The organism is Bacteroidota bacterium, assembly GCA_013696965.1.
Lineage (GTDB): Bacteria > Bacteroidota > Bacteroidia > JACCXN01 > JACCXN01 > JACCXN01.
On record JACCXN010000091.1, the window covers coordinates 173,014 to 230,684 of the forward strand.

A 57,671-nucleotide genomic window follows, 5' to 3' on the forward strand; every position below is an offset into this window, starting at 1 on the left:
GCACCCTCCGGGGCAGGTAAAACAACAATAGTTCAGCATCTTGTTAAGCTCCCGAAATTCAACCTTGAATTTTCCATATCTGCATGTTGCAGGCCAAAGAGAGATGGAGAACTAGGAGGAAAGGATTATTATTTTTTATCCAAGGATGAATTCATGGACAAAATTGAGCAGGGCGAGTTTCTTGAGTGGCAGGAAGTATATAAAGATCATTATTATGGAACTCTTTATTCAGAGGTAGAGCGAATTCTTAACAACAACAAAAATGTAATTTTTGATGTGGATGTAGAAGGGGGATTAAACCTTAAACAAAAATATGCAGATAATGCCCTTGCAGTTTTTGTAATGCCTCCTTCCATCCAGCATTTGGAGCAAAGGTTAAGAGACCGTTCTACAGAATCCCCCGAAAGCATTGCTCGCAGAATGGGCAAAGCTGAAAAAGAGCTTACAGTTGCTGACCAATTTGATGTTATTCTTTACAACGACAATCTTGAGAAAGCATTAAAAGATGCTGAAAAAATTGTTGAAGAATACCTTCAAAAGCAGGAGAAAAGCAGTACTGAAAAAAACAGGCCTTTTTAGGCACTAACCTTGTTTAATACAGAAATAATAGAATCAAAAATAACAATTCCATCCGTATTTCCCAGGTCTTTATCTGCAGCTCTTTCAGGGTGAGGCATCATTCCAAAAACATTTTTTCCAGAATTACAAACCCCAGCAATGTTTTCTACCGATCCATTTGGATTGGCCTCTTTGGAAATATTTCCACTTTCATCGCAATAACGGAACAAAACCTGTCCATTGTCGTTAAGTTGCTTTAAGGTTTGTTCATTGGCAAAATACAATCCTTCACCGTGAGCAACAGGGATTTTAAGAACCTGGGTAAGATCGATATTTGCTGTTAATGCAGTATCGCTTGTTTGAGCTTTTAAATATACATTCTTGCAATTGAATTTTTGATGTTCATTGTGTAATAATGCTCCTGGAACAAGGCCAGCTTCGCATAAAATCTGAAAACCGTTGCAAACACCCAGTACATATCCACCTTTATTTGCATGTGCAATAACTGAATTCATAATTGGGGAAAAACGGGCAATTGCTCCTGATCGTAAATAATCGCCATAGGAGAAGCCTCCCGGAAGCACGATGAAATCACAGCCTTTTAAATCGCTGTCTTTATGCCACAAATGCTCCACACGCTGTCCCATTTTTTCACTAAGGACGTAAATCATGTCTTCATCACAATTGGATCCTGGAAATGTAACTACTCCGAATTTTGGCATATGTTTTATTTTTTAAACGGTGAATTTTCTGCAAAAATAATCTATTAATTAAAAACGCTGACAGAATTCTTTATGTTATTTTCAGTAAAACTAATTATTTGCAATCTCACACAAAAAAATTGAAAATAATAAATCCTAATAAACACAGCAAAATGCATTCTGCAAGCCATCTTCTTTTGGCATGAAGGAAATAATTTCCTGTAAAAACGGCAAAAGGAATTGCAGCAAGAGCTATAGTTTGTAAATTCCTGCTGTTATCAAAAAGTATGGCTACCAACCCGGTAAACAGAAGAACAACCAATGTTTTTAGCAGGTATTGAATACGCAGTACGCTATTTGCCATTACCTTAAACATTGTTAATATGGATAAGCCAAGCAAAACCAAAAGGCAAATTACAAGTGCATAATGGGTTGAAATGAGTTGGGGAAGAACAATATTGGCAGGATTTAATTCAGAGGTGAATTTTTCCTGAACAAGACCAAGTAAATCACCTGTCCAAAGATAGTAATAGGTAGAAAGAAAAACATAAGGAACAGCAACTCCTACCAGAGCAATTATATATTCTCTCCAGATAAAAGTTCGGGTGATAATAAGACTACCCCAGATAAACAAGAAGAAAACTATTGCAGGGAAATAGAAAAACGATGCAATTGCAATGAGTGCACCAGCATCAAACATTTGTGAAAAAACAGTTTTTTGTAAATAAACTGTGCTTGTTCTCTTTATTGCAAACAAAACAAAAAGGTTTGCAAAAATAACCGGATGCATTATTTGCAATTCAGTAATGGAACTCATTACAAGGATATACATTAATGCAGGAAGGTTGGTTTTGGGACTAAGCATTTCATTTTTATTGACAATGCTGTTAAGTAAGAGTGCCTGCAGGAATACTAGCAATAAGCTAACAATATTGGAAAAATAAGGAACCCCGGAGGTTAAATAAACCATGGCATCATACAAAGGCATAGTGTTATCAAAGCTAACAGGAAGTGGATATTTTAAAAACCCAGGTATCCAAAGCAAAAGAGCAACAATAGGAAGACCAGCAATTAAAGGTGCGGGTTGATTGGGTTTAAAAAAGCTTACAAGCATTGGCGGAAATATAATTTTTTATTTTACTTTTGCTTTGTTTAAATATCACACTCATATGAACGAAATAATATACGGATTAGGTAAGCTGTTTCAAGAATCATTTAAAATCCTGAATCTTTTGGGTAATATCCCCAATTATATATTTATAGCAACCGGCTTTATACTTCTTTTTTACTGGCTTAAAGAAATGGTAAAATACAACCGTGAGGCTGAAGAAAAAGGAACTTTAAAATAAAATTGCTTTAACTAGGCATTAGGTCTTTACCAATATCTTTTCTGAAATATTTTCCTTCAAAACTTATTGACTGGGCATTTTTGTATGATGCTTCCAGTGCATCTTTCATATTTGCAGCTAAGGAAGTAACTGCCAACACCCGTCCTCCATCACTTACTATTTCTCCGTTTATTTCTTTTGTTCCTGCATGGTAAACGAAACTTTCTGTTATATCTTTTAAACCAGTGATTCTTTTTTCTTTTTCGTAATCTCCCGGATAGCCTCCTGATACAAGAACAACTGTTACCGCAGCCCTGTTATCAATAACCAATTCCTGCTTATTAAGTGTTTCCATTGCTACTGAAGATAATAAATCCAGGAAATCTGTTTTAATTCTAGGCAAAACAACCTCGGTTTCAGGATCACCCATACGAACGTTGTATTCTATTACATAAGGGCTTCCATCAACTTCAATTAATCCAATGAAAATAAATCCTTTATAAGGAATTTCTTCCTTTTTAAGCCCCTCAATTGTTGGGATAATAATTCTTTTCTCAACAGCATCCATAAATTCTTTTCCAGCAAATGGTACAGGAGATACAGCACCCATTCCTCCTGTATTCAGGCCAGAATCACCTTCCCCTATTCTTTTATAATCTTTAGCCTCTGGAAGTATTTTATACGAAATTCCATCTGTAAGCACAAATACTGAAAGTTCAGTTCCCTTTAAGAATTCTTCAATTACTACTTTCCTGGAGGCTTCACCAAATTTAGCATCTTCCAACATCGCTTTTAATTCTGCTTTAGCCTGTTGCAAATCTTCCAGTATAACTACACCCTTTCCTCCAGCAAGTCCGTCTGCTTTTAAAACATAGGGAGGCCTTAAACTTTCAAGGAAAGTATACCCTTGTTCTATGTTAAAAATGCTGAAGGATTTATAACCAGCAGTTGGAATTTTATGCCTTTGCATGAATTGTTTTGCAAAATCCTTACTGCCCTCAAGTCTTGCGCCTTCCTTACCAGGCCCAATTACCGGGATATTCTTAAGTTCTTCATTTGCAAGAAAATAATCGGCAATTCCATTAACCAAAGGGTCTTCAGGTCCAACCAAGACAAGGGTAATATTAAAATCAGTAACAAATTTTTTGATGCCATCAAAATCCGTAATTGATAAAGGCGCATTGTGTCCATACTGAGCAGTTCCTGCATTTCCAGGTGCAATATATAATTTTTCGCATTTTGGACTTGCAGCAATTTGTTTTGCAAAGGCATGCTCCCTACCACCTGATCCTAGTATTAATACTTTCATTTTATTTTGCTTTAATATTTAACAACCATCTCAATTATTCACTGTCACTCCAATTATAAAGGAATATTCCCGTGCTTTTTCTTTGGCAATTTCTCTGCCTTGTTTTCAAGCATTTTAAAAGCCTTTATCAGCTTTTCTCTTGTTTGTTCTGGTCTTATTACCTCATCCACAAATCCTCTTTCAGCAGCCCGGTATGGATTTGCAAAGTGTTTCAAATATTCCTGTTCCTTTTCAATTAATTTTTCCTCTGGATTTGCTGCTTCAGAAATTTCTTTTTTAAATATGATTTCAGCCGCGCCTTTTGCTCCCATAACGGCAATTTCCGCAGTTGGCCAGGCATAATTCATATCAGCACCTATATGTTTTGAATTCATCACATCATAAGCTCCTCCATAAGCTTTACGTGTGATAACTGTAATTCTTGGAACAGTTGCCTCGCAAAATGCATAAAGCAATTTTGCACCGTGCATAATTATACCATTCCATTCCTGATCGGTTCCTGGTAAAAATCCTGGAACATCTTCAAAAACTAACAAAGGAATGTTAAAACTATCACAGAACCGAACAAAACGTGCCGCTTTTGTTGAAGCATGGATGTCAAGAACACCTGCCAAATAAGCCGGTTGATTGGCAACAATCCCTATGCTTCTTCCAGCTAATCTTGCAAAACCAACTACTATATTTGGAGCAAAATCTTTATGTACTTCCAGGAATTCCTCATCAATTACTCCATGAATAACCTCACGAATGTCATAGGGTTGATTCGCGCTTTCAGGAACTATGGAATTTAATTTTGGACGTACTTCATTTGTTCCTGGTTCATAAGGAATCATTGGAACTTGTTCCTCACAATTCTGGGGAACATAGGATAATAATTTTTTAAGATAATCAATACACTCTAACTCATTGGCACAGGCAAAATGGGTTACCCCCGATTTATTGGCATGAGTAATTGCCCCACCTAATTCTTCTGAAGTAACATTTTCATGGGTCACAGTTTTAACAACATTAGGCCCTGTAACAAACATATATGAGGTGTTTTCCACCATTAAAATAAAATCAGTTAAAGCAGGGGAATAAACCGCACCGCCAGCACAAGGCCCCATAATAGCTGAAAGCTGAGGAATCACCCCGGAGGCCCTTGTGTTTCGGTAAAAAATATCTGCATAACCTCCTAGGGAAACAACCCCTTCCTGGATACGAGCCCCACCAGAATCATTTAAACCAATAACAGGAGCACCATTTTTCATGGCCAAATCCATTATTTTACATATTTTTTCAGCATGGGTTTCAGATAGCGATCCTCCAAAAACAGTAAAATCCTGTGAAAAAACATAAACCAATCTTCCACTTATAGTACCATATCCTGTAACAACTCCATCTCCCAAATATTTTTCGCGCTGCATGCCAAATTCATTGGAACGGTGAGTTACAAACATCCCTATTTCCTCGAAAGAGCCCTCATCCAACAGAAAATAAAGGCGCTCACGTGCCGTTAATTTCCCCTTTTTATGCTGAGATTCAATCCTTACATTTCCTCCGCCTAACTGAGCTTCGGCTATTTTTTCTTCTAATCTTTTAAATTTATCCATTGTATTTATATCAAGGCATTTTATTCTTGGTAAAATTAGTAAAGTGACGGTATAATGAAAAGGATTATCAAAAAGGTTTTTATTTTCTTTTTAACTTTTTTATTCCTGGTGCTTTAGTTCGCAAGTATTACCTAGTTACATGATAAGTAAGTGTTAATTATGGGATTGATAAAAATCATTTTCAATTCAATGCGGTTATTTGTAATTTTGTACTCTAATTTTAAATTACTTTACTTATGCCAGTTTATCATCAACTTGGAAGTATACCTCATAAACGCCATACTATTTTTACTAAACCCGGAGGTGGTTACTATTATGAACAATTATTCGGAACCGAAGGCTTCCACGGTATGGCTTCTTTGCTTTACCATGAACACAGGCCTACAATTGTTAAAGAAATACTGGAAAGTTATGATGTTTCTCCTAAAATTGCTGATCCGAAAACCTTAAAGTCACTTCGTCTTAAAGGGTTTGATATTCCTTCAACAGATGATTTCTTAAATAGCAGAAAAGCATTGCTGGTTAATAACGATTTACATCTAGGACTTGCAGCCCCAAAAAAGTCAATGGAAGATTACTTCTACAAAAATGCAGATGCTGATGAGTTATTATTTATTCATAAAGGAACCGGCAGGCTTCGCACTTTGGTTGGCACAATTGAATTTGTTTACGGTGATTATCTTGTAATACCAAGAGGTATGATCTATAAAATAGAATTTAACACAGTTGAGAACAGGATTTTGTATGTAGAATCATTCAGTCCTATTTATACCCCTAAAAGATACAGGAATGAGTTCGGGCAGTTATTAGAACACTCCCCTTTTTGCGAAAGAGATTTTAAATTGCCAAAGGATCTGGAAACCCATGATGAGAAAGGCGATTTCCTAGTAAAGATTAAAAAGCAAGGGGTAATGCATCAATATATTTACGGTACTCATCCCTTTGATGTTGTAGGATGGGATGGATACAATTTTCCATATGGATTTTCAATTCATAATTTTGAACCGATAACCGGCCGAGTTCATCAACCACCTCCTGTTCATCAAAATTTTGAAGCCCACAATTTTGTTGTTTGTTCCTTCTGCCCGAGGCTTTATGATTACCATCCTCAATCGATTCCTGCTCCATACAATCATTCCAACATTGATTCTGATGAAGTGCTTTATTATGTGGATGGAGATTTTATGAGCAGAAACGATATAGAACAAGGTCAAATAACATTGCATCCTGGTGGAATCCCACATGGCCCTCATCCCGGAGCTATGGAAAGAAGCATTGGACAAAAGAAAACAGACGAGCTTGCGGTTATGGTAGATACCTTCAAGCCTTTAATGGTGACAGAAGAAGCCATGAAAATTGATGATGGGAAATATTATAAATCATGGATGGAATAATTTTGAGCTAAATTTTCTTAGCCAAAATAGTTTATTTTTAATGCTTTCCGTCTGAAAACACCTTATATTTCGTACTTTTGTATAATATATTACTTTAATAATCATTCAATTAACTATTTATAATTACGCATTTATATGATAACAGATACAAGCTCATTGCATTTAGAAAAGGTAAATCCTGATGCAGAGGATTTTTTACCGCTTTTAGGAACTGATTATATAGAACTTTATGTGGGAAATGCTAAACAAGCGGCTCATTATTACAAAACAGCATTTGGTTTTCAAACTTTAGCTTATGCAGGATTGGAGACTGGAGTTAAGGATCGTGCCTCCTATGTATTACAGCAGGATAAAATCAGATTGGTGCTAACTACTCCTCTTAATGGAGATAGCCCGATAAATGAGCATTTAAGAAAACATGGAGATGCTGTAAAAGTAATTGCTTTATGGGTTGATGATGCTACTAAATCTTTTAAAGAAACTGTGAGCAGGGGAGCAAGACCTTTTATGGAGCCTACGCGTGAGGAAGATGAAAATGGTTATGTAGTGCGTTCAGGTATTTACACCTATGGTGAAACAGTGCATATATTTGTTGAAAGAAGTAATTACAAAGGGATTTTTCTGCCAGGATACAAAGAATTAATATCCCACTACAATCCGGAACCAGTAGGGTTGAAATTTATTGATCACATGGTAGGGAATGTTGGTTGGGGCGAAATGAATAAATGGATTGAATTTTATGCCAAAGTAATGGGATTTGCCCAACTAATTTCATTTGATGACAAGGATATTTCTACAGAGTATACTGCATTAATGAGTAAGGTAATGAGCAATGGGAACGGCAGAATTAAATTTCCTATTAATGAACCTGCAGAAGGCAAAAAGAAATCGCAAATCGAAGAATATATAGATTTTTATGATGGTGCAGGAGTACAACATATCGCTGTTGCTACTGACAATATTGTAGAAACCGTAACTAAACTAAAAGCACGTGGTGTGGAATTTTTATATGTTCCTGAAAGCTACTACGATGATATTCTTGAACGTGTTGGAAAAATTGAAGAAGACCTTGCTCCACTAAAAGAACTTGGAATATTAATTGACCGCGATGACGAAGGGTATTTACTTCAACTATTCACGAAACCTGTAGAAGACCGGCCAACCGTGTTCTTTGAAATTATACAGCGTAAAGGAGCCAAATCCTTTGGAAAAGGGAATTTTAAAGCCCTTTTTGAAGCTATTGAAAGGGAACAGGAAAATAGAGGGACTTTGTAAAAGCCTTCATGTGTAATGGTAAATTGATACGTTTTTGAATAAAGTGTTTATTTAACCATCAACTTATCAATTTCCCCTGCAAGCCTTCTGTCCTGTTCAGTTATCTTGTCTCCTTCCGAATGAGTGGTTAATTCTATATCTACTTTATTGTATGAATTACTCCAGTTTGGATGGTGATTTAAAGATTCGGCTATCAATGCCACTTTAGAAATAAAACCAAAAGCTTCTATAAAGTTTTTAAACTTAAAACTTTGGGTTAATTTATTGTTTTCTTCTTTCCACATAAAAATAAGGATAAACTTTAATCTTAAATATAGGAAGTAGAACTATTATATACAAATGAGTTTAATAACAAATCCAAAATAAATTGCAAATGGCTAATTTTAAAGCAAAGTAGCAAGGTGTACAAAGATTTTTTTTAAGTTAAAATAAATCTAATTATCGTTTTAAAGATTTTTTTCCTTTCAATGAATTAAAACACTTTCACTCCTCCTACAAAAGTATTCACTACTTTAATGGAAGGGATTTCTGAGAGGGGAGTAGTCATAATATCCTTTTCGAGAATTACAAAATCGGCAAATTTCCCAATTTCGATACTTCCTTTTTCATTTTCTTCAAAATTAGAAATGGCAGCCCAAATAGTCATGGCTTTTAGTGCCTGATCCCTTGTAATTGCATTTTCAGGATTAAAGCCACCCTCGGGAAATCCTTTAACATCTTTCCTTGCTACTGCTGCGTAAAAGCCTAAAAGGGGATTAATGGACTCTACAGGAAAATCACTTCCTGAAACGATAAAACCATTTTGCTTTAAAAGGTCATTGTATACATTGGAATACTTTATTCTCATAGGACCCAGGCGATCAATTGCCCAGTGCATATCGGATATTGCATGGGTGGGTTGAACAGATGGAATTACATTATATTTTGAAAAAAGCGACAAATCATCAGCATGAACATTTTGTGCATGTTCAATCCTCCATCTTTTATCGTTGCTTCCTTTTAAAACACCTCCATAAATATTTAACATCATTCTTACTGCAGAATCACCAATGCAATGACTATTCATTTGAAAACCTTTCTCATAAAGCCTTGTTGCATATTCCTTGTAAAAAGCAGTATCGTGAATCATCACTCCAAAATGTCCTGGTTTATCGGTATATTCTTCCAGTAACAGTGCCCCCCTTGAACCCAGAGAGCCATCACCGTATAATTTAAATGAACGAACATTTAAATAGTCGGATTTATAAATGCCTTTTTCAAGATAATATTCAAGGTTCTCTTTATTTGCAGTTATCATTGCATAGATTCTCATTTTTAACACAGATGTCTTATTTAAAGAGTCTATTAATTCAATAACATTACGATCAAGCCCTGCATCATCAACACTTGTAAGTCCTTTTTCAAAACAATTTTCCTGGGATTTTAACAAGGCTTGTATCTGCTGTGCCCTGGTTGGAAGTGGAATTATTGCCAAAACCCTATCTGCTGCATTGTCCATTAATACTCCGGTAGCCTTAGAGGTACCTGGATAAACCTCAACAATACCGCCTGGAATTTTGGTTTGGCCTGTAATGCCTGCTATTAATAAGGCTGCAGAATTAGCAATTACTGCATGCCCGTCAATTCTTTCAAGGATTACCGGAACTTCAGGAAATAGTTTATCAAGCTCTTTATTATCAGGATAATTGCTTATTTTCCATTCGTTTTGATCCCACCCTCTGCCTATAATCCAATCATTGGGATATGAATTGTGCCAGACTTGCAATTTTTCAAGCACTTCTTCAAAAGATAGGGTACCGCTTAAATTAACCCTGAAAAGATTTGTTCCATAGCCATAAAAATGACAATGCCCATCAATGAAACCGGGATAAATTGATTTTCCGTTTGCATTATACAATTCTCTTGATTTATACTTATTCATTAATTTTCTACTCGGCCCAATTTCCAGGATTTTTCCATCTTTTACCACAAAAGCCTCAGCAATTGTATTTTCTATATCTATTGTATAAATCTTTCCATTGAATACAATTAAATCTGCTTGCTGTTCTTCAGAGGATGAGCAAGAATAAAGGAAGATTATAACAAGTATGGGTAGTTGGTGAAGTTTCATGATGAATTCTTAAATTCTGATTTTTCAATAAATTATTGTGTTATTAACTTTTTTCCAGGTATTTTCTTAAGGTTTTTTCAATCTAAATAAATAGTGAGCATCCTTTTTAAAGGAAAAAACAACGTGCCAAATTCCATTAATGTATCCTACTAAAAACAGTAGGTATAAGGCAATAAACGTAAAAAAGAAGCAGTAGCTATAAAATTTAGCTCTTAATTACGATTTTCAATATCATTAATTAAGGGTGAATTATTTTCCCTGTAATTTTTCAAATGATTTTTGAGTTGAATAATGTTTTCATTCATCATTTCTATCTGTTGTTCAATAAGTACAAGCTCACCATGAGTTTGTTGATTTGCATTTGCTTCTCTGCGAAGTTTATCGTTTAAATCTTTTTTAAGTTCTTCTTTCATATCATCCATCCCTCCTATTATTACACCAATAAATAAATTAATTACCACCATTGCCCCTGTAATAATAAATGAAACAAAATAAATTGCAGATGCTACCGGCATTGCGTTTGGGGCAGTACACGGTATATGTGATCCATCATAACCATAATTATCGCAACCATACATGTTAATATACATTAAATCAGTCCAATCTTCAAGAGTAACAGCCCTAAACAAAGAAAGCATTGACATTTGTAAATTTCTAAAATGTATAGGATCGTTATCGGCAAATAAAAAGGTCCCCATAACACCATAAATGTAAAAATGAATAAGCAAAAGAAGAGCTATATATCCCATGGAAGGGATACTTTTCAATAAACTTCCAACTATGGTCTGTAATTTAGGAAGGGCAGTAACAAGTTTAAAGGCTCTTAATATACGCGCGAGTCTTAAAACAGCTACATAAGCTGCATTAACAGGCATAAAGCAAACCGCCACTATTACAAAATCAAATACATTCCAAGGATCTGTGAAATAAAGCCATGGTTTTTTTCCATAGGAACCTATTTTTATTACCGCTTCTCCCACAAAAATCCAGAGAATAAGTTGATCGATGATGTGAAGCAGGATACCGTATTCCTCAGCAATTCCCTTATAGGTTTCAATACCAACAACAATACCAGCAATAACAATTACAATAATAATAAATGCATTAAAAACCTTTGAGTCAGCTATAGTTTTCATTATTAAATTTGAATTAAAAATAAATTGTTTCGATTTTTATTTTATCTGATTAGGGATAAAAAATTTCTGGATTTTAGAAATTATGTGAATGTAAATTTAATTTGAGATTTAAACCAGATGAATTTCTTTTTTGTCATCTGGATCAAGATCTACTCCTTTTACATCGGCAATTGCTTTAATAAAATAACGTGATTTTTCATTATCGGCAAAAGAAGCCATTTTTCCTAAAGCTCCGAGTGCTCCTCCTTTTTCTTTAAGGCTATCATTATTTGATTTAATTGTATTGTAAGGTAGGTCAAAAGAAATTTCTATTGAATCACCCGGTTTAATTTCAAACGCCTGGTTTTTAACAAGACTGCCTAATTCAAATTCCTTAGTTTGCTTATTATCTCCACGTCCTGTAACATACTCTTCAATTAGTATAACCTGAAAGGACTGAATTGTTTTTTCACTTTTTGTACTAAAGTTAATTTTTCCATTTATTACTCCATCCGTTTTAGGATGCTGAGGAGATAACTGAAGCATAATTTTTACACCGCCAATACCCAATGTGTCTTTTATTTTTGAAAAGAAACTCATTGTTTTTTAGTTTAAGATTTAACAGCAAAAATAAAATAAATTTCCTTCTTTGCAAGATTGAAAAACACTAAACATGAGCTGACAATTAAATAATTAATCCTAAACCAATCCTGTAAAAAGCAATTATTCGTGAGAAAATTCAACAAGTACGTTTCTGTAGGCAGAAAACATTTTGGATTTGGAAATAAAGCCTTGGTATTTCCCCTGTTCAAGCACGGGCAAATTCCATGCACCTGTTTCAGTAAAAACATCCATTACATTTTCCATGGAATCAGTTATGCACAAATGAGCGGGAGCTATGCTCATAATATCATCCACAACAATGGTTTGATATTGTTCCGGATCAAACATAATGTCACGAATGTCATCTAGCATAACTATACCAAGAAAATGGTTCTCTTTATTTACCACTGGAAAAATATTTCGCTTTGAACGTGCTATCACTTTAATCAGTTCCCCTAAGGTATCTTCAGGATTCACACTTTCAAAGTCATTTTCAATAACTTCTTTAATTTTCATGAGTGTGAGTACGGCTTTATCCTTGTGGTGAGTGATTAACTGTCCTTTCTCGGCCAATCGTTTAGTGTAGATTGAATGTGGCTCAAAAAACCTGGCTGTAACAAGGGAAACTCCTGATGTTATCATCAAAGGAACAATTAGCTGATAGCCTCCGGAAAGCTCTGCAATTAAAAACAATGCCATAAGGGGAGCATGTAAAATTCCGGCAATTAATCCGGCCATTCCTGCAAGGGTAAAATTAGTTTCAGAAATAGTAAATGGAAGGTTCATCATATTAATAACCCGCGCCACTAAAAAACCTGAAATTCCACCCATTAAAAGCGATGGTGCAAATATCCCCCCTGCTCCTCCACTCCCAATGGTAAGTGCAGTTGCAAAGGGTTTAAAAAGGATTGCCAGAAATAGAAAAGCAACAAGAATATAATTGTTTTCTCTTTGGCTAAAAACAAAACTATGTTCAAGTAATTTTCCCGGAGCCTGCGAGAGCAAAGAAGAAATACTATCATAACCTTCACCAAACAAGGGAGGAAGAAGAAAAATAGCTAAGCCAAGAAATATTCCTCCAAAAACTGCTCTTATATAATCATTCTGGATTAGCTTTATTTTTTTCTCCACGAACATTTCAGTTCTGGTGAAATAAACTGAAATTAAGCCGCAAAGCAAACCAAGTAGTATAAAAAAAGGAACATCACTGGAAACAAAAGCATCCTGTATTTTAAAATTAAACAAAAGCTCCTCTGCGAAAAACAGTTTAGCAGTTACAGTACCTGTAATTGAAGCCATTAAAAGTGGTATGAGCGATGCTAGTGTGAGATCAAGCATAAGGACTTCCAGGGCAAATACAAGGGCGGCAATTGGAGTGTTGAAAATGGCAGCAATAGCTCCTGTTGCGCCACATCCAATCAACAATAAAATATGCTTGTACTCAAGTTTGAAAAGCCTGCCAATATTTGAACCAATGGCAGAACCTGCAGAAACAATAGATGCTTCAAGACCAACAGAGCCACCAAAACCAACTGTAAAAGCACTTCCGATTACGGGAGAATACATTTTATGCCGTTTTAAAAATCCTTTTCGCCTTGAAATGGAAAATAAAATACTGCTTATTCCATGACCAGCTTTTTCTTTAATGAAAAATTTAAAGAAAAAAACTGTAAGTAAAATTCCTATAAAAGGAAGGGCAAAAAACAAGTAATTCTCATTGGCATCTTCGTAATTTTTTACAATTTTTTCACGAATATAATGGGTAAGCGTCTTTAATATTACTGCAGCAATACCGGCACAAAAGCCAATTAAAACACTTAGAATTAATACAAAGGCCTTATTGCTAACATGGAGGTTACGCCATTTGAGGAATCTTAAAAGAAGGGGTTTCATTTAATTTTTATCTTTAGCTATAATCCACAATAAATAGTTTTAACTTTTAATCTTTTAATATTATTCCTTAAAAAGGGTTTCATCTAAATTTAATTTTTATTCTTTAGAAAAACCAGTTTTTTAACTCTTTATGATTTGTAATAAACACAAAAAATAAATAACATTATACCTTTAGACCTGAAAGGTGTAGGTAAAAGCTCTTTTTCACTTAAGTATTATCCTTCCCAGCTGATCGGAAAGTATTTTTTTAATTTGAATTAAATCACTTTGCTGCTTCATTAGAATCATTGTTTCTTCAAAAGATTCTTCCAGTTGAATTGTCAGTTGATTCTTTTCAAGCATCTGGCTTATCTTTTTAATTTTCAAAGAGTATATTGCACCAAGAACAAGCCTTTGCAGCTTTTCCTGCTCATTAACAACATAAATCTGGTGCTTTTTCCATCCTTCACTAAGTTCGTATTCATGGCTCAATAAATTTATACTTGTTCCACTTACCAAAAGATCCGCATTAAAAGTAAATACACTCTGCTCGGGAGCTATCTTTTCTTTTGTGTAAATTTCTGTATAAATGGCATAAATCTTTTGATATTGTTCAGTTTCAAAAACCAGGTTATCTTCCTCAAGAGCATCAATAACCATTTGAGCAACCGTAGAAACACTTACTGCAGGCTGACCATCCTGATCCTTCCCTTCTATTTCAATTGTAGAGGCTCCATAATTTAAAAGAATCCTTATGATGTCCTTTTCCTGTGGTTCACAAAATGGTTTAAAATTTTCCTCCTGTATTATTTTTTGCTCTGATATGGATTGCTTTACTGCTGTATTTTCATTTAAAACCGAATCACTACCGTCTTTATTTATTTTATTCTTTCGGATTTTATTCAGTTCATTAATTAATGTTTGTTCAGCTACTCCAAGAATAGTGCTGGATTCTTTAACATAAACAGAACGAATGATTGCATCAGGAATAAGGGCAATGGTTTGAACTATTTCGCGGATTAATTCTGCACGTTTAATTGGGTCATCTTTGGCATCTTTTAATAGCAAGTTTGATTTAAATTTAATAAAATCCCTGGCACTGTTTTCAATGAATTCTTTTAACTGTTCGGGAGAGTGACTTTTAGCATAGGAATCAGGATCCTGTCCATCAGGGAACAAAACAACTTTTACATTCAGGCCCTCCTCCAGAATTAAATTTATTCCTCTTAAACTGGCCTTAATTCCAGCCTCATCGCCATCAAATAAAATACTGACATTGTTGGTATATCGTTTTATCAATTTTATTTGTTCCACAGTAAGCGAAGTACCAGAAGAAGCAACAACATTTTCAATACCTGCTTGATGAAATGAGATAACATCTGTATATCCTTCAACCAGGTAGCAATTGTCCTGGTTTATTATCGCCTTTTTTGCTTGCCATGCACCATAAAGGACTTTGCTTTTGGAATAAATATCCGTTTCAGGGCTATTGATGTATTTTGCGGTTTTCTTACCTGTTTGTAGTATTCTTCCACCAAAGGCAATTACCCTTCCTGAAAGATTATGGATTGGAAACATTACTCTGCCTGCAAAGCGATCAAAAAAAATGTCCGTTTCAGAATTCGGATTTTCTTTTTCAATAAGTAAGCCCGCCTTTACTAGGTAATGGGGTTTATATCCTTTTTCAAGGGCATCCTTTACTAAAGAAGTGCGGTTTTCAGGACTATAGCCTAACTGGAATTTTTCAATTGTGTCTCCCCGGAATCCCCTTTCTTTGAAATAACTTAAGCCTATGGACTTTCCCTCCTCAGTTTCAGTGAGATTTTTAATAAAATATTTATTTGCAAATTCACTAACAACAAAAAGGCTTTCTTTCTCATTAATTTGTTGTTGCTGTTCAAGACTATATGATTCAACTTGTTCGGCTAACTCAATGTTGTATTTTGAAGCTAGATACCGCAAGGCCTCCGGATACGAATAATGCTCATGCTCCATTACAAAATTAACAGAGTTACCTGCCTTTCCGCAACCAAAACATTTATATATTCCTTTGGCAGGAGAAACGGTGAAAGAAGGTGATTTTTCGTTATGGAATGGGCAATTTCCCAGAAAATTAACTCCCCGTTTTTTTAATGCTATAAAATCTCCAATCACCTCATCTATGCGAGCGGTTTCAAAAATTAATTCTATAGTTTCCTTTGGAATCACGGCTTAGAGTTAGAACAGGTAAAATTACGAAATCCATCCGTTTTATAGTCCTGTTGCTGATATTTTATTATTCTTTTAAAATATCTGGCTTTGTTTGCAGTGGCCATCTAATTTTGGTGAAAATCTATATAGGCGATAAAAAATTATAGATTTTAATGCCAGAAATTTAATCTTTATTATACAAGGAGTCTGTAATCTTTATTACAAATGACAATTCATGTAAGGCATATTTGTCCCTTTCGAAAAGGTGTTTAAGTTTAACTTTTTTTATCTTCCCTAATAAAAAACAGATACTTTTAAAAAATTAAATCTGTTTTACTTTTAGATGGATTAGAGAATCAATTTTTCTACTTAAATAAAAACTAAATAAAATTAAAATTCTATGTTTCTAAAACACCTTTCCCTTTTTGTATGTTTCTGGCTTTTTTCTCTCTTTATCAATTCTATATCAGCACAAACGGGTGTAAATATTCATATAATTCCTGCCATTCACGGTTTGCATCAAAAAAACGTCAATTATAATTATGATTCATTATACTCTGAAATAAAAAAGATAAACCCTGATTTCATTATCGTAGAAATACGACAAGAGGATATGGGGCAGGATACAAGCTATTTGAAAAAAAATTATCCCGGAGAAATGTGGATTATGCGGTACTGGTTTAGCAATAAAAAACATTTTGGGATGGATTGGTTAGGAAAGGATTTGCAGGACAAACCAATTCCAGATAATTATTGGGCAGAGAAATCTGATTTAAAAAAATGGGAAAAGGAATTGGATAAAGATTCTAGTCTAACTACAAAATTACAGGCTTGCGAAGAAATTCAATTCATGCGAATTCCAACTTTAACAGAAGGAAGCTTCCTGGACATTACAAATGGGGAGGATGAAAAATTAACATTGCAGTATTATCAATGTCTTGATAGGGTTTTAACGAATACCAAACATAGCAGAATTACTGAATTTTACCAATTACGCAATTACACTATGGCAGAAAGAATAGCTGAAGTAGTTAAAAAAAATGGAGAAGGAAATTATGTTGTTCTTACAGGAGTTGATCATATCCCATTTATAAAAATATATTTGTTTAAAATGGGATTAGGTTCAGCAATTAAAACTTGATTTTTCAGATCTGGTCAAATACTTTTTCAAATAGAGAATTAAAAAAAATACCTGATTAATTAAGTAAAAACAAGTGCTTTTAATTAATTAATCAGGTATTATTAAGAGAACATTTTCTCCTTAATTTACAATATTATTTCCCGTCTTTGCAAGTGCATGTACCATCATTGTAGAAGGCAACACTATTGCAATTGTTTTTATTTGATGCTTTTGATAATTTTCCTCCGCATTCGGTTTCATTAAAAACCTGGGTTCCTTTATCATTAACGGCAGTGCAGGTTTCACATTTCTTACAGGATGTTGCAAACATCATTGCAAATAAAACAACTGGAATTAAGAGTGTCTTTTTCATAATTAAGGGATTAGGGTATTTTTATTAAAAGAAAATTAAACAATTGGGTCAAATTTAAAACAATTTTATAAATACTGCCTTTTTATGCTGGATAAAGTAGGAATTTATAGTAAAATATTACTTCTATTTTACTTCCCAATCTTTTTGCAAAATTTAGAAATTACTCAACAGTAACGGACTTAGCAAGATTTCTTGGCTGATCTACATTACATCCTCTCATTACAGCGATATGGTATGCAAGCAATTGAAGAGGAACCACAGAAATAAGTGGAACTAGAATTTCATCGCTTTCAGGAATTTCAATGATAAAATCGGCAAGCTCTTTTACCTCGGTATCTCCTTCGGTAACAACGGCAATGATTTTGCCTTTCCTGGCCTTAACTTCCTGAATATTGCTCAAAACCTTTTCATATGAAGTTCCTTTGGTAGCAATAACTACCACGGGCATTTCTTCATCAATTAGTGCGATAGGTCCGTGCTTCATTTCTGCAGCAGGATACCCTTCGGCATGAATATAAGATATTTCCTTAAGTTTAAGTGCACCTTCCAAGGCAACTGGAAAAGTATAACCTCTACCTAAATATAGGAAATTACGCGAATCTTTAAAAATATCAGCAATGTATTTAATCTGGTTATCCGTTTCAAGCACCTTTGCAACCTTATCAGGAATCGATTGAAGATCTACTAAAAGCCTGTTATAATTGGATTTAGAGATTGTGCCTTTTTTATAGCCTAATGAAAGTGCCATTAAGGTAAGTACAGTAACCTGTGCAGTGAATGCTTTTGTGGAGGCAACTCCAATTTCAGGACCAGCATGAGTATAGGAACCTGCATGTGTAGTGCGGGGAATAGATGATCCTACAACATTACAAATTCCAATGATTGTTGCACCCTTTGATTTGGCCAGTTCAATGGCAGCAAGAGTATCAGCAGTTTCTCCAGATTGAGAAATTGCTATTATCACATCATCTTCATTTATTATTGGATTTCTATACCGAAACTCAGAGGCATATTCTACTTCAACAGGTATTCTTGCCAAATCCTCTATTAAATATTCTGCTACTAAACCTGCATGCCAGGAAGTACCACAAGCAACAATGATAATACGCTTGGCATTTACCATTTTTTTCTCGTAATCTGCAATTCCTCCAAGTGCAACAATGCCTTTTTCCAAATTAAGGCGTCCTCTCATACTATCTAGAATAGAACGTGGTTGCTCATATATTTCCTTAAGCATGAAATGCTCATAGCCTCCTTTTTCAATAGCCTCTAACTTCATTTCGAGCTCTTGAATATAAGGAGTCTTTACTTGATTCTTAATGTTTACTATTCTTAAATCCGCGCCTCTTTGAATTACTGCGATCTCCTCATCTTCAAGATAAACTACATTTTTGGTGTGTTCAATAATTGGAGTTGCATCAGAGGCAAGAAAATATTCATCTGCCCCTATTCCAATAACTAAAGGGCTACCTTTTTTAGCGGCAATCAATTGATTTGGATTATCCTTTGAAAGCAAAACAATGGCATAAGCACCAATAACCTCATTTAAGGCGATTCTCACTGCTTCAAACAAATCCACTTTTTCATTTACCTGGATATCTTCTATTAAATGAATAAGTACCTCTGTATCCGTATCACTTAAAAAATGATGGCCACGTTTTATCATTTCCTTTTTCAGGGAAGAATAGTTTTCAATGATCCCGTTGTGGATCATTACCAGGTTCTTTGATTCTGAATGATGCGGATGCGCATTTACATCATTTGGAGCACCATGAGTTGCCCAACGTGTATGGCCAATTCCAATTGTTCCAGAAGTGTTTTTTCCATTAATGAAATCTTCAAGGTCAGAAACTTTTCCTTTGCATTTATAAACTAACAGTTCACTGTTAATCATTGCCACTCCTGCACTGTCATAACCACGGTACTCCAGGCGTTGTAATCCCTTTATTAAAATAGGATAAGCTTGTTTTCCTCCAATATAAGCTACTATGCCACACATAATCTTTATAGTTTTGTGTAAGTAATTTGCAATCTCATTCTCTTATCTTCCTCTGCTGCTCCTCCATAAAGAACAACACGGTTAGCATTTGCTGCAGAACCTGAGGGAAGCAAAAGCAAATCATAATTTGGCTTGCCTTTTAATGTATACAACAAATGTCTGCCAATATTAAATCTATACTCCTTTGTAGTGGCATTGTAAATTCCACCATAATGGTCACTTCCTTCAAAAAAATCAGGAATTTCCAAAAACCTTCCAAGGCTGTCGATAGCTACAATTCTTAATCTTGCCGGGGGAGGATAATTTAAATTATCATCCTGGGCCTTAATAATAAACTCAGCTTTATTAATAACCAGGTTACCCTCTTCTAAAACAGTTGTAAGATCAGGCAATTTGATTTTTGTTCGTACCCCACCCATTGATTGGACATAAACTAATTTTTGGTTTTCATTAGGATCTGCAAGTGCTGTAGCTACTTCACTACCGGTATAATCTAAATTAAAATTATTGACCCTTACTGAATTCTCATTGATAACAAAATCAAATGTTTTTTGAACAGTATCTTTATAGTAAAGTGTCATTTTTGAATCTGCAGAAAGCAAGTCAAAAGATAAAATTGAACCATTTCCAGGAACTGCATCAACATCAGGCTTAACATAAAAACCTTTGAAGAAATTCAAAAAACTTTCATTATTAACAAAATGTGATGGATCGGCATTTAACAGACTTTGACCAAAATCATTGTTAAGCTTAATGTTAATTTGGGAAGAAAGTGCGGATGGGATAAAATTCTGAATACTTCCAATTTCCATAGCGGAAAATCCAATGGCAGAATTTGAATAGTATGAATTGGTCCTTGCCAGTGCTTGAGTAATTTCGTATACCCTAAATGTTTGTGGGGTAGAACTATTTCCATAAACCGTATGGTATTTCAAAGTTAAAACAATTGAATCCACAACTGAAGCAGAACTAAAAACAACATTACTGGTAAGCAATCTTACCTGAGAATAAAAAGAGGCCTGTGCTTTTCCAAAAACAGGATCATAACTGCTGCCAGCAAGATTGTAAACTGTTTGATCGGTCCTGATAGAATCAGGACCAAGAGTGGAGGATTCCGGGTTTCCAATTGAAAATGCAGCATCTATACGCTCTCCAGGAGGCTGAACTCCCAAGTCTATTAAATCTTCTGGTTTTCGGCAAGAGGCTTGAAACAAAAAAATTGCTGCAAAAAAGATAGCGGGCAAATAAGCCCGCAAATCTTTTGAAAAACAAATGATAAAATTTATCTTATTACTCTTCTGCAAGCGCAGGCTCCATTTCCAAAACTTCATCATAAAATGTTGAGTAAGCATCAATATAAGTTTCAGCTGGGTGAAAAGCCAGCATTGGTTTGTTGGTTTCTTTAATAAATTCCTCAATGTCGGTATTGATTTTTTCAGAACCAATAATAACAGCATCAGCCATTGCAATGGCTGATTTATTAATATTTACAAAGTTAGGGGTTTTTAGCATATGAACATCCTGATCGCTAATTCCCTCAATTTTCAACTTTTTGGCATAATCCATACTCAGGCAGCCATCAAATTCATTGTCATAAACAGAATAAACAATTTTAGAATTGGCAAATATTGGATCCTCTTTGAAAGCTTTTCTAAGGTAAAGTGGTACAAGTGATGTTAACCATCCGTGACAATGCACGATATCAGGAGCCCATCCTAATTTCTTAACGGTTTCCAAAACTCCCCTGCAAAAGAAAATTGCACGCTCGTCATTATCCGGACAAAAAACTTCTTTTTTATCGTGTAACATCGTTTTGCGGTTGAAGTATTCTTCATTGTCAATAAAATAAACCTGCATTCTGGCAGATTGTATTGAAGCAACTTTTATTATTAAGGGATGGTCTGATTCATCGATAATAAGATTCATTCCCGAAAGTCTGATTACTTCATGAAGCTGATTTCTTCTTTCATTGATACAGCCATATTTTGGCATAAAAACCCTGATTTCTTTACCTCTTTCCTGGATTCCTTGTGGTAATTTTCGAGTGAGTAATGAGAGTGGTGTTTCTTCTAAGTAAGGAGTGATTTCTTGTGAGATAAAAAGAACTTTAGGTTTTTTCATTTTTAGAAATTTTATTAAGCAATACAAAAGTACTACTTTTTTTGCTCATATTCAAGTTTTAATATTAGCTTTGCCGATTTTTCAACTTTCTTATCGGAGTTATTGCAATAAAATAAGTTATTTTCCTTTTAAATACTAGCTATTTAGCCAATTTAAAATGAATGTTGTTAACAACATAACCGCCTTAAATCACATTCTTGAAGATTTTCGTTTGAAAAATCTAAAAATTGGTTTTGTACCAACTATGGGAGCTCTTCATCAAGGACATGCCTCATTGATAACAAAAGCGCTTAAGGAAAACGAAGTGGTTGTTTGCAGTATTTTCGTAAACCCCAAACAATTCAATGATAAGGATGATTTAATTAATTATCCAAGAACGCCTGAAGCAGATATTATATTACTTGAGAATTTAGGTTGTCAAATCCTTTTTGCCCCTTCAGTGGAAGAAATGTATCCTTTTGAAATCACAGGGAAAGAAAAGCCGGCTTATGATTTGGGTGGGTTGGATAAAATAATGGAAGGATTTTACCGTCCTGGCCATTTTCAGGGAGTGGCCTTGGTTGTTCACCGTTTATTTGAATTGGTAAGACCTCAAAGGGCATATTTTGGAACTAAAGATTACCAGCAAGTGGCAATAATCCGAAAATTAACTTCTGATTTACAGTTACCAATAGAAATAATTTCTTGCCCCACTTTAAGGGATTCCGATGGCGTAGCTATGAGTTCAAGGAATAAAAATTTAAGTCCGAAAGCCCGTAAAATGGCTGCCCATATTCCAAGAATACTTAATCTTGCAAGGGAGAAGGCCGGTTTACTTAGTGTTAATGAATTAAAGCATTGGGTTGAGAACGAAATTAATAAAACAAATTTCTTAACCCTTGATTATTTCGAGCTTGCAGATGCCCAATCTCTAACACCCTTGCAAAAATTGAATCCCAAAGGCAATAATGTTGGCTGTATTGCCGTATTTGCTCAAAAGGTGAGATTAATTGATAATATTATCTTATAAATTTCTAATTTTGCAACTATTATGCAAGTACAGGTTTTAAAATCAAAAATACATCACGTAAAAGTTGTGCAGGCAGATCTTAATTACATTGGTAGTATTACCATTGATGAGGATTTAATGGATGCTGCCAATATTATTGAAGGCGAAAAAGTACATATTGTAAACCTAAACAATGGCGAGCGTTTGGAAACATATGTTATAAAAGCCCCACGTAATTCAGGAATGGTATGTTTAAACGGTCCTGCCGCAAGAAAGGTAGCTGTTGGGGATATTGTTATTGTAATTTCCTATGCATTAATGGATTTTGAAGAAGCAAAAAAATTCAAACCAACAATTATTTTTCCTGATAGCGAGAAAAACCGGTTAATTAAATAATCATTTTGAAAAACACGGTTTTAAACATCTTAAAATTCACTCTTCCGCTTCTTCTGGGCTTTTTACTCATATGGTATATTTACAAAGACCTCTCCATTGAAGATAAACAACATATTTTAGAATCCTTTAAAAGTGCTGATTACTCCTGGATATTTTTATCTATGTTTCTTGGTATTATCAGCCATTTGAGTCGTGCAATCAGATGGGGGATTTTGCTTAAACCAATGGGTTACACTCCTCGTGTTTTAAATAGTTTTTTTGCCATTATGGTTGGATACCTTGCAAACATGGCTTTTCCCCGACTTGGAGAAGTGTCAAGATGTGCAGTTATGACTAAATATGAAAAAATTCCTTTGGAAAAGGCTTTTGGAACTGTAATGGCGGAAAGAGTCATAGACCTTGTTATTCTTTTATCGCTCACTGTTTTTACAATTACAAGTCAAATAAATCTTTTAGGAGGATTTTTAAAAGACGAAATCCTAATCCCACTTACTACTAAATTTGCAGGAAACCAGACAGACAAAATAATATATCTTGGAATAACGACACTGCTTGTAATGGGTATTATTTATTTTATTAAAAAGCGGATAAATAAAATATATGCCAAATTAAAAAGCTTATTGTCTGGCTTTGGCGAAGGCTTTAAAACAATATTTAAAATTAAAAACAAAGGTCTTTTTATTTTTCATTCCATACTTATTTGGGTATTGTATTTCTTTATGCTGTATGTTTGCTTTTTGACTTTGCCTCAAACAAGTTCAGTAAGTCTTGGAGGAGTACTTTCTTGTTTTATTTTTGGTAGTTTTGGCATAATTGCAGTTCAGGGAGGCATAGGCGCTTATCCTGCAATATTAACTAAAACCCTTTTGCTTTATAGTGTGGCAGCCCCTTTTGGTTTTGCCTTGGGCTGGATAGCATGGACTGCTCAAACCGTAATGATTCTAATTCTTGGTGTTGTTTCGATTATTTTATTACCTGTTTTAAATAAAAATTCATTAAAAAATGAAGAAAGAAGCGATTTTAAGGTCGAAAATATTTCAGCGTGAACAACTCTTAAAACAGATAAACGCCTGGAGATTTCTTAATAGGACAATAGTATTCACCAATGGATGCTTTGATATTCTTCATAAAGGTCACATTGATTATTTAATGAAAGCAGCGGATTTGGGCACTAAGCTTGTAGTTGGAATAAACACTGATGATTCGGTAAAAAGGCTGCAAAAGGGGAAAAACCGTCCTATTCAGGATGAAGAATCAAGAGCTATGATTATGGCCTCCTTGTTTTTTGTTGATGCAGTTGTTCTTTTTGATGAAGACACGCCTTATGAACTAATTAAAACCTTACAACCTGATGTTTTGGTAAAAGGCGGGGATTATACCATTGAAACGCTTGTTGGAAGTGATATTGTTAAAGCCCATGGAGGAGAAACAATAATTCTAGATCTTTTAGAAGGTTTTTCAACTTCATTAATTGAAAAGAAAATTCTGGGATAATTTTTCCATAAACAATAGTTTGTAAATTAAAATTGATGGAAGCTGGAAGGTATACCATATGAAACATCAATAAATAAAGATAATTTTCTTCACCCTTTAAATTCCCGATTACTCTAATCTATCTATTTAAATGAAAGTAAAAACAACCTTTTTTTGTCAGAATTGTGGAGTTTCCTCTCCCAAATGGCAGGGAAAATGTCCTTCATGCAATGAATGGAATACTTATGTGGAGGAAGTTGTAGTTAAAAAAGAACCGGGACAAATAAATGTGCTTGGGAATAAAAGAGTAGCCAAACCTATTCTTGTATCGGATGTTAAAATTTCTAAAGAACATCGTATTCCAGTATATGATAAGGAATTAAGCAGGGTGCTGGGAGGAGGAATTGTTCCAGGATCACTTATATTGTTTGGTGGAGAGCCAGGAATTGGTAAATCAACCCTTATGCTGCAACTCGCACTTAACATGAAAGACCAAAAGGTTCTGTATGTATCGGGTGAGGAAAGTGAGCAACAAATCAGGATGAGGGCGGAAAGAATAGGAATTAAAAATGAGAAATGTTATATACTTACTGAAACTTCCATTCAGCATATTTTTAAACAAATTGAAACTCTTGAACCCGATATAATCATCATTGATTCTATACAAACTATCCATACCGCAGTTATTGAATCTTCTCCCGGAAGTGTATCTCAAATAAGGGAATCGACTTCCGAACTTCTCCGGTTTGCAAAGGAAACCAATACACCTGTTTTTTTAATCGGCCATATAACAAAAGATGGACAACTGGCAGGCCCAAAGGTATTAGAGCATATGGTTGATACTGTTTTGCAATTTGAAGGTGATCGGCATCACATCTACCGTTTATTGCGAACTGTAAAAAATCGCTTTGGCTCCACCAATGAATTAGGAATTTATGAAATGCAAGGTACCGGTCTACAGGAAGTTAATAATCCTTCTGAAATACTTATAACGAATAGGGAAGAACCCGTAAGTGGAGTAACTATTGCCGCAACAATTGAAGGAATGCGACCAATGTTAATTGAAACCCAGGCTCTTGTGAGTTCTGCCGCTTATGGAACACCTCAGCGTTCCTCTACCGGTTTTGACCTTAGAAGGCTAAGTATGCTTCTTGCTGTTTTGGAAAAAAGATGTGGCTTTAGATTAGGAGCAAAGGATGTATTTATAAATATTGCGGGAGGATTAAGGGTTGAAGACCCAGGAATGGATCTAGCACTGGTTTGTGCAGTGCTTTCTTCCAATGAAGATATTCCAATTTCCCCGCGTTATTGTTTTTCAGGCGAAGTAGGCTTATCAGGTGAAATTAGGCCGGTAAACAGGGTTGATCAAAGAATATCAGAGGCTGAAAAACTGGGGCTGGAAAGAATTTTTATTTCAAAATACAATAAAAAAGGGATTGACAAAAAACATCAGATCGAAATTACTTATGTAGGTAAAATCGAAGAAGTTTTTACTCATTTGTTCGGCTAATCTGTATATTCTATTTTTCTAAACCATAAGAGTTAACTATTGGGATGTTTGCGCATGAAATTGTCCAAAGAATAAGCTCCTGAACCATAAATCAGAAAAGCAATATTTGCTAATAAAAGAGCTATAGAAACCAGAACATGTGCATAGTGATAAAAAATTCCCATTTCAGGAACTCCCGCAAAAACAATTGCCAGAATAAGTATTGGAAACGTAAGCAGTAAGGGAATTCTTATTGACAGGCCAAGGGCAACCATTATTCCTCCTACCACATGGGTTAAAACTATATAGTGCAAAATGGCGATACTTAAAAAATTCTGGCTGATTCCTCCAGAAACAATGCTTATATTTTCTGGTGATATTAAAGGCTGTATTCCTTTTACAATTAACATTATTCCCAATGCTACTCTAAAAAGGTCAACCCAGGCAGGATGATGTTTATCACCCCAACCGACTATTTGTTCAAATGTGTTCATGAGTGTAAGTATTTGAATAAAAGAATATCAAAAAACATGCTAAACAAAACCAAGCTGCTATTTTAGGTGTGGGTTATTTGGATTATTAAAGGAACAATAGTGTTAGGGGTGGTTTTACTTATTTCAAATTCGCCATTTTTTATACTGAAAAAATAATTAGTGGAGGAACAAAGAGATTTAAAACAGGATATAATGTTAAGTGTCCGTTGGGGATTTGAATAAAAAAAAACCGGCTAGAGTGATGCATCTAGCCGGGTTTTTTGTAACTATTCAAAGATATTTATTCCTCGTCATGGTGAACTCCACCTTCTCCATGAACGTGCCCATGAGTTATTTCCTCTTCCGTTGCAGTTCTTACTTCAAGAACTTCTCCAACAAAACGAAGGTCTTTTTCGGCAAGGGGATGGTTGAAATCCATTGTAATTTGTTTATCACTGATATCCTGTACCATTCCATTTAATTTGTTTCCTTCGCTGTCCACCATTGGAAGGTAATTTCCAACCCTTACCATTTCATTGTCCATTTCTCCTTCTGAATTTAAAAAAGCCTCAATAGGGATATGGGCTACATTATCCTTTTCACGCATGCCATAACCATGCTCAGCAGCAATTGTAAAGTCGAATTTTTCACCTGGTTTCAGTCCTTTTAAATTGCCTTCAAAAGCTTCAAGTAAACCTCCAGCACCAAATAAGAATACAAAAGGATTATTTTCCTCGGTTTTCTCAATCAATGTTTCAGCATCATCTTCTTTTACTGATAATTCGTAAGAAACAGAAACTACTTTTTTATCTTCTACTACCATAATAGTCTTTTTTGAGTTAATAATAATTGTAAAGATAATGAATCTGATTTATTTAAAAAACTTTTCAAAGTCGACATCTTTTGATTAATTTTATATATACTTAAAACAATAAAAACACCCTTAATAATAAACACCCAAAATGCCAGAATATTCCGGAAACATCTCTTCAAAATTGCCTAAAGTTGGCGCTAGTATCTTTTCAGTAATGTCAAAACTTGCACAGGAACACAATGCAATTAATCTTTCACAAGGTTTTCCAGATTTTGATTGTTCTCCTGAATTGCTTTCCCTGGCAAATAAATATTTTAATAAGGGAATAAACCAATATGCCCCCATGGCCGGCATACTACCCTTGCGAGAGGCAATTGCCAAAAAAACAGAAGATCTTTATGGAACCTTGTATGACCCGGAAACAGAAATTACTGTAACTTCGGGAGCAACACAAGCAATTTATACGGCCATCACCGCTACAATTAAGGAAAATGATGAGGTGATAATTTTTGGGCCGGCTTATGATTGTTATCAGCCTGCAGTTGAGTTAAATGGAGGAAAACCTGTTTATGTTAAATTAAACTCCCTTGATTTCAGTATTAATTGGGAGGCAGTTAAAAAAGTGATCAATAACCGCACAAGGATGATCATTATTAATTCACCACACAACCCAACAGGAAATGTTCTTACTGAAAAGGATATGCTATCCTTAGAAAATATAGTAAAGAATACAAATATTATCATTTTAAGTGATGAAGTTTATGAGCACATTATTTTCGATGGAAAAAAACATTTAAGTGTTTGCAAATACCCTTCCTTAAATGAAAGGAGTTTTATAATATCCTCATTTGGTAAAACCTACCATACCACAGGATGGAAAATTGGTTATTGCCTTGCCCCTGAAAAGCTTATGAGCGAATTCAGAAAAGTACATCAATATATTGTTTTTAGCTGCAATACACCCCTTCAATATGCCTTTACTGATTACCTTGCAAATAAAGAAGCATATACAGGATTGGGGGCTTTTTATCAGCAAAAGAGAGATCATTTCAATTCCTTAATAAAAGATTCCCGCTTTTCATTAATCCCCTCATCGGGCACCTATTTCCAGCTCCTTGATTATAAAAAAATAACCGATAAAAAAGATACTGATTTTGCAATTACATTAATAAAGGAACATGGAGTTGCTTCTGTTCCCGTTTCAGTTTTTTACGGAACCCCGGTTGATAATAAAGTGTTGAGATTTTGTTTTGCCAAAAACAATGAAACATTGGAAAAAGCAGCAAAAATATTATGTACAATATAAACTTTTATGCCAGAAGAACTTAAAATATCGCTTGTTCAAACCGATTTACATTGGGAAAATCCAGAAAAAAATCTGCTCATGCTTTCTGAATTAATAGCAATGGATAAAGCAAATGTAGACTTGATTGTTTTACCTGAAATGTTTAACACTGGCTTTACAATGAAATCAGCTTTATTTGCAGAGGAGATGAATGGAAACACTATGCAATGGATGAGAAATACCGCCAATGAAAAAAATTGTGTTATTACAGGGAGCTTAATCATAAAAGAAAATGAAAATTATTACAATCGCCTTATTTGGATGCAGCCAAATGGGGATTTTCATAGCTATGATAAGAGGCATTTATTTAGAATGGCAGGAGAGAACGATAATTTTACAGCAGGAAGGGAAAGGCTTATAGTTCATTTAAAGGGTTGGAAAATTTGTCCTTTAATCTGTTATGACCTTAGGTTTCCTGTTTGGAGCCGTAATAAAAATGATTACGACCTGCTTATTTACATTGCCAATTGGCCGGAAAAGCGAAGTTATGCATGGAAAAATTTATTAATTGCAAGAGGCATTGAAAACATTGCTTATGTAGCAGCTGTAAACAGGGTAGGTGCTGATGATTCTGAAATGATGTATTCAGGAGATTCTTCCATTTTGGATTTTACTGGTAATTACATTGCCTCCTCCATTCCATACAAGACGGAAGTTATAACAATTGAATTGTCATTTGAAGAATTAGAAGTATTTCGTCAAAATTTCCCTGCACACCTTGATGCAGATGAGTTTGAAATAAAACTTTAATTATTTTATTTCAAATCTTTTTCAGAAGGCCCTTGATTTACCCCCCTTTCCAGCTCTCCTTCAACTATCCACTCCAGATCCATATCCCAGTTTGGCCTTACAGTGATTGCGGAGGTATAATAAACAACCTTTTCTGGTTGCCTTTTATCCATATAATCTCCAGTGTCCCATTTCCCATTATTGTTCTCATCATAGGTTATCTTAAGGTTATAGGCCCCAGGATTAAGGAAGAGGAATTCTACTGTTTCATTATGTTTAACAACCTGTGTTCGTAATGCACTTTGTTTATCTTTACTTAACTCAATAATAAATTGATGTTGCTTTTTAGGAACGGTTAATGTTAGCATAATTGTTCCGTATGATTCAGCCGTACTGAATTTAAACTCATTGATAATGGTATCATTACTCAAATTGAAAATATCAATGAAAGTCCCCGAAGGGATAAACAGTTTATAGAGGGAATCCTCCTGCCAGGAATGCATTATTTGGAATTCTCTTGAAATAGTATCAAGAACACGTGTTTTAAATGTTAGGGTATCATCCCCTCTTGACAATATTACTTTTGAAAAATCATAACTAGCGATAGGATGAGAAAAATTAATGGTTAAGTTATTATTTAAATCAAGGGGAACACCTCTTCCTGCATTAAATGTTGCATCCAACAATAAGGGTTTTGATTGGGAAGCCCGGCCTTTTTTTATCCCTTTGCTATTCGTTTCCTTTTTGCCAATTGCAATTTCAAAAGTATCCTGTATGGTTTTATAATCATTTACAATAAGCGCAAGCGAATCCATGCCTTCAATATCTGTTAACCAATATGAAATAGTATCTCTGTTTAGCGATGTTTGTTCCAAAAACCAGGCTTTTTTGAAACTATGGTTTAGGGGTGTAATTGAGACTCTATCTACTGGCAAATTAAATTCAAAAGTAAACTTGCCATATTGTTCGGCATAGGCTTTCTTAATAAATTGCTTTTTAGATTTTTCTTCGAATAAATTCATATTAACTATTCTATTTGCAGTGTCTAAAATTAGAAGGCTGTCAGAAAAAGAAATTAACTCTCCGGGTTGATCGTATAAAAGATTGTTGTTTAAATCCTTTAATGCAAATTGCACATAACGCCCTGCTTTAATGTTATTAAGGGCATATGTGCCATCCTCTTTTGTTCTGCTAATATAAAGGGGTTGTTCTTTATATGGGATCGAATCTCTGTAATAAACAGTGGTATCCTTATAATAAATTGAATCCTCAATATAAGCATATAACATCACTGCTACATCTTTTTCAGGTTTTGCATCGCTTGCGTTTTTAACAATTCCCGAAACTGAAAGTGAGTCCAAAAAATATCCTGTTGAGAATACAAATAAATTTGAATCAAGTGGATTTCCTTCATTCAAATCCACAATGGATTTTCCGAAATTAAAAGAATAGGTAGTACTATCAAGCAAATCTTCATTGAACTGTAAAATCAATGATTTCCCCTTGAGTTTAACACTGGGTTTTTTACTAAGGGGGGGAGAAATTATTAATTGGCTATTTAAATCTTTAAGCTGCACATATTCATCAAAGGTGAGGGTGAGGGAATTTCCTTTAAATCCGGTGGAGAAATTCTCTGGCGTGCTCTTACTAATTTTAGGGGATGCTGTATCTTTATCTCCTCCTGTGGGCGATACCACTTGTGCACAGGCAATCAACAGGAGCATAATAAATACAATAAAACTTTGACCTGCAGCAGGCTTGATATTTTTCCTGAAATTCATTCCGCATTAAAACGTATAAAGCATAGTGTTGTTGTTTGCTTTTCGCTGTATGTTTTTCTCTATTATTTTCACTATTTCTAAAAGATATCTTTCATCTGTTTTGTCAAAAGTGGCAATAAATTCACTATCAATATCCATTACCATAACCACTTTGCCTTGTGAATCAAATAATGGCAGAACAATTTCAGATTTAGAAGCAGCATTACAAGCTATATGACCAGGAAACTTATCTACGTCTTCTACAATTATTGTTTTCTCATCTTCCCAGGACTTTCCACATACGCCCTTTCCCTTTTTAATTCTTGTACAAGCAACAGGCCCCTGAAAAGGCCCAAGCACCAATTCATGGGCTTTTACAATATAAAATCCAACCCAGAAAAAGTTCATTCCATATTTAATCCCAGCTGCAAGGTTAGCCAAATTAGCAATAAGGTCATTTTCTCCTTCCACTAATGACTTAAGCTGTGGAATCAACAATTCATACTTTTCTTTTTTATTTGAATTACCAGGAATGGATATGTTTTCTGCCATGGCTGTTTTTTTGGCAAAGATGGTGAAATTTTTAAAGTGGCAGCATGGTATGTTTATTCGACTTCAAAAATAATTGCTTTTTTGAATAAATTAAACAACCAAGGAACCAGGAAAAGAAGCAAACCAGGTGCCTGTATAACTTATGGCTTTTCCGACAATTCCTTCACTTTTTCCAAAGCTTTTGGAAAAGTTTCGTTAAAATAATCTTGAAAATCTGCGAATGCATCTAACTCAACTATTAACTTGGTAAATTCTCCTTCATTTTGAAGCAAGTAATTTTCCAATGAACCTGTCCATGTACTTGTTTTTTCATCAATTGGCTGCTCTTTGCTGTTTTTTACTTCTCCTATGTGTTTGAAGGCCATAAATTCATTAGGCCTGTTGGTAACTATTTCGCTATACATTCCATCCCCTTTAGGGGTAAGGAATAAAACTTTACTGCCTTCTTTCCAATCAGTTTGGACATATGAGCCCTGGCTAAAAACACTTGTCCATACTCTATATGATTTATCGTCCCACAAAACACTCCAAATTTTTTCTTTGCTAGCTTTAATATTAATTGAAAACTTAAGTTTTTTCATATGTATATATTTGTTTTTTAACTGTCGTCCCGATTTATCAGTACACCATGTATATTCATTCTGTTTTTTGTATAGTAAGTGCATGGCTATTTATAGTCTTTTATAAAAATAACGAATCAATTTGATCCAATTATTTACACTACTACTAAGTAAAACAGCTTTTTGATTCTAGTTTTGAATATAAATTATTTTGCCGGTGTTCCCACGTTTGTTTTAAAAAAAACACTTAAAGGAATTCTTAAAAATCTATAGGCGGCAAGTTTTTCCTTGATTTCAGGAGAGGATTCGAACTCAATTAAATTATTTAATTCCATTTGTTCCAATTAAAAATGCTTGAATTCAATTCGGTTTTTTATTAAGGAGGAGATGCAGGTTAAACAAAGGTTTTTAAAAAACCATTTTATTTTTCCCTTTGGCGAGAGCAATGAGACAAGGAATATTTAATTTTTACGAGGCATATGAAACACTTATAATATTCTAACTCCAATAATACAAATATCATCTACCTGCTCTAGGTTTCCTTTCCATTTTTCTATTTTTTCATTCAATATATTGCATTGTAAAGGCATTGATTCATTATTTATTTTAAGCAATAATTCTTTAAGTTGCGTGTATTTAAATTTCTTTCCTTTCGGTCCACCAAATTGATCAACATACCCATCGGTAAAAATATAAATACAATCTCCTTTAAAAATTGGGACTTCGTTGTTTTTAAATGGCCTTAAATTATCACCAGTAAATGAACCTATAGGTTGCTTATCGCCTTTTATTTCAATAATATTTCCATTTCTAACAATTAATAAAGGATTATTAGCACCAGCAAACTCAAGTTTATGTTCCTTACAATTTATATTTACAAGGGCTATATCCATACCATCTTTTACACTGCTTTCTTCATATGATTGCCTTAGTGTTTCATGTACTGAATGGTTTAAATAGTTAAGAATGTCAGAAGGCTTTATGAAGTGGTTTTCTTTTACCGCTCTAGTCAAACCATTATGCCCAACAATGCTCATTAGGGCGCCAGGTACTCCATGCCCTGTGCAATCCACCGCTGCCAGAAGAAAGGATTCCATTCCAATCCCTTTGTGGTTATTCAATGGGGAAATCCAATAAAAATCACCTGAAACAATGTCTTTTGGTTTATATAAAACAAAATGTTCGGGCAGTATTTTTTTTAAAAGATTAGATGGCGGAAGAATTGCTTCCTGGATTCTTTTAGCATATTTGATGCTGTCCATAATATCTTTGTTCTTGCCTTCAATTGTGGCTTTTTGAGTAATGATTTCCTTGTTTTGAATAGCCAAAAGGTTATTTGCTTTTCTTTTGTTGCGGTAACTTCTAAAACTCACTCCTGCAAGGGCAAACATAAGTCCAAAACCTGCAATTAATGCATTTCTTTGAAGGGTTTGTTTTTGAAACTCGAGTTGATGCAAGGCCTCTTTTTTCTCCTGTTTGAGTTTGGCTTCCTGCTCTCGTTTGGAGTATTCGTATTTCATTTCTGATCGCACAATACTTTTTGTGTTTTCTTCATTAAATATACTGTCACGATACGATATGTATCGCTTATAATGGTCAAAAGCCTTTGCTACATCTCCCATTAAATCATACGAGTTACTTATTAGCATTTCACTTTCCTTGGCAATTAAAGGAATACCCATTTCAAGGGCAAATTGCTTACTTTTATTAAAGTAAAGAAGGGCTTCATTGTATTTTTTCAAATCAAGATAAACTCCTCCAATATTTACCAAAGACATTGCAACACCTTGCTTGTCATCATTTAATTCTCTCATTTCAAGCGCTTGAAACTGGTATCTCAATGCTGTTTCCAAACTATCCATATTCCAATAAATATTCCCAATATTATTTAACGTATTTGCTGCTTCTTTTTTAGATCCCAATTTTTCCTGAATTGCTAATGCCATATTATAATATTCAAGAGCTTTGGGCTCCTCATCGTTTTCAGCAAAAACAACACCTATGTTATTGTAAGAATTAGAAACCCCTACTTTATCCTTTACATCCTCATATATTTTTAACGATTTATAATAATATTCCAAGGCTGTTTTCATGTCTTTTTTATTCCAGTAAACAGATCCAATATTACTTAAGGTTTTGGCAATTATATGCTGATTATTTAATTCTTCACTGATTTTTAATGAATGAAAAAAAAATTCCAGAGCTTCAGGATATTTACCCTGAATCATGTTTATAATTCCCAGATTGTTTAATGCACCAGCAATTCCTGATTTAAAATTAGAAGCACGAGCTATTTTTTGAGCATACTGTGCACATTTTTCAGCTTTAGAATAACTGCCCATTCTCCACATTTCATCTGTAAGTTTATTTAATATAATTACTCTTACAGAATCTTCACTGGAAATTTTATAGGCAACTTTTAAAGAATCTAAACCAGAAGCCTGACAAAACTGATTGTTAGCAAACAAAGCAGTTAATAATAATAAAAGGGAAAATAGTTTTTTCACAGTTTATTTATATGGGATAGATTCATTACTTTTTACCTTTTTAATCGTAAATTTTTTCTTTATATTAAAATGCGTTTATTCTTAAAAATGCTTGCAAGTTTACACATTTTTAATCATGAATTCTTTTGTAGAAGATATAAAAACTCCTTTGGTTTTATTAGTCTCATCAGGTTACCTGTTTCTTAATTGTTTTTTAAGATAAAAAACGTGAATTTGATTCATTGGAGCAAAAGAATAAATTTATTCATTAATATTTGTATTTTCTTCCTGTATATTAACTGATTTTTTTCTTTTCAATATCCTTTCTCCCTGTTTTAATTCTCCTTACCAATGGATAAACCATATTTCATAATCATACTGTAATTATAATTATTTGATTCAAAAAACAATCTTTAATTATTATCAAAAAATGGATAAAATTAAAAAGCATGGAAATTGTTCCATGCTTTTTAATACGATTATTTCATGTATACTTACGATTCTTTCCCATCGCAAGATATAACACAACTTATACCTGAAAATAAAAATTCATTTGCATGTCTGAAATTCTAAAGCAAAAGTAACACAAAAGCAAACTTTAAATTTTTGGAATGCTATTCTAATGCCGTAAACTATATTATTTTGTGTAATTTCGCGTTCCATTTTTATTTGTTTCATGAAGAATATCAGGAATTTCTGTATTATCGCTCATATTGACCACGGGAAAAGCACGCTAGCTGACCGCCTATTAGAATACACCAAAACTATTTCATCAAGGGATATGCAGGCGCAGGTGCTTGATGATATGGATCTTGAAAAGGAGAGAGGAATTACAATTAAGAGTCATGCAATTCAAATGGAATATGTTCACAAGGGTGAAAAGTACATTTTGAATCTTATTGATACTCCCGGCCACGTTGATTTTTCCTATGAGGTTTCTCGTTCTATTGCGGCTTGCGAAGGAGCATTGCTAATTGTAGATGCCGCTCAGGGTATTCAAGCCCAAACAATTTCAAATCTTTATCTTGCTTTAGAAAACGATCTTGAAATAATCCCTGTACTTAATAAAATTGATCTTCCCAGTGCTAATCCCGAGGAAGTAAAGGACCAAATCATTGATCTTATAGGTTGCAGTCGAGATTCTATTCTTTCCGCCAGTGGTAAAACCGGAGAAGGAGTAATGGATATCATTGCTGCTATTATTGAAAGAGTTCCTTGCCCAGTAGGTGATCCTGAAGCTCCTTTACAAGCACTTATTTTTGACTCTGTATTTAATTCCTTTCGCGGAATAATTGCCTATTATAAAGTAAAAAATGGTGTAATAAAAAAAGGTGAAAAAGTTAAATTTGTAAATACCGGACAAGTGTATTTTGCAGAGGAAGTAGGTGTTTTAAAATTAAAGCCTGAATCCAGACAAGAAGTTAGAACCGGTGATGTTGGTTATATAATTTCGGGTATTAAGGAGGCGGGCGATGTAAAAGTTGGAGATACCATAACTTCCATTGACAGACCTTGTAAGGAAGCAATCAATGGTTTTGAAGATGTTAAACCAATGGTTTTTGCAGGTATATATCCTGTAGACACTGATGATTATGAAGAACTTAGATACTCAATGGATAAGTTAAGGTTGAATGATGCCTCACTTACTTATGAACCTGAATCCTCTGCTGCGCTTGGTTTTGGTTTTCGTTGTGGCTTTCTTGGAATGCTTCATATGGAAATAATCCAGGAAAGACTTGAGCGGGAATTTAACATGACCGTTATAACTACTGTTCCTAACGTATCTTATATAGCTTATACAACAAAGGGAGAAGAACTAATAGTTAACAATCCTTCTGATTTACCCGATCCGGGGAAATTAGATTATGTAAAAGAACCCTATATCCATGCAAGCATTATTACAAAATCTGATTATGTTGGGCCTATTATGTCCTTGTGTATTGATAAAAGAGGCATTGTAAAAAATCAGGTTTATTTAACCACTGATAGGGTAGAACTTACCTTTGATATGCCTCTTGCTGAAATTGTTTTTGATTTTTATGATCGTCTAAAAAGTATCTCCAGAGGTTATGCCTCTTTTGATTATTCTCCTTTGGAATACAGGCAGTCGAGTCTTGTAAAACTTGACATTTTACTTAATGGGGAACAAGTGGATGCCCTTTCTGCACTTATTCACAAGAGTAAAGCTTTTGATTTTGGAAAAAAAATCTGTGAAAAATTAAAAGAACTTATACCCCGTCAACAGTTTGAAATAATTATTCAAGCCGGGATTGGGGCAAAAATAATTGCCAGAGAAACTGTAAAAGCCATGCGTAAGGATGTTACTGCTAAATGTTACGGTGGTGATATTTCCAGGAAAAGAAAACTTCTTGAAAAGCAAAAAGCAGGTAAAAAGCGTATGAGACTAGTGGGAAGTGTTGAAATTCCCCAATCTGCATTTATGGCTGTTTTAAAATTAGATTGAAAAAAGAATTTATAGTGAAAACGGCTTCTCCTTTTTCACTAATTCCATGTTTTGCCTAATTCATTCTTTTGACAACGAAAATTAAGAAAGATAAAAAAAAACAAGTATAAAAAATCCCATATTCATAAAGGAATTTTTTATACTTGTTTTTTTCGCGGTATTTTAACCTTCTATTGCAACCTTTATCTTATCCCCTGCTTTAATGTTTTTAGCATTGGAGATATTGTTTATTCTAAGAATATCTTCAACAGAAACTCCATTGTATTTGCTTGCTATCTCCCATAAAGTATCTCCAGGTTGAACAACATAATAAATATATTTTATGGAACCAGTTCCCGAATCCGCTTTCTCACTTGTTTTAACAGGTGATTTAACTGGGGTTTTGCTTGTAGTTGCCGCGGGTGTAGGTTTCGCTCCATAAATAATGAGTTTTTGCCCGGCTCTTAATGAATTGCTTTTTAAATTATTCCAGTCCCTGATATTTGCAACATTGCATTTGTATTTATTTGCAATTGTTGATAAATTCTCACCACTTCTTACAGTATGCGTTTTCCTTGTTTCCTGAGGAATAATAAGATCGGGCATTATATCCTGGTTTTCAATTAGAGGAATATATAATGCATCTTCATTCATAATAAAGGAGGAAATCATTGGTTTTGAAAGGCAAAGTGTACTAAATTCCCCTTCAATACATGGAATGATATTCTTTTTATAGGTGGGATTAAGAAATTGAATTTCTTCCACTGGAATATCAAGCAACCTTGAAATTTGTTCAAAGCTTAAAGGTCTTTTTATTTTTACTGTATCCACTTGCTGGTGATGGATAACTGAACCTGAGGGATAAAGGTTATGTTCCTGGGTATAATGCATAACATAATTAACAGCAATAAATGCAGGAACATAACTTCTTGTTTCAAGTGGGAGAAAAGGCCTTAAATCCCAATAATTTTTTTTGCCCCCTGAGCGTCTTATTGCTTTATTCACTGTCCCAGGGCCTGAATTGTATGCAGCCAAAACCAATTGCCAATCACCATACATTTTATACAGATAAGCAAAATATTGGCATGCTGCTTCAGTTGCTTTTAATGGATCACTTCTTTCATCAACATAAGAATTAACTTGAAGATTGAACATTTTTCCGGTCCCGTACATAAATTGCCATAAACCCATTGCTCCTGCTCTTGATTTTGCATTGGCATTAAGTGCTGATTCAATAACTGCAACATACTTTAATTCTAGTGGAAGATTATACTTATTCAACTTTTCTTCAAACATTGGAAAATAAAGTTCGGTTAAAGTAAGCATCTTTGCTACTTGTTGTCTTTTCCTTTTGCTGTAAAGATCAATATAGGCCTTAACAGCATCATTGTAATCAAGCTGAAAAGGGGATATGGAATTTAATTTCGCAATGCGTGCTGCATAAATTTCTGCTGAGTAAAAAGGAACAGAATCTTCTGAAAAATTGAATTTATTTACAGCTTTCTTTTTATTTTCTTTTTGAACATAATTAAATATCCTTAAGTGATCCAAGCTATCCAGCCTGGCTGCGAAAGGGTCATCGGGTGCAAGTTTGTATGCCGAATCACTCGGGAGTGATTGCACCTGCGCATTGGATAAAACAGAGACCAAAAACAGCATTAAAAAAACAGAGAGGCAGCTTAGTAAATTTTTCATATTTCGGGTTTTGTTTCTTTCCTATTTTCAGAATACTCTTATTGAAAAATCAACAACAGCAATACTTACAAGAGCACTTACAATATACGGATTTTTTATTATTTGGTTTTCTTTTTTTTGAAAAAGGTTACTTTTCCAAGAAATTTTGCATGAGGTTTTTTGAAAAGGAAAGTAATTTTTCCTCTTGAAAACTATCTCCCATAAGTTGGATTCCAAAAGGCAAACCAGATGTATGTTGGCCAAGAGGCAATGAAATTGCAGGAAGTCCCGCCAAATTCGCCTGAACTGTAAAAACATCCTCTAGGTACATGGTTATTGGATCTTTTGATTTTTTACCAAATTCAAAGGCGGTTCCAGGCGTGGAAGGCATTAAAATAAAATCATATTGTGCTAAAATTTCCTTTGTTTTGTTCTTTATAATCATTCTTGCTTTCTGGGCTTTTGAATAATATGCATCATAATATCCTGCACTTAATACAAAAGTACCAAGCATGATCCTTCTTTTAACCTCTTTTCCAAAACCTTCTGATCTGGTTTTTTTATAGTTTGATTCTAAATCAGTTGCATTGGGACTACGATACCCATAGTGAACTCCGTCAAATCGAGACAAATTGGATGATGCTTCGGCAGTAGTAAGTATATAATAAACAGGAACAAGATAATCCAGATAGGGAAAATTTACTGCTTCAACTTGATGTCCTTGTGCCTTTAATTGTTCAATCAAATGAATCATCCTGTCCTTGATTTCTGGATCAAGGCCTGAACTTTCAATACATTCAGCTAAATAGGCTATTTTAAACTTTTCTCCGGCAGGGGTTATTCCGCAAAAATCAGGAACGGGATGGCTTGAAAGGGTTGAATCATATTCATCCTGACCTGCAATTATTTTCAAAATCAAAGCTGCATCGTCAACATTTTTTGTAAGTGGGCCTATCTGATCAAATGATGAAGCATATGCAATTAAACCATATCTCGATACCCGCCCATAAGTTGGTTTAAGTCCTACCACACCACAAAAAGAAGCTGGTTGCCTGATAGAACCTCCAGTATCTGAGCCAAGGGCTACAAGACACAAATCAGCTGCTACGGCTGCCGCTGAACCACCTGATGAACCGCCGGGCACTGTATTAATGTTCAAGGGATTTTTAACCGGGCCGAATGCAGAATTTTCGTTTGAACTACCCATTGCAAATTCATCGCAATTCAGCCTTCCGATAATTATCACATCTTCCTTTAAAAGCCGTTCTATAACAGTTGCATTATAAAGTGATTCAAATCCTTCTAAAATCTTTGAACCTGCTGACACTTTATGTCCCTTATAACAAATATTGTCTTTTATACCCAAAACCATACCGGCAAGCTTTCCTGCTTTACCCAGTGCTATTTTTTCATCAACTAGAGTTGCTTGAGCCAGCGCGCTTTCCTGAAAAACTTCAAGAAAAGCATTTAGATGGGTGTTATTTTGAATACGATTCAAATAACCTTTAGTAATATTTACACAGGTGGTTTTTCCCTGCTTTATTTCCTGCTGTATTTGGGAGAGCGAGTGATAAGTTTCCAGAACTTTAACTTTTTAAAAATTACTTGTCTTTTTCTTCAGGTTTTTTGTCATCATCACCTTTTTGACCCTCTTTAAATTCTCTTAGTCCTTTCCCCATACCACGCATTAATTCAGGGATTTTTTTTCCACCAAAAAGTAAAACAACTACAACCAGAATAACAATTAGTTCTGGGCCGCCAAGAGCAAATAAAAGAATATTGGAAATCATATATATAATTTTTGTAAAGTTACAATAAATTAATTGTTTTTAAATAGCCAAAGCTCAGGATTAAGCGCAATTGAACCTTTATAAATTTCAAGATGCACCTCTGATTTTGAATTAGAATCATCGGTAAAAACCTTACCAATGTTTTGTTTGGTAATAATCTTATCTCCTTTGTTCACGAATACTTCTTTAAGGTTTGAATATACGCTCAAATATTCTCCATGTCTTACAATTACAAACTTTGTTCCGGTAGGTAAGGTTGCTATACCGGTAACCTCTCCATCAAACACCGCCCTTACGGACGATCCTGTAGCAGTTGTTATATCCACTCCGTTATTTCGGATCATAATTCCTTTTAAAACAGGGTGAGCATGTTCTCCGAATTTACTTGTTATAATTCCCTCAATAACTGGCCATGGTAATTTTGCTTTATTATTGGCAAAAGTAGCAGATAGTTCCAAAGCTTCGGGGGTTAAAACCAAACCCTTGGGCGTTACTTTACCAGCTTTTGCAGCTGTTTCTTTAGCCTTGCGAATTTCTTCTTCAATAATACGTTGAATTGCCAATTGAAGCTGATTTTGTTCCTTTTCCTTTTCCTTTAAAGCCTGTAATAATTCCTTTTCTTTCTCCTGAAGTTTAGAAAGCGTGCCTTCCTGCTCCTTTTTTTCATCAGCAAGCATTCTTTTTTCTTGTTCCTCCGATCCTAACAATTGCTGCTTTGAATTTTTTATGGCTTCAAGGTCTGCAATCTTCTTATCCAAAAGCGTTTGGGTTTTAACAATCATTTCGGCCTGTTTTTTCCTGTATTCAGAATATTGTTGCAGGTATTTGAGTCTTTTATAGGCTTGATTAAAATCCTTGGAAGAAAAAATAAACATTAACCTATCGTAGGAGTTTTTATTTTTGTTGGCATAGTAAATCATGTTAGCATACTCTTGTTTGAGTGCTTTAATATCAGATTCTAATGCTTCAATTATCCCTTTATTTTCATTAATTTGTTTCTGCAACAAACGCATTTCAGCATTAATGGTTTGAATAAGTTCTTCCCGAATACTGATTTTTTTGTTCAGGGTAACAAGTTGGTTAAGGGATATTTTTTTATTTTGTTTTGTTTCATTTAAAAGCCCCTCGGTAACTTGAATCTCTTTTTGTAAGGATTTTTTCTTGTTTTCAAGATCGTTTTTTTTCTGGCCAAAAGAAAATTCGGCATCGAAAAACAACAAAAAAAGGACAAATAAAACAGGCTTAATGCATGAGCTCATACTTCTCAGGTATTGTAAAGGGCAGGCTTTGTGGAATGTCGTTTGCCACTTTGGAATACTGAATGCTGATTTTTGCGGGTTTTTCACCTGTTAATTGAAAGAATATATTAAATGGAAATAGCTGCGATTCAACGGGTGTAAAGTTACTATAAAAAACCTCAAGATTATTATTTGTCTTAAAATCATATATACCAAATTTTGAAATTTTAAATGAGCGTGGTTCTAACCAGATACTTTGAACCATTAAATCCAATGAATCATTCTTCTGAAGACTCTTTCTAAGCTTTCTTTTTCGCATGGTGCTTAAAAGATAATGATCCTTATCAATAAAAGATTTGAACTCCTCTTCTTTATAGGAAGAAAATGCATTTCCGGTTAAAATTGATTGTAACATGTCAAAATCAACATCAACACCAAAAGTATTGCTAATATAATTGAAATCCCCCTCAAAATAAGTGGAATTAATCCTGTTCATAAATTTAACTGAGTCTTTGGTGATTTTTACTCTTGCCACTTCAATACCAAGAGCCGGAGAAATGGAAACCCACATAACACTGTCGTTTTTGGCTCTGTAATGGGCATTAAAAGATGTCTTTTTCCCTCCTTCCTCTATTACTACAGAAAATTTGGAGGTAATCCAATTGTAGCTGAATTCGTTGCTTCTCATTTTTTCAAAAAGAAAATCGGTACTTCTGTCAAACAAAGGCCCACGGTGAGTTTTTTCCTTTGTTTTGCACGAATTAAATGTCGCAAGTAAAATTAATACTAGAATTAACAGACTTGAGAATCGGTTTTTATTTGAGTTTTTCAACTATTCTTTTCTCTTTTATTTTTTTATCAAGTTGTTCAGAATTACCACCTGCTTTTTTTGCTTTTTCCCAGAACTGAACAGCTTCTTGCTTTTCATTTAATTTAAATAGTGTATCACCATAATGCTCAAGAATCACACTACTTTGAGCGCCTCCATTTTCCAAAGCCTTTTCCAACCATATTTTAGCCTCAGGATAATTTCCCTGAACATACAGTATCCACCCATAAGTATCCAGAAAAGAGGCATTATTAGGCTTTAATTCATTTGACCTTTTTGACATTTCTGCTGCCCTGTCCAGTTTTTCTTCCCTTAATGATAAATAATAGCTGTAATTATTCAAAACATAATAATTATTCGGCTCTATTGCCAGGGCTAATTCATAGGACCCATCTGATTCAGGATGCTTTTTTTGCATATTGTAAACATCCCCTAAACTAGAATACAATTGAGCTTTAAGTGGTTTATTATCTATCACCAAAATCACTCCGGTTTCAAGCATTTCTACGGCTTTTGTATAGTTTTTTAATTGAATGTTTGCAATTCCATTAAAAAGGTAAAGTGAGGGCTGTGTTGGAAACAATTCAATTGCCTGTTCACTTTCTTTTTCCATTGCTTCAAAATCATTCAACTCCGAATCTAAAAGAAGAAGCTGGTTCCAAATTACAAACTTATCCTTATCATACAAAATTGCTTTTCTGAATTGCTCTCTTGCCTCAACATACTTTTTTTCCCTAAGTAAAAAATCACCATAAATGGCAAAGGATTTAGCTTCTTTGGGGTGAGTTTTAATTAAATTTATTGCAAGTTCAAATGCTTCATCTTTTAAATCATTTTTACTTTCTGTTATTACATAGTATGACAACAATATCTTAACTTTTGTATCAATATCTAACTCAACATTTAAAAAGGCTTTCTCAAGATGTACAAAGGCTTTTTCATTTTCATCTTTTCTATTGTAGAAATCTGCCAGGGAAAGGTGCACATAAGGGTTGTTAGGATCAAACTCAAGGATCAGATTAAATGTTTCCAATGCCTTTTCATCCATTCCCTTTGATTGATAAAGATCTGCAAGCATGCCATAATACCTTGGTTCATTAGGAAAAGCAACAATTAATTTTTTTGTTTCCTCCACGGCTTTCTCATGATTCCCTTTGGAAATATAGATTCTTTGTTTTTGAATGGAAATCTCCTCACTTATTCCTGTTAATGCTTCCACACGATCATAAACTTTCATTGCCTCTGATGTTTTGCCTGAAAGCAAAAAAGCATTTGCCAATTCTAAATTATAATCGATATTTCCTGGCCACATTTTCACCATTTTTTCATAAATACTCACGGCTTTATTATGTTGTCCGTTCTTTTGCAACAAATTTGCGTATTGAAGACTGAACCACTGAATGGAAGGATCTATTTCTGCAGCTTGCTTTGCAAATTCCAATGCAAACTCATTTTTGCCCATAAGGGTATAAATGCCTGCTAATTCATAAAAAGGTGTAGCCTTGGTATTATCAATCTTAATGCACTGTGCATACAAGTTTGCAGCAAGGTCATAGTTTCCAAGAATTTTCTCTTTATTGGCAGTATGAAAGCTGTATTGATATTTAAGATTGTCTCTTTCTGTTAATTCCCCCTTCTTTAAATTATTTTTTGGGGGCTTCTCCTCACTGTTTTTTTCCACAAGGGATTTATTGCTTTTACAAGAAATAAATCCTGTAAAAGAAAACAATATTAAAAAGAGAAATATTAACCTCATTTATTCTAGTTGAATAATAGTTTATTTGGAAATTACCGTATAATCTCCAATACTTAAATCATCACTTGTACCCCTATACTCAATGAAATTACCAAGCATTGAGTTTTTAATATTGGCGTTGCTTATTAATGTATTGGTTTGAATAATGCTGTTTTTAACAATGCTGTTTTCTACTCTTACATTGTCTCCCAGGGAAACATGTGGTCCAATTATAGAATTCATCAATTGCACATTTTCTCCAATAAAACAAGGTTCAATAATCAACGAATTATTTTTTTGAGCACTTTCAGCTGTCATTTTGCTGCCTTTATTAAACTCAAGTACCCGTTGATTAGTATAAACAGTTGCATTTTTGTTTCCACAATCCAACCATTCATCCACTTTTCCAGGAACAAATTTAACCCCTTTGTTTTTCATATTCTCAAGGGCATTAGTAAGTTGGAATTCTCCCTTATCCTTTATATCATTATCTAACAAGTACTGCAATTCGCTTTTAAGATTGGAACCATCCTTAAAATAATAAATTCCAATGATAGCAAGATCGGAGACAAAAGTTTCTGGCTTTTCCACAAAATCAGTAATGTTGTTATCACTGTCTAATTTAATTACTCCAAAGGCTCTTGGATCCTCTATTTTTTGAACCCATATAATACCCTCTTGTGAGTCATCAAGTTTGAAGTCTGCTTTAAATAAGGTGTCTGCAAATGCAACTACTACTTTACCATTTAATGCATCAGATGCACATAAAATGGCATGGGCAGTTCCCAAAGCTTCTTTTTGATAAAAAATGGATCCTTTGGCTCCAAGGCTTTCAGCTATTTTAATTAGTCTATCCTCTGTCTCTTTTCCAAAGTCTCCAATAATAAAAGCGATTTCGGTAACTTTTTCATTGCATACTTTAGCAATATCTTCCACTAACCTTTGAACAATAGGTTTTCCTGCAATGGGTATTAATGGTTTAGGGACTGTTAATGTATGAGGACGCATTCTTTTCCCCATTCCAGCCATCGGCACTATAATTTTCATAATTTAAATGTTTTTGGTTTTATATAAAAATACTGAAAATACGAATCATTTAAAAGGAAATTATTATTTTATCCCTGTATGGCCGAAGCCCCCAGCCCCTCTTTCTGTATCAAGCAATGAATCAGCTAACTCCCATTCAATTCTTGAATGAAGAGCAACTACCATTTGAGCAACTCTTTCGCCATTTTCAACTTTAAATTCTTCATTTGAAAGATTTACCAATATTACTTTTATCTCTCCTCTATAATCCGCATCAATTGTGCCTGGTGTATTTAAAACTGTAATCCCATTTTTAAAAGCAAGACCGCTTCGAGGGCGTATCTGTGCTTCGTAACCAATTGGAAGTTCAATAAATAAACCGGTTGGAATAAGTTTTCTTTCAAGAGATTTCAGCACTATTGGTTCCTCCAAATTTGCCCTCAAATCCATTCCTGCTGAAGCCAAAGTACTGTATTGAGGCAGTTCGTGTGATGACTTGTTTATTACTCTTACTTTCATTTTATTTTGCTTTTTAATTCTATTATTTATAAAACTGTTGCTCAAGCCTTAATTAACAGTATAACCTTATGGATTTATTTAGGCAGCTAAATTACTACTTTTTTAACTTTTTCAATCAGAAATGCAGTGATAAGAAATGCTATTAGCAATATGGTATTAAAAAAAGTTCGGGCAAATTGTTCATCCGGTGCAAATTGTATACTTACCAGATAAATAATAACAGCTAAAAAAATGTAAACTCCTGCGTTTTTTAATTTGTAAACAACAGGAAAATGTTTTTGTCCAATAATATAAGATAAAACCATCATTACACTATAACAAATCAAGGTAGTCCATGCTGCTCCCAAATAACCCATTTTAGGAATGAGTAAAAAATTGAAAAAAACCGTTATTGCCGCACCAATAATTGTTAAATAAGCCCCGAACATTGTTTTTCCTGAGAGCTTATACCATATTGATAAATTAAAAAAGATTCCCATAAACAGGTTTGCCAGTAATAATATAGGAACAATTTTTATTCCCTCTCTGTATTTTTCCCCAACAAACAATTGCACATAATCAATATAAAGCACAACACATAAAAAAATAAGGGAGCCGGCAAGAATGAAATAATTCATTACCTGGGCATATATCTCAGTCCTGTTTTTTTCTTTGTATTGAGCAAAGAAAAATGGTTCTGCTGCAAAACGGAAAGATTGGATGAATAAAGTCATTAAAATAGCTATTTTATAACAGGCCCCATAAATCCCTAATTGATATAAAGAAACATCAGAGGGAAGTAAATATTTAATCATTATCCTATCGGCCGTTTCATTTGTCATGCCTGCCAGGCCTGCCAGTAAAAGCGGCAGTGAGTACTTCATCATACGCTTCCACAAGTTTAGATCAAAGGAGTAAAACCTGGGAATTAAATAGGGAATAAGCAACAAAACAGTAATAATACTTGCCAATAAATTTGAAATAAAAATATAGCCAATGCTAATTTGAGGGCTATAAACAAGGCTAATTATTTCAAATAGAATTCCTTCGCCTTTTTCATAAACCAAAGGGCAAAAAACAAGGAAAAACAAAATAAAGAGTATATTAGAGAGGATACTTGTAAACTTAACAAGAGCAAATTTCAGAGGCTTATTTTGTTCCCTGAGTTTGGCAAAGGGAATTGCTGTAATACCATCAAAGGCAATGATAAAAACAAACCAAATAATGTACTCCTGATTTTGGGAGTATCCTAAACCCTGTGCAATAAATGGAGAAAGGGCCAGAAATAAAAGAATAAAAACAGTGCTGGATGATAAAATGGAAATAAGAATGGTACTATAAACAGACTCCTTATTGTTTTCGGTTTGAGTGAAACGAAAAAGAGCAGTTTCCATTCCATAAGTAAGAATTATGATTAGGAATGAAACATAAGCATAAAGTTCGGTAACAACCCCAAACTCTTCAGGAATAAAGATTCTAGTGTAAAGTGGGACTAACAAGTAATTTAATAATCTGCCAAGAATACTTGGAATCCCATAAATTGCAGTTTGCCCGGCAAGCTTTCTAATCAGGTTCAAAGTTACAAGTTACAAAGGAGACAATTGAATTTGAATTGTTTCACAACAGAATAAATTATGTAAATATATTATTGCCTTTAATAAAATCATTTCCCAGGGAAAATAGCATTTCTTTTTTCAAGGAAAGCAGTTGTACCTTCATGAAAATCATCGGTTCCAAAGCATTTTCCAAATTCATCGATTTCCACTTCATATCCATTGAGGGAATAATTGTAACCGGCATTAATGGCTCTTATTGCTCCAGCAATTGCAACCGGGGACTTACTGATTATTTTTCCAGCAATTTCCTCACATTTTGCAATTAATTCATTTTGTTCTACCACATGATTTACCAAATTGTACCTAAATGCATCCTGGGCCGTCATCATTTCTGCTGTCATAATCATTTCAAATGCTTTTCCCTTTCCAACAAGTTGAGGCAGCCTTTGGGTTCCACCATATCCGGGTATTACTCCCAAAGAGACTTCAGGGAGCCCCATTTTAGCATTACTTGAAGCAACTCGCAAATGACATGACATCGCCAGTTCCAAGCCTCCCCCAAGGGCAAAGCCATTTACAGCTGCAATTACCGGCTTTGGCAAATTTTCTATTACATCAAAAAGGGTATGCTGGCCAGCGGCACTAAGTGTTCTTCCCTGTTCAATTTCAAAATCAGCAAATTCTGCAATGTCTGCTCCTGCTACAAAAGCCTTAGTTCCAGCACCTGTAAGGATAATAACTTTTACCTCATCATTAATGGCTGCATTTTTAAAAGCAACACTTAATTCAGCAATAGTTTTTTTATTCAGTGCATTAAGTTTATCCTCACGGTTAATTGTGAGTGTAAGGATACCATTGGCATTAACGGAAAGTATATTTTCAAAAATCATTGTGGTATATTATATTCATTAAAAAGTTTGATTGAAAAATAGTGTAAAATAGTCTTTGATAACTGTTTTTTTTATTGCTTAAACCAAAGCAATATCAAATTGTACCAGGTCAATAAAATCTTGTATACGTTCATCTACTTCAGCGGGAGATAAATTGACAATTCTTTGAGTTCCGAATTTTTCAACACAAAAAGAGGCCATGGCTGAACCAAAAATAATAGCCCTTTTCATGTTTTCAAAAGAAATGTCTTTGGTTTCAGCAAGGTATCCGATAAAACCTCCTGCAAAAGTATCACCAGCGCCTGTGGGATCAAAAACCTCTTCAAGAGGAAGGGCTGGTGCAAAGAAAACCTGTTCTTTATGAAAGAGCAAAGCTCCATGTTCTCCCTTTTTAATAATCAAATATTTTGGCCCAAGTGCCATAATCTTTTGAGCAGCCTTTACCAATGAATATTCCTTTGACATTTGTCGTGCTTCTTCATCATTAATTGCCAGCACATCAACCATTTTTATTGTTTCCATTAATTCATCCCAGCTGCTGTCCATCCAAAAGTTCATAGTATCCATTACTATTAATTTAGGACGCTTTTTTAATTGTTTAATAACATTCATTTGAACCACTGGCATAAGATTACCAAGCATTAAAAAATCACAGTCCTGGTATTTTTCAGGAACAATAGGATTAAAACCGGCAAGAACGTTTAACTGTGTATCAAGAGTGTCACGGGTATTCATATCTATGTGATACTTGCCTTTCCAAAAAAAAGTTTTTTCTCCTGCTTTAATTTGAAGTCCATCCAAATTTATATTTCTGCTTTTAAGAGTTTCAATATGCTCCTGAGGAAAATCATCCCCTACAACAGAAATAAGATTAATTTTTTTTGTGAAATAAGATGCCGAAAGGCTTGCATATGTAGCTGCTCCTCCTAAAATTTTTTCTGTTTTATCAAAAGGTGTTTCAATAGCATCAAATGCAACTGTACCAATAATTAATAGGCTCATTAATAGAATTTTTAAAAATTAATAATTTTGACAAATATATCGGATATTTATCTGATTGGAGTTGTTTTTATCCCTTTTTAATAAACAATTCCTTGCTCAAAGCACATTCATTTTAATTAAATGATCCACAATAAAGGAAAAGCTCAAGTGCATGTTAAAAATAACATGCTCATTTATAATTGTTTGCAATCATATTAAATATTTATGCTAAAATAATTGCATATTTATATGATTACTTCTATTTTTGCATTCCTTTTTAGGAAAAGATTCCTTCTTAGCTCAGCTGGTTAGAGCATCTGACTGTTAATCAGAGGGTCCTTGGTTCGAGCCCAAGAGAGGGAGCATCCCTTGAGTTTATAGGGGTTTGAAAGGGGTTTAATGAAAATTAAGCCCCTTTTTTTTATGCTGTAATTTCTGGAGTTAATGCCTCATTCAGCTTCATTTGGATTCAAATGCGTTTCCCCTATTCTTTCCCCTGTGGATGTATTTAGAAAAATGCTATGTTTGTGCTGATATATACAAGTTGTGTGATGTTTTATGAAACCAATATTCTCTAGGAACGAGGACATTGACAAAATTGCATTTTTGAATTGGCGAATCTCTCCACATTCTGAAATACTTAATATACTTAATCTAGCTGATGGTTTCCTTTTGGCTGCTATTGAACTCGCTACACAATGTTTAGAAAATAATGAAGGCAAAAGAGCAGATATAATAATATTTCCAATATTAACAAATGCAAATCACGGGATAGAACTTTATCTTAAGGCTTTAACTTGGATGCTTAACAAGCTATTAAACACTGAGTATAAGATAGAAGGAAGTCATAATATCAAACAGATTTACCAAACTGTTAAATGTAAAATAAAAGCATATAATGGACAGCTAACTTTAAAAGACTTTGAAGAAGAAACCAAAAGTTTATCAGAATATATTACTGAATTAACTGAAAAAATCAAATCCACAGAAAAAAAAGATAGAATGGATTTTTCCCGGTATCCTTTTAGTAACAAATATGAAAATCATTTTTATGTGGACGAAATCGGTAATGTTGAGATAGATTTAGAAAATTTTATTCTTCGTTTTAACATAATCAGAGAAAAGCTTGAATACATAACTGAACATTTTTATTATGATGAGCTAAATCAAGAATAAAAAAACATCGTACAATCGAGTAGCCCGCCCCGTCTGAACATCAGACAGGGTGAGGCTCTCACCACCTCTTTTTATCAATCCATTTAATCAGCTCATTCCGCTTAAAATACAGCTTTTTTCCATCCTTATGCCACGGCAAACCTTCTTCCCTGCGCCTGTCTAATGTGGATTTGCTGATTTTTAATAAATCCATTGTCTCTTTCAATGTTAGGAATTCTTTTGTTTCAGGATAAAGCTTTTCAGACAATTTGGTTTCTTTAACAGGCTCTTCTGTTTCCGGAAACTCTTGCTGAATTTTAGAATAAGATGATATAAATTCAATTTCTGCTTCAATCCATTTCACAGGGTCGTAAATTGTTTGTTCTTCTGCAATTGTCTCTCTTTCCAAATCATACTGTTCAGGAAAACTTTCTGCAAGTTCTTTTGGTATAGTTCTTTGATATTGCTTTAAAATTTTTAAACAATATAGCAACATGCCCATTTTGTTTGAAATTGAATCTATTCCTGCAAGAAGATTGTCTAAAAATTCAACAACCTCTCTGTTCCTGTGCAGTGATAATAAATAATTTTGCAAGAATGATAATTTCGCTTTATGTAATTGTAGAGAATTCCATTTTGATAAAAAGTAACTGTCTGTCATTATTTAGTAAAATTTTTAGTTATATATTTTTGAAAGTTTATTCATTGATTCATATAATCCCTTTGTTAGAGACTTGGCGTATATTTGAGTAGTGCCAATATCTGAATGCCCTAATAAATCCTTTAAATAAAGTATATGGGTATCTGCTTCAATATGATTGCATGCAAATGAATTACGGGCAGAGTGAAAAGTTAATTTCTTTTTAATTCCGGTATATATCATTAATTCTTTCAGGTTTCGGTTCACAACCTGATTTGAAATTGCTTTAAACACGTTAATTTGCCCTGAGATTGCCTCTTTTTTAAGGTGCATCAGGATTGTTTTTGCCAACGGGATAATTGGTATGGTAATCTCCTTTCCCGTCTTCTCCATCACAATTTCAAGCCTGTCCGGGTTTTCTTTGATATTACTCCATTTAAGATTGACGATGTCAGAGAATCGCAATCCTGTATAACAGGCGAAAAGAAAAGTTTCTCTTGTCGTTTGAACTCTTAGTAAATCCTCTGGAAGGCTGGCTGTTTTCAATTTTTTGATCTCCTCCACCGATAAGAATGCCCTGTTTGCATCTGCCAACTTTATTTTAAAATGATCATATGGGTTTTTATCCAGTAGATCCTTCCGAATTGCAATTTTTATAATTGTTTTTAAACATTTATGTCTTCCAAAAGTACCGCCTGTTTTATTTTTTCTTACAAGGCGCAAATACTTGTCCAATCGTTCTATCATCTCCACATCTATATCCCCAAAGTTGAGGTCGGGATTGAATTCTTTTAGTATTTGTAGGGTATATTTATAGGACATAATAGTTGATTCTTTTTTTACCCCAATCCACAGTTGAATCTGATCTTCAAAAAACTGGTAAAAAGTCATAGCTCCTTCCCGTTTGAAGAAGTTTTTAACTACTGTTTTTGTTACTGGTTTTCCCATTGTATCCATACGTAATACATACTGGTCAAATGCCGCAATCTTCTTCCCCAGATAGGAGTTTAAAAGTTGAAAATTCGCTCCTGAAACAGCCTTTACTGAGCCTTTATCCCAGTTCACTTTCTGAATCTCCTTTCCTGTTGGAAGTTTTATTAAATGTTTATTCAGCCTTACTAAAAAATAGAGAGGGTGCTTGCCATTTTGCTTTACGGGTTTATCGTCCCTGATGATTAACTTGATGCTGTAATTTGTTGCCATTTTGTTTTTATTTTTGTTTCAAGCGAAAAGTTCTAAATTTATTTTTGTTTTATAAAGGGAAATTATATTACTTACAGAGGCTGTGGAGAATAAAATATGTATAACACTTTCATGATTTTTTGAGTGCGATTATAGATATAGCAGTATGTGATTGTTTGACTTACTTTAATCGCCTCATATGATCCCTTTGGTTTACTTTATTCCCTGAGTTCCCCCAATTCCCTGAGCTCCCTTAATTCCTGTTGGACTCTTATGCCGGTTTGTTTTTGGAATAATGCCCGTGCTTTAGTCTATACATAATTCCAGATTTAACAAATTTGGACAGATAACTTTCCGCTGTCTTGTACTTAATTTTAAAGTTTGTCGCTATTTTAAAGGCTTCTGAGGCAGAAAATTCTATAGGGAGATTATAAAAGAATTTTGCTTGTTCGTTATTGTTAAATTTTATCTGTTTATCATTAAATCTGGAGTATATTTCCATTGTGTGGATTCTTAAATATTCAACTATTTTGATTGATTTTTCAAAATCAGAATCATTACAGAGTATCTCAGTTCTATTTTCACCCCACTCATCCATTAACCTTAAAGTTGTTAATATCATCGCTATTCTGAATGCCATAAGCCCTAATCTGCGAATACTGGCAATTAAATCTTCTCCAACAATTTCTTTAAACTCATTTTGCCACTTACCAAATAATTTATTAAATTGGGCTTGCTGCTCACCAGTTAATTTAAAAGTAAGTCCCACTTCCAGTTCATTTAGTTTATTATAGTGAAACAATAATTTCTCACTTAAACTTTTCATGTACTCCGCCAGATCTACATTTCCATTATCGGCAAAAACATCCTGCCATTCTGTATCCGTGCTAAAGGCGTAAAAGGCAAATCTGCTAAATAATCCATTTTCAGCAGAGGGGATTAAAGACGATACTTGATTGGGCGTTCCACTTAAAACAACAGCAACATTAGGATTGAGTACATCAATGTATTCATCATCTGCCACTCTTAATAAAGAGACGGACTCATGGTGAAAAACCTTTCTTAAGAAATCGCTGTAATTTCCCCACTCATTATTCATTGTAAGACTTAAAGTGTCTGCCTCTGTTTCATAAATAATACCCCAGCCATCATTTTTATTTATTGTTTTAAGTACTGCCGAAGCACTACAATTTGCCGGAATGAATAAGCGTTTGCCATCCTCCAGTAATTTCTGATGTATAGCATGACCGAGGTATTTGGGATATTTTAGCACACCCTTTCCAGCAGAAGCGGGAGCAACTACAAATAAAAACAGAGGCATGCCTACTTTGTCTTTATTATAAGTGCCATTAATATTTGGCATTAAAATACTTAATGTTGTTAATGACCCCAATAAAGCTATATCCCGTTCTTTTTGTTTGGTAAAAAGATTGCATACCTGCTCCAACAAGTTGGGTAAATTATTATAAACCTCCTCGGGAAATGTAGAAACATTAAAACTCTTAGGTGTGTTTAAAGGGGTAATGTCGGGGATGAAGGGTTTGAGGGGAATTGGGGCATCAGTATTATTTTGAATTTCTGATGCCCTTGTTAAATCATACCCTGCTTCCTTAGCATAATACAATAGCGTTTTAAAAGTTATTTTGTTCTGATAATTATTCAGGCAGTAATTCCATTTTGCGATAGAAGCGTTTTCATCATGTTTAGACCCGTCCAGACGGCAAAGCTGTAAATAAAGGTCTTTCCCCTTGTTGTTAGGGATGGCTGAAACAATAGCTAATGTCACCTTATACCACCGCTCATGATTATAGGTGATGGATATATTTCTACCAGTTAAAAATTTGGCTATATCTTCAGTAATTTTACTTGCAGAGACAGTATCCTTCCAATGCTTTTCGGCAATGCCATCCTGATTTATTTCACTTACTTCCACACAAAACCTTTTTGCATCCCAGTTTATAAATATATTTGGATCGTATGACATAAAACACAACCGCTGAACATCTGAACCGCTTTTATCGATCTGTAATTTAAACTTTTGCTTGTAATATCCCTCTAAGGATTGAAACGCTATTTTATGGTCTTCCATTGAAGAGTCAACCATTACTAGGACTTTTAGTCCAGTTCCTGATGGAGATTTCCATACTGCTAAAGTATAAGGATCTTTGCTTATAAGTGTTTTGTTCTCTAGTAACCGATCAGAGATTTTATCTATATCTAATACAAGCAAATTGTTATATTCTAGGATATTCTCCTGCCTACGTCCTCCATTATAGGTAGCGCTAAAGGTAACTCCGGGGAGATTTGCTTTTAGTTCCCCGGCCTTCTTGACCTCACTCTCTGCAAAATATTGTTTTATATGACCGATAATCTTTTTAAATTTTCCGTTTTTTATGCGAAAAAGAATAACAATTAATGAAGCAACCTTTGGCTGCCCTTGCTTAATATTTTCAAAAAAAGAAACGGTTATTTTTTTTCGGTTGATTTTCTTTGCCTTGCATTTTATTTCTGTTTTCATAGTTTTAAAGTTTTAGATTATTTTTTTACCCACCCACCCTTTATTTATAATTTTAGGGTGTGTATTTAAGAAGTTGCTTTTTCGTAACTCCGTGCCTTTGAATGCTGTTTTTGCCCCTCTATTAATAAGGGGTTCATAGAAGATACTCTCATTGACATTTTGTGTTTTCATAAGATAAGATTTATAGGCAGGCTTCATTGGTGTGCCCATATATCTTACATAACTTCCGAGTGGAAAAAGTTTTTGGCTGTTTTGACCAAAAAAGAAAGAAAACCTCTTGAAACGCTTGCCTACAAAGGCAGAAAAAAGTTATTAACAATTTTTCTATCAGCAGATCAGCAATTAAACGTGGATTAGTAAAAATTTTAACGCAATTACTTGAATGTCAATGAAATTATGGAGATAATTGTCCAGTGTAATTTTAAAATTATGGACAAAAGAAAAATTATCATTCAGCTCATCCAGCAGGACTTGAAGCACAATCAGCTTTTAAGCGGACTTGAAAAATTGCACCTGACCACGGAAGCACATCCTTTGGAAATAATGGATGTAGTAGCCGAAATGATGGGAATTCCAACGGGTAGTGCAAGTGAAGAATGGATGAAAATTTACATCAGCTTTTTGGAAGAAGCAGGGCAATATGCAATTACTTCAAGAGGGGAGCGATTATTGCCACTTGCGGAAAAGTGCTATAATCTGTTACTGGCTTGTGCAGAGATTGAAAGAAGGGTGGAATCAATGGGAGAGGGTAAATAAACTTTTTTTCGAAGTTTGTGAGTTACAGTATAGCGTACCTTTCTTTTACCAAAGCATCTGACTTGGTTATAAATAATTCCGTGTCATCATATTCTATTTTTGATAAAATTACAAAGCTCATTTCTCTGACATTTAATATACTTATTGAAAACAATAGTTTTTCGAGCGAAAATTGATTGGATTCAAATTCATAAGCCGCAACAGTCCCAATTTCCTTTTCTACCAGAGTTAAGTGATTTTCATTTAAATCAGAAAAATCTAATTGGAAGGATTGTGTTTGATACAATGGAAACAGAACATTTTCATTAAAAAAGTCCTTAAAAAGAATTGTTCTCTTCTTTCTATTGTTTACCCGAATTTCAATAATACTTTGGTAACTGTCTGTTAAGCCAGAAATTTGAGTGAGATTACCCAGATCACGCCACTCATTATATTCAGGGATTTGCAGAACCTCAAAAAATGATGTATCAAAAAAAGCTTCTTCTAAAGAACATCTTGCCATTTTCGCTGCTTCTCGAAAATTTTTCCAACAAGTTTCATCAAACTGTCCAATAACTATAAAGCAACCGATACAAAAAAAATTGATTTTTATTTTATCCAATGGAGTTATGTAGAAACGAAGTGATTTTTTGTCCGGTGTATTTACTTGCTTTTTGTGATTAATATAATTCCGTATTCTTTGGAAACTACAATCATTGCCTTTGCCTCATCGAGGTTCTCCTGAATTGTTGGTTCCTTGTAATATCCTAGCCAAATTTCTTCAAAGTCACTTTCGGAAACTGCAATTTTGCTGTGCTTTGGAGCCATAAGAATAAAATCAGCACCTATTTTTCCGGATTTTAGGGACTTCAGTAATTTGCTCATTTTAGTTATGGTTTTATTTCGCTGGTTCTGCCATTCCTTTTGGTGGCGGTTGTAAGGCTCTTGCAATAAACAGCTCTAATGTTATCTTCTAGATGGTTCATACTCAAGTTTATCAAATTTTTCTAAAATTTCGGTGGTACCATCAGAATTTTCCATGTCTGTTCTCCAAAGCCCAATCCCTTCTACATAATATTCAATTATTTTAGAATTTAATCCTATTATTTCCTTTACTACCTTAATTGCAATTCTTTGATCATCACCAACAGTTACAGTAGTCCAACTTGAAGTGCACCTCATCTCATCCCCTTTAATATCCGTATATAGCCATACTGAGATTGCATTGGCAGATGGCATTTTAAACGTGGTTCTAGGAACATTGTACCATCGTCTCTTATTGGTTTCAATCTCATTGGTTGAAACTGATTCCACCATATTAGCCTCATTCTCAGAAAATTTAACGGTCATTGTTAAAATTGACATTGGCTCGTTTTTATACATTTGAGCATCCATTATGTTATGCTGATCAGCTTTTTCATCATAATAAATTATTCTTGAGAAATTAGTTCTGCCACCAGTTTTACTAGGTTTGTAAAAAATTGCTTTATTGTAGTGAGGATTTGGTAATACAAAATCTTTAATTGATTGTCCACTTGATGACATTGTACTTGCCATAAGCATTAACATTAGCGCAAAAAACATTTGAGTGATTGTTTTCATTTAGTGTGTTTTTAAAAAATTTAAGCTAATCTCCAAAATAAAATTGTACGCTTTGAAAAAAGTTTTATGAAAAATCTATTTTGCAAAATCAACAAAAAAGCCTGTTATTAAAGCGTTACAAGTTATTATCTGAGTTATTTTCCAAAACCAGAATTGTAATTCCTTAAAAGCAAAAAAAATCATTCATAATCCGGTCTTTTCCCCTTCTGTTTCCCCCTTTTGAAAATCATTAAGGCAAAAATTCCACCGCCTTCAACCCGACTGATAAAATGGTTCGACCCTAAACAGGGGTGGGACTTTTTGAAATGACTTTTAAATCATTAGAATTGACTGATAATTCCATAAGTTCAATTAAATCTGTTGCAGAACCTGTTGTATAATCAAATTTATTTGATCCAAATGATTTAAGGATCTCCTGAATATTTATTGTTTCTACATTGTGGCTTTTGATGAA

General features: G+C 34.2%; 53 protein-coding genes and 1 tRNA gene (2 of these 54 only partly in view). 16 read left to right on the forward strand and 38 right to left on the reverse strand.

Features of this window, described 5'->3' with window-relative positions; all coding sequences use genetic code 11:
- On the forward strand, positions 1-579 hold the 3' portion of the coding sequence (gmk, locus tag H0V01_13670; protein ID MBA2584427.1) for a guanylate kinase. Its footprint begins 27 nt before the window's first position; only the last 579 of its 606 coding nucleotides appear in the window; its start codon lies off the left edge, out of view; the stop codon is at positions 577-579.
- Here the strand turns inward: gmk and purQ are convergent.
- Together purQ and H0V01_13680 are read right to left on the reverse strand one after the other, a co-directional pair.
- Positions 576-1,280 (reverse strand): phosphoribosylformylglycinamidine synthase subunit PurQ, encoded by a 705-nt coding sequence (gene purQ / locus H0V01_13675; protein ID MBA2584428.1) that lies wholly within the window; start codon positions 1,278-1,280, stop codon positions 576-578. The genes gmk and purQ overlap by 4 nt on opposite strands.
- A 106-nt stretch (positions 1,281-1,386) precedes the next feature.
- Positions 1,387-2,373 carry a hypothetical protein gene (locus H0V01_13680; protein MBA2584429.1) on the reverse strand — a complete coding sequence of 329 codons (987 nt, stop codon included), beginning with the start codon at positions 2,371-2,373 and terminating at the stop codon, positions 1,387-1,389.
- A gap of 55 nt (positions 2,374-2,428) precedes the next feature.
- Between H0V01_13680 and H0V01_13685 the strand changes: the two genes are divergently transcribed.
- Positions 2,429-2,608, forward strand: coding sequence for a uracil phosphoribosyltransferase (locus H0V01_13685; protein ID MBA2584430.1), 180 nt, complete (start codon positions 2,429-2,431; stop codon positions 2,606-2,608).
- A 7-nt stretch (positions 2,609-2,615) separates the two neighbouring features.
- Here the strand turns inward: H0V01_13685 and purD are convergent, their stop codons facing one another.
- On the reverse strand, positions 2,616-3,896 hold the full coding sequence (gene purD, locus H0V01_13690) for a phosphoribosylamine--glycine ligase (GenBank protein ID MBA2584431.1): 1,281 nt from the start codon (positions 3,894-3,896) through the stop codon (positions 2,616-2,618).
- A gap of 53 nt (positions 3,897-3,949) precedes the next feature.
- On the reverse strand, positions 3,950-5,488 hold the full coding sequence (locus H0V01_13695) for an acyl-CoA carboxylase subunit beta (GenBank protein ID MBA2584432.1): 1,539 nt from the start codon (positions 5,486-5,488) through the stop codon (positions 3,950-3,952).
- A 236-nt stretch (positions 5,489-5,724) separates the two neighbouring features.
- On the opposite strand from H0V01_13695, the gene H0V01_13700 reads away from it, so the two are divergent.
- Both H0V01_13700 and hppD read left to right on the forward strand, forming a co-directional pair.
- A complete protein-coding gene (locus H0V01_13700) occupies positions 5,725-6,882 on the forward strand; it encodes a homogentisate 1,2-dioxygenase (GenBank protein MBA2584433.1) in 1,158 nt (385 codons plus the stop codon).
- A 135-nt stretch (positions 6,883-7,017) separates the two neighbouring features.
- Entirely contained in the window at positions 7,018-8,157 is a 1,140-nt protein-coding gene (gene hppD, locus H0V01_13705; protein ID MBA2584434.1) for a 4-hydroxyphenylpyruvate dioxygenase, read from the forward strand.
- Between the two features lie 47 nt (positions 8,158-8,204).
- Here the strand turns inward: hppD and H0V01_13710 are convergent, their stop codons facing one another.
- From H0V01_13710 to dnaG, 6 genes are all read right to left on the reverse strand, one after another.
- Entirely contained in the window at positions 8,205-8,441 is a 237-nt protein-coding gene (locus H0V01_13710; protein ID MBA2584435.1) for a 4a-hydroxytetrahydrobiopterin dehydratase, read from the reverse strand.
- A 188-nt stretch (positions 8,442-8,629) separates the two neighbouring features.
- On the reverse strand, positions 8,630-10,267 hold the full coding sequence (locus H0V01_13715) for an amidohydrolase (protein ID MBA2584436.1): 1,638 nt from the start codon (positions 10,265-10,267) through the stop codon (positions 8,630-8,632).
- 212 nt (positions 10,268-10,479) lie between these two features.
- Positions 10,480-11,403 carry an ion transporter gene (locus tag H0V01_13720; protein MBA2584437.1) on the reverse strand — a complete coding sequence of 308 codons (924 nt, stop codon included), beginning with the start codon at positions 11,401-11,403 and terminating at the stop codon, positions 10,480-10,482.
- Positions 11,404-11,511: 108 nt separating this feature from the next.
- Positions 11,512-11,982: a sporulation protein gene (locus tag H0V01_13725; GenBank protein ID MBA2584438.1), complete on the reverse strand. Its 471-nt coding sequence runs from the start codon at positions 11,980-11,982 to the stop codon at positions 11,512-11,514.
- Between the two features lie 123 nt (positions 11,983-12,105).
- On the reverse strand, positions 12,106-13,878 hold the full coding sequence (locus tag H0V01_13730; protein MBA2584439.1) for a chloride channel protein: 1,773 nt from the start codon (positions 13,876-13,878) through the stop codon (positions 12,106-12,108).
- A 204-nt stretch (positions 13,879-14,082) separates the two neighbouring features.
- Complete coding sequence (gene dnaG, locus H0V01_13735) at positions 14,083-16,065, reverse strand: DNA primase (protein ID MBA2584440.1); 1,983 nt, start codon at positions 16,063-16,065, stop codon at positions 14,083-14,085.
- Between the two features lie 382 nt (positions 16,066-16,447).
- On the opposite strand from dnaG, the gene H0V01_13740 reads away from it, so the two are divergent.
- The gene (locus tag H0V01_13740) at positions 16,448-17,188 is read left to right on the forward strand and encodes a hypothetical protein (protein ID MBA2584441.1); all 741 of its coding nucleotides are present in this window, start codon (positions 16,448-16,450) and stop codon (positions 17,186-17,188) included.
- Positions 17,189-17,321: 133 nt separating this feature from the next.
- Here H0V01_13740 and H0V01_13745 read toward each other — a convergent pair whose 3' ends face one another.
- From H0V01_13745 to H0V01_13760, 4 genes are all read right to left on the reverse strand, one after another.
- Positions 17,322-17,540 (reverse strand): hypothetical protein, encoded by a 219-nt coding sequence (locus tag H0V01_13745; protein MBA2584442.1) that lies wholly within the window; start codon positions 17,538-17,540, stop codon positions 17,322-17,324.
- 160 nt (positions 17,541-17,700) lie between these two features.
- Positions 17,701-19,539, reverse strand: coding sequence for a glutamine--fructose-6-phosphate transaminase (isomerizing) (glmS, locus tag H0V01_13750; protein ID MBA2584443.1), 1,839 nt, complete (start codon positions 19,537-19,539; stop codon positions 17,701-17,703).
- Positions 19,540-19,544: 5 nt separating this feature from the next.
- Entirely contained in the window at positions 19,545-20,711 is a 1,167-nt protein-coding gene (locus tag H0V01_13755; protein MBA2584444.1) for a DUF4270 domain-containing protein, read from the reverse strand.
- A 118-nt stretch (positions 20,712-20,829) separates the two neighbouring features.
- Positions 20,830-21,660: a glycogen/starch synthase gene (locus H0V01_13760; protein MBA2584445.1), complete on the reverse strand. Its 831-nt coding sequence runs from the start codon at positions 21,658-21,660 to the stop codon at positions 20,830-20,832.
- Positions 21,661-21,817: 157 nt separating this feature from the next.
- On the opposite strand from H0V01_13760, the gene H0V01_13765 reads away from it, so the two are divergent.
- The 5 genes from H0V01_13765 (at position 21,818) to radA (ending at position 26,027) form a co-directional block, all read left to right on the forward strand.
- Positions 21,818-22,669, forward strand: a complete 852-nt coding sequence (locus tag H0V01_13765; GenBank protein ID MBA2584446.1) for a pantoate--beta-alanine ligase — start codon at positions 21,818-21,820, stop codon at positions 22,667-22,669.
- 21 nt (positions 22,670-22,690) lie between these two features.
- Positions 22,691-23,044 carry an aspartate 1-decarboxylase gene (locus H0V01_13770; protein ID MBA2584447.1) on the forward strand — a complete coding sequence of 118 codons (354 nt, stop codon included), beginning with the start codon at positions 22,691-22,693 and terminating at the stop codon, positions 23,042-23,044.
- A 5-nt stretch (positions 23,045-23,049) separates the two neighbouring features.
- Entirely contained in the window at positions 23,050-24,090 is a 1,041-nt protein-coding gene (locus tag H0V01_13775) for a flippase-like domain-containing protein (protein ID MBA2584448.1), read from the forward strand.
- Positions 24,047-24,538, forward strand: coding sequence for a D-glycero-beta-D-manno-heptose 1-phosphate adenylyltransferase (gene rfaE2, locus H0V01_13780; GenBank protein MBA2584449.1), 492 nt, complete (start codon positions 24,047-24,049; stop codon positions 24,536-24,538). The genes H0V01_13775 and rfaE2 overlap by 44 nt, the downstream gene beginning before the upstream one ends.
- Before the next feature lie 130 nt (positions 24,539-24,668).
- Positions 24,669-26,027: a DNA repair protein RadA gene (radA, locus tag H0V01_13785; GenBank protein MBA2584450.1), complete on the forward strand. Its 1,359-nt coding sequence runs from the start codon at positions 24,669-24,671 to the stop codon at positions 26,025-26,027.
- Between the two features lie 32 nt (positions 26,028-26,059).
- On the opposite strand, the gene H0V01_13790 is transcribed toward radA, so the two are convergent.
- On the reverse strand, positions 26,060-26,500 hold the full coding sequence (locus tag H0V01_13790; GenBank protein ID MBA2584451.1) for a DoxX family membrane protein: 441 nt from the start codon (positions 26,498-26,500) through the stop codon (positions 26,060-26,062).
- 280 nt (positions 26,501-26,780) lie between these two features.
- Positions 26,781-27,302 (reverse strand): peptidylprolyl isomerase, encoded by a 522-nt coding sequence (locus tag H0V01_13795; GenBank protein MBA2584452.1) that lies wholly within the window; start codon positions 27,300-27,302, stop codon positions 26,781-26,783.
- A gap of 139 nt (positions 27,303-27,441) precedes the next feature.
- On the opposite strand from H0V01_13795, the gene H0V01_13800 reads away from it, so the two are divergent.
- Together H0V01_13800 and H0V01_13805 are read left to right on the forward strand one after the other, a co-directional pair.
- Positions 27,442-28,599: a methionine aminotransferase gene (locus tag H0V01_13800; protein ID MBA2584453.1), complete on the forward strand. Its 1,158-nt coding sequence runs from the start codon at positions 27,442-27,444 to the stop codon at positions 28,597-28,599.
- A 6-nt stretch (positions 28,600-28,605) separates the two neighbouring features.
- The gene (locus H0V01_13805; GenBank protein MBA2584454.1) at positions 28,606-29,388 is read left to right on the forward strand and encodes an amidohydrolase; all 783 of its coding nucleotides are present in this window, start codon (positions 28,606-28,608) and stop codon (positions 29,386-29,388) included.
- 5 nt (positions 29,389-29,393) lie between these two features.
- Here H0V01_13805 and H0V01_13810 read toward each other — a convergent pair whose 3' ends face one another.
- The 4 genes from H0V01_13810 to H0V01_13825 form a co-directional block, all read right to left on the reverse strand.
- Positions 29,394-31,148: an Ig-like domain-containing protein gene (locus H0V01_13810; protein ID MBA2584455.1), complete on the reverse strand. Its 1,755-nt coding sequence runs from the start codon at positions 31,146-31,148 to the stop codon at positions 29,394-29,396.
- Positions 31,149-31,154: 6 nt separating this feature from the next.
- Complete coding sequence (locus H0V01_13815; protein MBA2584456.1) at positions 31,155-31,679, reverse strand: GAF domain-containing protein; 525 nt, start codon at positions 31,677-31,679, stop codon at positions 31,155-31,157.
- 140 nt (positions 31,680-31,819) lie between these two features.
- Positions 31,820-32,260 (reverse strand): SRPBCC domain-containing protein, encoded by a 441-nt coding sequence (locus tag H0V01_13820; GenBank protein MBA2584457.1) that lies wholly within the window; start codon positions 32,258-32,260, stop codon positions 31,820-31,822.
- 467 nt (positions 32,261-32,727) lie between these two features.
- A complete protein-coding gene (locus tag H0V01_13825; GenBank protein MBA2584458.1) occupies positions 32,728-34,746 on the reverse strand; it encodes a tetratricopeptide repeat protein in 2,019 nt (672 codons plus the stop codon).
- Between the two features lie 655 nt (positions 34,747-35,401).
- On the opposite strand from H0V01_13825, the gene lepA reads away from it, so the two are divergent.
- Complete coding sequence (gene lepA, locus H0V01_13830; protein ID MBA2584459.1) at positions 35,402-37,189, forward strand: elongation factor 4; 1,788 nt, start codon at positions 35,402-35,404, stop codon at positions 37,187-37,189.
- Between the two features lie 162 nt (positions 37,190-37,351).
- Here the strand turns inward: lepA and H0V01_13835 are convergent, their stop codons facing one another.
- The 11 genes from H0V01_13835 to H0V01_13885 all read right to left on the reverse strand — a co-directional run bounded on the left by H0V01_13835 (position 37,352) and on the right by H0V01_13885 (position 49,406).
- Positions 37,352-38,863 (reverse strand): LysM peptidoglycan-binding domain-containing protein, encoded by a 1,512-nt coding sequence (locus H0V01_13835; protein ID MBA2584460.1) that lies wholly within the window; start codon positions 38,861-38,863, stop codon positions 37,352-37,354.
- 127 nt (positions 38,864-38,990) lie between these two features.
- Entirely contained in the window at positions 38,991-40,424 is a 1,434-nt protein-coding gene (gene gatA, locus H0V01_13840; GenBank protein ID MBA2584461.1) for an Asp-tRNA(Asn)/Glu-tRNA(Gln) amidotransferase subunit GatA, read from the reverse strand.
- 19 nt (positions 40,425-40,443) lie between these two features.
- The gene (tatA, locus tag H0V01_13845; GenBank protein MBA2584462.1) at positions 40,444-40,632 is read right to left on the reverse strand and encodes a twin-arginine translocase TatA/TatE family subunit; all 189 of its coding nucleotides are present in this window, start codon (positions 40,630-40,632) and stop codon (positions 40,444-40,446) included.
- Between the two features lie 29 nt (positions 40,633-40,661).
- The gene (locus H0V01_13850; protein ID MBA2584463.1) at positions 40,662-41,891 is read right to left on the reverse strand and encodes a peptidoglycan DD-metalloendopeptidase family protein; all 1,230 of its coding nucleotides are present in this window, start codon (positions 41,889-41,891) and stop codon (positions 40,662-40,664) included.
- Entirely contained in the window at positions 41,875-42,558 is a 684-nt protein-coding gene (locus H0V01_13855; protein MBA2584464.1) for a DUF4292 domain-containing protein, read from the reverse strand. Before H0V01_13855 ends, H0V01_13850 begins: the two co-directional genes overlap by 17 nt.
- Positions 42,559-42,685: 127 nt before the next feature.
- Entirely contained in the window at positions 42,686-44,455 is a 1,770-nt protein-coding gene (locus H0V01_13860; GenBank protein MBA2584465.1) for a tetratricopeptide repeat protein, read from the reverse strand.
- Positions 44,456-44,476: 21 nt separating this feature from the next.
- Positions 44,477-45,481 (reverse strand): NTP transferase domain-containing protein, encoded by a 1,005-nt coding sequence (locus H0V01_13865; protein ID MBA2584466.1) that lies wholly within the window; start codon positions 45,479-45,481, stop codon positions 44,477-44,479.
- A gap of 63 nt (positions 45,482-45,544) precedes the next feature.
- Entirely contained in the window at positions 45,545-45,979 is a 435-nt protein-coding gene (gene dut, locus H0V01_13870) for a dUTP diphosphatase (GenBank protein ID MBA2584467.1), read from the reverse strand.
- Positions 45,980-46,065: 86 nt separating this feature from the next.
- Positions 46,066-47,535, reverse strand: coding sequence for an oligosaccharide flippase family protein (locus tag H0V01_13875; GenBank protein ID MBA2584468.1), 1,470 nt, complete (start codon positions 47,533-47,535; stop codon positions 46,066-46,068).
- An 86-nt stretch (positions 47,536-47,621) separates the two neighbouring features.
- Positions 47,622-48,404 (reverse strand): enoyl-CoA hydratase/isomerase family protein, encoded by a 783-nt coding sequence (locus H0V01_13880; GenBank protein ID MBA2584469.1) that lies wholly within the window; start codon positions 48,402-48,404, stop codon positions 47,622-47,624.
- 78 nt (positions 48,405-48,482) lie between these two features.
- The gene (locus tag H0V01_13885; protein ID MBA2584470.1) at positions 48,483-49,406 is read right to left on the reverse strand and encodes a sugar kinase; all 924 of its coding nucleotides are present in this window, start codon (positions 49,404-49,406) and stop codon (positions 48,483-48,485) included.
- A 268-nt stretch (positions 49,407-49,674) separates the two neighbouring features.
- On the opposite strand from H0V01_13885, the gene H0V01_13890 reads away from it, so the two are divergent.
- Both H0V01_13890 and H0V01_13895 read left to right on the forward strand, forming a co-directional pair.
- Positions 49,675-49,748 (forward strand) — tRNA-Asn (locus tag H0V01_13890).
- 195 nt (positions 49,749-49,943) lie between these two features.
- Complete coding sequence (locus H0V01_13895; GenBank protein ID MBA2584471.1) at positions 49,944-50,561, forward strand: hypothetical protein; 618 nt, start codon at positions 49,944-49,946, stop codon at positions 50,559-50,561.
- Positions 50,562-50,619: 58 nt separating this feature from the next.
- Here the strand turns inward: H0V01_13895 and H0V01_13900 are convergent, their stop codons facing one another.
- The 3 genes from H0V01_13900 to H0V01_13910 form a co-directional block, all read right to left on the reverse strand.
- Complete coding sequence (locus H0V01_13900) at positions 50,620-51,201, reverse strand: helix-turn-helix domain-containing protein (GenBank protein ID MBA2584472.1); 582 nt, start codon at positions 51,199-51,201, stop codon at positions 50,620-50,622.
- Positions 51,202-51,216: 15 nt separating this feature from the next.
- A complete protein-coding gene (locus H0V01_13905) occupies positions 51,217-52,383 on the reverse strand; it encodes a site-specific integrase (GenBank protein ID MBA2584473.1) in 1,167 nt (388 codons plus the stop codon).
- A 250-nt stretch (positions 52,384-52,633) separates the two neighbouring features.
- Positions 52,634-54,880, reverse strand: coding sequence for a DUF3987 domain-containing protein (locus tag H0V01_13910; protein MBA2584474.1), 2,247 nt, complete (start codon positions 54,878-54,880; stop codon positions 52,634-52,636).
- Positions 54,881-55,309: 429 nt separating this feature from the next.
- Between H0V01_13910 and H0V01_13915 the strand changes: the two genes are divergently transcribed.
- Positions 55,310-55,636, forward strand: a complete 327-nt coding sequence (locus H0V01_13915; GenBank protein MBA2584475.1) for a hypothetical protein — start codon at positions 55,310-55,312, stop codon at positions 55,634-55,636.
- Between the two features lie 22 nt (positions 55,637-55,658).
- On the opposite strand, the gene H0V01_13920 is transcribed toward H0V01_13915, so the two are convergent.
- The 4 genes from H0V01_13920 to H0V01_13935 form a co-directional block, all read right to left on the reverse strand.
- Positions 55,659-56,237 carry a hypothetical protein gene (locus H0V01_13920; GenBank protein MBA2584476.1) on the reverse strand — a complete coding sequence of 193 codons (579 nt, stop codon included), beginning with the start codon at positions 56,235-56,237 and terminating at the stop codon, positions 55,659-55,661.
- A 41-nt stretch (positions 56,238-56,278) separates the two neighbouring features.
- Positions 56,279-56,500: a hypothetical protein gene (locus H0V01_13925; protein ID MBA2584477.1), complete on the reverse strand. Its 222-nt coding sequence runs from the start codon at positions 56,498-56,500 to the stop codon at positions 56,279-56,281.
- Positions 56,501-56,581: 81 nt separating this feature from the next.
- Positions 56,582-57,217 carry a hypothetical protein gene (locus H0V01_13930; protein ID MBA2584478.1) on the reverse strand — a complete coding sequence of 212 codons (636 nt, stop codon included), beginning with the start codon at positions 57,215-57,217 and terminating at the stop codon, positions 56,582-56,584.
- 280 nt (positions 57,218-57,497) lie between these two features.
- Positions 57,498-57,671 carry the 3' end of a hypothetical protein gene (locus tag H0V01_13935; protein MBA2584479.1) on the reverse strand. Its footprint extends 402 nt past the window's final position, so the window shows 174 of its 576 coding nt (coding positions 403-576); the start codon falls outside the window, past its right edge; the stop codon is at positions 57,498-57,500.

What these genes read in the sequence shown, in the direction of transcription:
- purQ (MBA2584428.1), bottom strand. Translation starts at nt 1,280, where the DNA reads ATGCCAAAATTCGGAGTAGTTACATTTCCAGGATCCAATTGTGATGAA.
- H0V01_13680 (MBA2584429.1), bottom strand. Translation starts at nt 2,373, where the DNA reads ATGCTTGTAAGCTTTTTTAAACCCAATCAACCCGCACCTTTAATTGCT.
- H0V01_13685 (MBA2584430.1), top strand. Translation starts at nt 2,429, where the DNA reads ATGAACGAAATAATATACGGATTAGGTAAGCTGTTTCAAGAATCATTT.
- purD (MBA2584431.1), bottom strand. Translation starts at nt 3,896, where the DNA reads ATGAAAGTATTAATACTAGGATCAGGTGGTAGGGAGCATGCCTTTGCA.
- H0V01_13695 (MBA2584432.1), bottom strand. Translation starts at nt 5,488, where the DNA reads ATGGATAAATTTAAAAGATTAGAAGAAAAAATAGCCGAAGCTCAGTTA.
- H0V01_13700 (MBA2584433.1), top strand. Translation starts at nt 5,725, where the DNA reads ATGCCAGTTTATCATCAACTTGGAAGTATACCTCATAAACGCCATACT.
- hppD (MBA2584434.1), top strand. Translation starts at nt 7,018, where the DNA reads ATGATAACAGATACAAGCTCATTGCATTTAGAAAAGGTAAATCCTGAT.
- H0V01_13710 (MBA2584435.1), bottom strand. Translation starts at nt 8,441, where the DNA reads ATGTGGAAAGAAGAAAACAATAAATTAACCCAAAGTTTTAAGTTTAAA.
- H0V01_13715 (MBA2584436.1), bottom strand. Translation starts at nt 10,267, where the DNA reads ATGAAACTTCACCAACTACCCATACTTGTTATAATCTTCCTTTATTCT.
- H0V01_13720 (MBA2584437.1), bottom strand. Translation starts at nt 11,403, where the DNA reads ATGAAAACTATAGCTGACTCAAAGGTTTTTAATGCATTTATTATTATT.
- H0V01_13725 (MBA2584438.1), bottom strand. Translation starts at nt 11,982, where the DNA reads ATGAGTTTCTTTTCAAAAATAAAAGACACATTGGGTATTGGCGGTGTA.
- H0V01_13730 (MBA2584439.1), bottom strand. Translation starts at nt 13,878, where the DNA reads ATGAAACCCCTTCTTTTAAGATTCCTCAAATGGCGTAACCTCCATGTT.
- H0V01_13740 (MBA2584441.1), top strand. Translation starts at nt 16,448, where the DNA reads ATGTTTCTAAAACACCTTTCCCTTTTTGTATGTTTCTGGCTTTTTTCT.
- H0V01_13745 (MBA2584442.1), bottom strand. Translation starts at nt 17,540, where the DNA reads ATGAAAAAGACACTCTTAATTCCAGTTGTTTTATTTGCAATGATGTTT.
- glmS (MBA2584443.1), bottom strand. Translation starts at nt 19,539, where the DNA reads ATGTGTGGCATAGTAGCTTATATTGGAGGAAAACAAGCTTATCCTATT.
- H0V01_13760 (MBA2584445.1), bottom strand. Translation starts at nt 21,660, where the DNA reads ATGAAAAAACCTAAAGTTCTTTTTATCTCACAAGAAATCACTCCTTAC.
- H0V01_13765 (MBA2584446.1), top strand. Translation starts at nt 21,818, where the DNA reads ATGAATGTTGTTAACAACATAACCGCCTTAAATCACATTCTTGAAGAT.
- H0V01_13770 (MBA2584447.1), top strand. Translation starts at nt 22,691, where the DNA reads ATGCAAGTACAGGTTTTAAAATCAAAAATACATCACGTAAAAGTTGTG.
- rfaE2 (MBA2584449.1), top strand. Translation starts at nt 24,047, where the DNA reads ATGAAGAAAGAAGCGATTTTAAGGTCGAAAATATTTCAGCGTGAACAA.
- radA (MBA2584450.1), top strand. Translation starts at nt 24,669, where the DNA reads ATGAAAGTAAAAACAACCTTTTTTTGTCAGAATTGTGGAGTTTCCTCT.
- H0V01_13790 (MBA2584451.1), bottom strand. Translation starts at nt 26,500, where the DNA reads ATGAACACATTTGAACAAATAGTCGGTTGGGGTGATAAACATCATCCT.
- H0V01_13795 (MBA2584452.1), bottom strand. Translation starts at nt 27,302, where the DNA reads ATGGTAGTAGAAGATAAAAAAGTAGTTTCTGTTTCTTACGAATTATCA.
- H0V01_13800 (MBA2584453.1), top strand. Translation starts at nt 27,442, where the DNA reads ATGCCAGAATATTCCGGAAACATCTCTTCAAAATTGCCTAAAGTTGGC.
- H0V01_13805 (MBA2584454.1), top strand. Translation starts at nt 28,606, where the DNA reads ATGCCAGAAGAACTTAAAATATCGCTTGTTCAAACCGATTTACATTGG.
- H0V01_13810 (MBA2584455.1), bottom strand. Translation starts at nt 31,148, where the DNA reads ATGAATTTCAGGAAAAATATCAAGCCTGCTGCAGGTCAAAGTTTTATT.
- H0V01_13815 (MBA2584456.1), bottom strand. Translation starts at nt 31,679, where the DNA reads ATGGCAGAAAACATATCCATTCCTGGTAATTCAAATAAAAAAGAAAAG.
- H0V01_13820 (MBA2584457.1), bottom strand. Translation starts at nt 32,260, where the DNA reads ATGAAAAAACTTAAGTTTTCAATTAATATTAAAGCTAGCAAAGAAAAA.
- lepA (MBA2584459.1), top strand. Translation starts at nt 35,402, where the DNA reads ATGAAGAATATCAGGAATTTCTGTATTATCGCTCATATTGACCACGGG.
- H0V01_13835 (MBA2584460.1), bottom strand. Translation starts at nt 38,863, where the DNA reads ATGAAAAATTTACTAAGCTGCCTCTCTGTTTTTTTAATGCTGTTTTTG.
- tatA (MBA2584462.1), bottom strand. Translation starts at nt 40,632, where the DNA reads ATGATTTCCAATATTCTTTTATTTGCTCTTGGCGGCCCAGAACTAATT.
- H0V01_13850 (MBA2584463.1), bottom strand. Translation starts at nt 41,891, where the DNA reads ATGAGCTCATGCATTAAGCCTGTTTTATTTGTCCTTTTTTTGTTGTTT.
- H0V01_13855 (MBA2584464.1), bottom strand. Translation starts at nt 42,558, where the DNA reads ATGAGAAGCAACGAATTCAGCTACAATTGGATTACCTCCAAATTTTCT.
- H0V01_13860 (MBA2584465.1), bottom strand. Translation starts at nt 44,455, where the DNA reads ATGAGGTTAATATTTCTCTTTTTAATATTGTTTTCTTTTACAGGATTT.
- H0V01_13865 (MBA2584466.1), bottom strand. Translation starts at nt 45,481, where the DNA reads ATGAAAATTATAGTGCCGATGGCTGGAATGGGGAAAAGAATGCGTCCT.
- dut (MBA2584467.1), bottom strand. Translation starts at nt 45,979, where the DNA reads ATGAAAGTAAGAGTAATAAACAAGTCATCACACGAACTGCCTCAATAC.
- H0V01_13880 (MBA2584469.1), bottom strand. Translation starts at nt 48,404, where the DNA reads ATGATTTTTGAAAATATACTTTCCGTTAATGCCAATGGTATCCTTACA.
- H0V01_13885 (MBA2584470.1), bottom strand. Translation starts at nt 49,406, where the DNA reads ATGAGCCTATTAATTATTGGTACAGTTGCATTTGATGCTATTGAAACA.
- H0V01_13895 (MBA2584471.1), top strand. Translation starts at nt 49,944, where the DNA reads ATGAAACCAATATTCTCTAGGAACGAGGACATTGACAAAATTGCATTT.
- H0V01_13900 (MBA2584472.1), bottom strand. Translation starts at nt 51,201, where the DNA reads ATGACAGACAGTTACTTTTTATCAAAATGGAATTCTCTACAATTACAT.
- H0V01_13905 (MBA2584473.1), bottom strand. Translation starts at nt 52,383, where the DNA reads ATGGCAACAAATTACAGCATCAAGTTAATCATCAGGGACGATAAACCC.
- H0V01_13910 (MBA2584474.1), bottom strand. Translation starts at nt 54,880, where the DNA reads ATGAAAACAGAAATAAAATGCAAGGCAAAGAAAATCAACCGAAAAAAA.
- H0V01_13915 (MBA2584475.1), top strand. Translation starts at nt 55,310, where the DNA reads ATGGACAAAAGAAAAATTATCATTCAGCTCATCCAGCAGGACTTGAAG.
- H0V01_13925 (MBA2584477.1), bottom strand. Translation starts at nt 56,500, where the DNA reads ATGAGCAAATTACTGAAGTCCCTAAAATCCGGAAAAATAGGTGCTGAT.
- H0V01_13930 (MBA2584478.1), bottom strand. Translation starts at nt 57,217, where the DNA reads ATGAAAACAATCACTCAAATGTTTTTTGCGCTAATGTTAATGCTTATG.